Here is a 55214-nt window from a genome sequence, read left to right as displayed (position 1 = left end):
CCCGATCCGGCTTTTGGCCTCCATATTCCGAGACCTTGAGACGATATGAGTGCTTTCAGCGCATATTTCGGCCTTGTTCGAGTCGGCTGGGTGCTCGTGCGCGAAGGCGTGGTCATGGCACTGCCATCGGAGGGACTGCCGCCCTCTGTCAGCCTCGCCAAATCCTTCGTCAGCATCTTCGCGCGCCGGAAGGCGAAGAGCAAGGCCCGCAGCGACCGGCTTGCCCAGGCAGTCGAGCGGCTCGGCCCATCCTATGTGAAGATCGGTCAATTCCTGGCGACCCGGCCCGACGTCGTCGGTGTCGACATGGCGAACGACCTGTCCAAGCTTCAGGACCGGATGGCCTTCTTCCCGCATGAAACGGCGACGGCAGCCATCGAGTCCTCACTCGGCCGACGGATCGACGATCTCTATGCCAGCTTCGGCGCGCCGATCGCCGCCGCGTCCATAGCGCAGGTGCATCCGGCCGAAATCGAGACGGCAGAGGGCCGCAAGCGCGTTGCCGTCAAGGTGGTCCGACCTGGCGTACGTCAGCGCTTTTCCAACGATATCAAGGCGATGTATCTGGTTTCACGGCTGCAGGAGCGTTTCATGCCCTCCAGCCGGCGCTTGCGGCCGGTGGAAGTGACGAAGACGCTCGAACAGACCACCAAGGTCGAGATGGATCTGCGGCTGGAAGCCGCCGCGCTCTCCGAGATCGCCGAAAACACCGAGAAGGATCCGGGCTTCCGCGTTCCCAAGGTTGACTGGGAACGCACCGGCCGCGACGTCATCACCATGGAATGGATCGATGGCGTCAAGATGTCCGACGTCGAGGGGCTGAAGGCTGCCGGACATGATCTCAATACGCTTGCCGACACGCTGATCCAGTCCTTCCTCCGCCATACGTTGCGCGACGGCTTCTTCCATGCCGACATGCATCCGGGCAATCTCTTCGTCGATCCCGCCGGCATGATCGTCGCCGTCGACATGGGCATCGTCGGCCGCCTCGGCAGGAAGGAACGCCGCTTCCTCGCCGAAATCCTCTACGGCTTCATCACCCGCGATTATCTCCACGTTGCCGAAGTGCATTTCGAAGCCGGCTACGTACCTGGCCACCACAATATGGAAAGTTTCGCCCAGGCCATCCGCGCGATCGGCGAGCCGATCCATGGCCAGCCGGCCGAAACCATCTCCATGGGCAAGCTTCTGACCCTGCTCTTCGAAGTGACCGAACTCTTCGACATGGAGACGCGGCCGGAACTGGTGATGTTGCAGAAGACCATGGTCGTGGTCGAGGGCGTGTCGCGCATGCTCAATCCGCGCTTCAACATGTGGAAGGCATCCGAACCGGTCGTCGGCGACTGGATCCGCACCAATCTCGGCCCGAAGCGGATCATGACCGATCTGAAGGATGGTTTGAAGGCGGCCGTGAAGCTCGCCGAAGCCGCACCCGAGATTGCCGCCAAGACCGAAAAATTCCACCATGAACTACTGCATATGAGCGAAAACGGCCTGCGCTTCGATCCGCAGACCGCCGAAGCGATCGGCAAGGCCGAGGCCAAACACAGCCGCTCCGGCCGCTTCGCACTTTGGGTGATCGCGCTGACGCTTCTCTATATCGCCTGGCATCTTGGCTGATCGCCAAGCTTTCTGATGTTTCTTCTCGCCTGGGCCGAAATAGCTTGGCCGGTGCAGCAAGCCATATGCGCGCGCAAACACAGAGTTGCGCGACGTGCGTACTCGTCTCAAAATCAGATTGTCCGGCACGGATCGAGGTGTTCGTCATTTGGGATATCCCATTGGCGATGAGGCTCGCATAGCCTTGCCGAAAAGGAGAACAAAAGAGATGGAGCGTCAAAGAGCCGGCATCGAACTCAGCGGGCAGCCGCTTGGGTTCAGCGATCTGGTGCGGATCGGAGCGGGGGCCGTCCTGCCGTCGGCATCGGAAAGCGGCATGGCTCGCATACGGTTGGCGCGCAGCGTTCTCGAAAGCACCATTCAATCGGGCATGCCGGTCTATGGCTCCACGACCGGCGTCGGCGCCATGAAAGATGTCGAATGGTCTCCTGAAGATCTCGATGCCTTCAATCTCGGTCTCGTGCGCGCCCATCATTTCGGTACAGGCGCGCCCTTCTCCATGTCGGTCGTCCGCAATGCCATGGCGATCCGCGTCAACACGGCTCTCACCGGTCAGGTCGGTTGTTCGCAGGAGCTAATCGAAGCCTATCTGCAGCTGTTGAGCTCGGATGTCATTCCTGTCGTCAGGCGTACGGGCTCGATCGGTTGCGCGGATATCGGACTGATGGGCCAGATCGGCGCGGTTCTGACCGGCGTCGGCGAAGCGGTCTATCGCGGCCGGCGCATGCAGGCTGCCGATGCCTTCGATGCCGCCGGCATCGCTCCCGTCAGGATGATGCCGCGCGACAGTCTGGCCTCGCTCAGCGTCAATGCCGTCAGCTTCGCCGCCGCTGCCGAGACGACCCGCAATGCCGCCGCGTCGATCCGCGTGCTGCTCGCGAGCGGCATGATGGCGGCCGGCGCACTGGGCGCCTCGCGCGATCCATGGATTTCCGTGCGCCATGTCGGTACACCCCGCGAGGCCCTGATCGGTGCCTGGCTCTGCAATGCTTCGGATGAATGGCCCTGGCCGGTCGCGACCCACGTCCAGGACCCGCTGAGCCTGCGAATGATCGCCCAGGTCTTCGGTGCCGTCATCGAAAACCTCTTGACCGCCGGCCACAAGATTCTCGCCGCCACCGGGCGCTCGGACGACAATCCGGTCATCGTCGATGGCCGTGTCATGACTTCGGGCGGCTCTCTTCCGCTCGATGTCACCGTGCTTCTGGAAGCGGCCGTCATCTGCATGGCCCATGCTGCCCGCAACGCCTTCAATCGCTGCGTCCTGCTCGGCAACGGCCAGCGGCGCGGCCTGCCCGTCAATCTGGTGCCGGAAGGCAGGATCGCGACCGGCTTCGGCCCGATCATCAAGCTCGCCGGTGAGATCTTCTCGCGCGTTCTCTCCATGTCCAATCCGGTCTCGGCACAGTCGCTGGTGGTTGCCGCCGGCATGGAAGACGAGGCCGCCTTCCTGCCGCTGGTCATCGAACGTTTCGAGCGGCAGATGCGGGCACTGAAGCGTCTGGCCGCTCTTGAGGCCCTGCTTTCGGCACAGGCAATGGACATTCTCGGCGACAAGCCGGAAGGCGTGGCGCGCATGCTCTACGACGTCGTACGCAAGCATGCGGACTTCTATGTGGTCGACCGCCCACTTTCGGCCGAGGTCGAGGCGATCGAGGAGGAGTTGGGCTCGGAGTCCTTCGTCTCGGAATTGATCGCTCACAAGCCGATCCTCGCCTACGATGATTTCTTCGCGCTCGGCTCGCTGGAGCGGGTCGAAGAGCGGCTTTATCGCGACACCGTTGCCATCTGAACCAACCGACGAGCGGAGAGAACGCACATGGCTGATTTCGATCTTGTTCTGCAAGGCACCGTGGTTCTGCCTGAACGCATCGTGGAAGCCGGCTATGTCGCCGTGCGCGAGGGCAAGATCGCTGAGGTTGGCATCGGCGCGCCGCCGGCCGCACGCGAACGGCACCTGCTCGGCAAGGCGTTGATCTTGCCTGGCGCGATCGACGCACAGGTTCACTCCCTCTCGCAGAAGGACCAGGAGGATTTCATCTGGTCGACCCGTTCGGCAGCCGCCGGCGGAGTCACTACCATCGTCGACATGCCCTATGACGAAGGCAATCTCGTCTGCTCGGCAGCGGCGGTGAAGAAGAAGACCGACCATGCAGCGCCGCAATCGCGCGTCGACTTTGCTCTTTATGGCACCATCGATCCGGAAGAAGGCCCCGCGCGTATCGCCGAGATGGTCGAGGCTGGCGTTGCCGCCTTCAAATTCTCCACCTTCGGCACCGACCCCAAGCGTTTCCCGCGCATTCCGCCCGCCCTGCTCGATGCGTGCTTTGCCGCCATCGCGCCCACGGGGCTAACCGCCGGCGTGCACAACGAAGATGACGAAGCAGTCCGCACTTACATGGAGCAGGTGAAGGCGAGCGGTATCACAGACTATCGCGCCCACGGCCTGTCCCGTCCGCCGATCACCGAGCTTCTGGCCATCCACACGATTTTCGAGACGGGCGCGGATACCGGCTGCCCGGCGCATGTCGTGCATTGCTCGTTGGGGCGCGGCTATGACATCGCCCGCGCCTACCGCCGCGACGGTTTCGAAGCGACCGTTGAATGCTGCATCCATTACCTGACGCTCGACGAGGAAAACGATGTGCGGCGCCTTGGCGGCAAGGCGAAAATTAATCCGCCGATCCGCCCGCGCGCCGAAGTGGAAACCTTGTGGCGCAAAGTGGCGGAGGGCAATGTCTGGCTCGTCTCGACCGATCATGTCAGCTGGTCGGAAAATCGCAAAACCAATCCGGACATGCTGGCGAATGCTTCCGGCGTGCCGGGACTGGAGGTCATGGTGCCGCTCTTCGTCAAGGGTGCCCTGGAACGCGGCGTGCCGCTGACCTGGGCGGCGAAACTGATGGCGGAAAACCCGGCTAAGCATTTTCGCCTCGACCATATCAAGGGCGCGCTGACGCCGGGCAAGGACGCCGATATCGTCGTTCTTGAGCCGCGCGAAATGGTTTATGACGCGGCGGCCAGCGGCAACAACATCGTCGGTTGGAGCCCTTATAACGGCATCCGCCTGCCCTGGACTGTGTCCGCTGCCTATCTTAGAGGCAAGCAGATTACCGAGGGACAGAAGGTGCGGGCCGAACCCGGCTCCGGCAGCTTCGTCCGTCCCTTGCCTCGCCAAATTCTTGCCGGAGATGCAGCCTGATGACCGACCCCAAGCGCCACAACCTGCCCGTAAACGCCGATCGCATCGCCGAGGATATAGATGCGCTGGCCGGCATCACCGATCCGGGCCACCCGTGGACGCGCCGCGCCTTCTCGCCGCTCTTCCTCGAAGGGCGCGCCTATATCGAAGCACGGATGAAGGCGGCAGGGCTTGAGACCCGCATCGACGCAGCCGGCAATCTGATCGGCAGGCGCGCTGGCGCCAAGCCTGGCCTCGGCACGATCCTTGTCGGCTCCCATTCCGACACAGTACCCGATGGCGGCCGTTTCGACGGTATCGCTGGCACGATCGCAGCGCTCGAAGTGGCGCGTTCCCTTGACGATCGCGGCATCGAACTCGACCATGATCTGGAGATCGTCGATTTCCTCGCCGAGGAAGTCAGCATCTTCGGCGTCTCCTGCATCGGCAGCCGCGGCATGACCGGGCAGATCCCCGAGGCATGGCTGACCCGCACCAGCGGCGACCGTACGCTTTCTGAAGGGATTGCCGAGGTCGGCGGCGACCCTTCGGTGCTGCTCTCCCAGAAGCGTCCGGATCTCGCCGGGTTCCTGGAGCTGCATATCGAGCAGGGGCCCGTACTGGAAGCCGAGAACAAGGATATCGGCATCGTCACCGCGATCGCCGGCATCACCCGCATCGAAATCACCGTGGAAGGCCGCGCCGACCATGCCGGCACGACGCCGATGGATCGCCGTGCTGATGCGCTGGTGGCCGCTTCGCAATTGGTCCTCGACATTCGCCAACGCGCTGCCGAGCAGGCAAAGACGCCGGGCCATTTCGCCGCAACCGTCGGTGAATTCCGTATCGAGCCGAATGCCGCCAACGTCGTGCCGTCGAAGGTCGTGCTGCTGATCGACGGACGGGCCGAAATCCGCAGCGACATGGAGGATTTCTTGGCCTGGATCGACGGCGAGGTGAAGAGCATCGCCGCCGACTATGGCGTCACGATCAACCCGCCGGTGCGCGTTTCCGATAATATGCCGACGCCGGGCGCTCCGGTGCTGCTCGAAACGCTGGAGCGCGCCTGCGAGACGGTCGGCGCCAAGCATCGCCGCATGGCCTCGGGCGCCGGCCACGACACAGCCTGGATCGCCAAAGTCGCGCCGGCCGCCATGATCTTCGTGCCCTGCAAAGAAGGCCGCAGCCATTGCGCCGAGGAATGGGCCGAAAATGACGATATCGCCATGGGTGCCGCCGTGCTCTTCGAAGCGGTGCGCGACATGGACAAGAACCTCAAACAGAACCGGGAGTAGCCGATGGGACGCGTACTCGTTGCCAAGGATGTGGAAGCAGCCGTCAAGGGCGGCTCCGTTTACGCCGCAGGCGGTGGCGGCTGGGCCGATCACGGCCGCATGCTCGGCTATGCGGCCGTCAATGTCGGCAAGCCGGAGCTGGTGTCGATCGAGGAATTGAACGACAACGACTGGATCGCGACGGCGGCCGCCATCGGCGCGCCGGCCTCCACCACACCCTGGGAAATGCAGGGCATCGATTACGTGAAGGCCGTGCAGCTGCTGCAGGATGAGCTCGGCGAGAAGCTCTCCGGCCTGATCATCGGCCAGAACGGCCGGTCTTCGACGCTGAACGGCTGGCTGCCATCAGCGATCCTCGGAACGAAGGTCGTCGATGCCGTCGGCGATATCCGCGCCCATCCGACGGGTGATATGGGCTCGATCGGCATGGCCGGTTCGCCCGAGCAGATGATCCAGACCGCCGTCGGCGGTAACCGCGCCGAGAACCGCTATATCGAGCTGGTCGTGAAGGGTGCGACGGCAAAGATTTCGCCGATCCTGCGCGCCGCATCCGACCAGTCCGGCGGCTTCATCGCCTCCTGCCGCAATCCCTTGCGCGCTTCTTATGTCCGCACGCACGCGGCACTCGGCGGCATCTCCATGGCGCTCTCGCTCGGCGAAGCGATCATCGAGGCGGAAAAGAAGGGCAGTAGCGCCGTCATCGACGCCATCTGCAAGACCACCGGCGGCCATATCCTGGCCGAAGGCACGATCACCAGGAAGGATGTCGTCTACACGAAGGAAGCCTTCGACATCGGCACCATCACGGTCGGCAGCGGCGACAAGGCCGTCATCATGCATGTGATGAATGAGTACATGGCGGTCGAGGATTCCGGCGGCAAGCGGCTGGCGACCTTCCCCTCCGTCATCACCACGCTGTCGCCGGAAGGCGAGCCTTTGAGCGTCGGCCAGCTGCATGAAGGCATGAAGGTTTTCATCCTGCATGTGCCGATGGATATCATTCCGCTGTCTGCCAGCGTGCTCGACCCTACGGTCTATCCCTCCGTCGAAAAGGCCATGGGTATCGAGATCGCGAAATACGCCCTAGAGACAAAGAAATAGAGCGTGATGTCGTCCGAAAACCGCATACACTTTTCGGCATCACGCTCTGGCCGGCAAGAAAGGCTGAAAAGCGCAGGAGGCTTGAATGGCCCGCGACGCCGGTCTCGAAGAATTGCTGAGAGAAGAGCTCGGGGAACGCCCAGGGCTCAGCGAAAAAGCAATGTTCGGCGGCTGGGCCTTTCTGCTCAACGGCCATCTCTTATGCGGCGCCCGGGATGATGGGATGCTGATCCGCCTCGGCAAGGGTAATGATGGCTGGGCGCTGGAGCAGCACGACGTCAAACCCATGCAGTTGGGCGGCCGGAAAATGCTGGGATGGGTGCGCGCCGGGCCGGACGCCTATGGCAACGACATGTTGCGCAAGCGGCTGCTTCTGGCCGCGCTGGACTTCGCCGAAGGCCTGCCGCCGAAGTAGTCAAGCCGCCGAAACAACAACGAAATAAGGGAAGGGAAATTCATGCCGAAAGCCAATCCACGTCATCCGAAATTCCCCATTCCGGGCGGTCCGGAGCTGCGTGCCAAGGGCTGGCGGCAGGAGGCTCTGCTGCGCCTGCTCGAAAACGTGCTCTCGGTCGGCGAAGATCCGGACAATCTCGTCGTCTACGCGGCCCTCGGCAAGGCAGCTCGCAACTGGGCGGCACACAAGGGCATCGTGAAGGCGCTGACCGGAATGGATGAGAACCAGACGCTGCTCATCCAGTCCGGCAAGCCGATCGGCCTCATCCGCACGCATGACAAGGCGCCGCTCGTCATCATGGCGAACTGCAATATCGTCGGGCAGTGGGCGAAGGCGGAAGTCTTCTACGAATTGCAGCGCAAGGGCCTGATCTGCTGGGGCGGTCTCACGGCCGGTGCCTGGCAATATATCGGCAGCCAGGGCGTGATTCAGGGTACCTATGAAATCTTCATGCGCATTGCCGAGCGTCGCTTCGGCGGCGATCTCTTCGGCCGCTTCGTGCTGACGGCCGGTCTCGGCGGCATGGGCGGCGCACAGCCGCTCGCCGGCCGCATGGCAGGTGCCGCCATTCTCTGCGTCGATATCGATGCCGAGCGCGCCAGGAAGCGACAGGACATCGGCTATCTGCAGGAAATCGCTCCCGATCTCGATTCCGCGCTGGCGATGATCGACGCTGCCGTCAAGGAGAAGCGGGCGCTTTCCGTCGGCCTCGTCGGCAATGCGGCCGAGATCTATCCCGAGATTGCGCGGCGTGGCATCGTACCCGATATCGTCACCGACCAGACCTCGGCGCACGATCTCGTCTACGGTTACGTGCCGAAGGGCATGAGCCTCGCCCAAGTCAAGGATTTGCGCGACGACGGCCAGGGCCAGCTCATGGCGGCCAGTCGCGCCTCGATCGTCGAGCACGTGAAGGCCATGCTCGATTTCCAGAAAAAGGGCTCCGAAGTTTTTGACAACGGCAACCTCATCCGCACGCAGGCGAAGGAAGGTGGGGTTGCGAACGCCTTCGATATCCCGATCTTCACCGAAGCCTATCTCAGGCCGCTCTTCTGCCGTGCCATCGGCCCCTTCCGCTGGATGGCGCTTTCGGGCGAGGAGAGCGATATTGCCCGCATCGACGATCTGCTGCTGGAAATGTTCCCGGACAACAAGATCATCACCAACTGGATCAAGCTTGCCCGTCAGCACGTGCCCTTCGAAGGCCTGCCGGCGCGTATTGCCTGGCTCGGCCATGGCGAGCGGACGGCGCTTGCCCGGCGCGTCAACGAGCTTGTGGCAAGCGGCGAACTCAACGGTCCGATCGCCTTCTCGCGCGACCACCTCGACGCCGGCGCTATGGCGCATCCGAACATCATGACGGAGCGCATGAAGGACGGCTCCGACGCGATTGCCGACTGGCCGCTGATCGACGCCATGATGCTTTGCTCGTCCATGGCTGACCTCGTCGTCGTCCATTCCGGCGGCGGCGGCTATGCCGGCTACATGACCAGCTGCGGCGTCACCGTGGTTGCCGACGGTACGCCTGCCGCCGACGAACGGCTTGATCATGCGCTGACCAACGACACGGCGCTTGGCGTGATGCGCTATGCCGATGCCGGTTACGAGGAGGCGCTTGACGAAGTTGCGAAAAAGGATGTGCCCTATATCCGTTTGGGATAAGCGCATCTGTTCTTGGCAGCTTCTGGAGACTATGGTCCCGGGCAATTCGAAACGACCTGTTTGCATGCAATTCCGGGCGGAAAACCGCTGCACACTTTTCCTGGAATTGCTTTGGAGAATTGCCCGTGATCCCCTGGACCTTGCTCGACACTGCGAAAATCCCCGGCGGCGGCGAGCTGCGTTTGAAGCAGCGCGGCCAGGAATTTTCCATCATGCTCGGCACCAACGAGCTGATGAACAGCCGCCTGAGCGGCTCCGAGCGGGCGCTGGCCACGCTTTCCTGCGAGAAGATCAAGGACCGGAAGGCGCCGCACATACTGATCGGCGGCCTCGGTATGGGGTTTACCCTGCGCGCGGCCCTCGGCGAACTCGGTGCGGACGCCAAAGTTACGGTCGCAGAGCTGGTGCCGGCTGTCGTGACCTGGGCACGCGGGCCGATGGCAACCGTCTTCGATGGCTGCCTCGATGACCCTCGCGTCGCGATCCATGAAGGCGATGTGCGTCCGCTCATCCGCGCCCGCAGAATGGCCTACGACGCCATCCTGCTCGATGTCGACAACGGTCCCGACGGCATCACGTCTGAAGCCAACGACGGCCTTTACGACTATCAAGGCCTCAAGGCAGCGCGCGATGCATTGCGTCCGAGAGGCGTGCTCGCGGTCTGGTCTTCGGGACCTGATGAGCGCTTCACAAGACGTCTGCGCGATAGCGGCTTTACCGCCGAGGTGGTCAATACGCGCGCCAATGGCAAAACGGGCGCGCGTCATGTCATCTGGCTGGCGACAAAGGGCTAAGCCCTAAAGATAACGCGTTTCTTCCGGCGCGCGATCGAAGCGGTCGTCGCGGCCATCGAAATAGCCGACGGGAAGCGAGGCGAGTTCCTCGTCGGTGGCGTCATCCAGGCAGCTGATGCTGATCGCATAGAATTTTCCGCCGAGTGCTGGATTTTCACCCCAGTTGAAGGAGCTGATGCCGCAAGTCTTGCAGAAGAGGTGATGCAGGATGCGCGGGCCGAACTGATATTCGCCGATGCTGTCCTCGCCCGAGATCAGACGGAAATCGGCGGGCGTGGCGACAGCCAGCCAATTGCGCTTCTTCTTGCAGATCGAGCAATTGCATTTGAACGTGCCGCCCTGCAGATCGAGATCGGCTTCGTAGCTCACCGCGCCGCAATGGCAGCTGCCATGATAGGTCTTCTTCATCACTCTCATCCTTCCCTTGAGGTGGCTTCTGCGTAAGCGACGTATTTATCGAGAGCCTGTTCCCAGCCGCCGGTCTGAAGCTTCAGCTCTCTGTCGTCAGGCAATTCGGCCTTTCGGAAGACAAGGCGCGTCTTCTCGCCAAGCTCATGGAATTCCACGGTCACCTGCATCGGATGTTCGGCCCTACCCTCCTGATTTTCCCAGGCGAAGGTGAAGACGAGGCGCTCGGGCGGGACGATCTCCAGATAGCGGCCATGGCTCCAATATTCCCTACCTTCCGGTGTCAGAATGCAGTGCCGCCAGGCGCCCCCTTCCCGCAGGTCGACAAAGATGGATGGCGCCGTCATGTTCTGGGGCGCCCACCAGCGCACCATATGCTCCGGCTCCGTCCAGAGACGAAACAGCAGGGCGCGCGGCGCGGCTATTTCGCGGGTCAGCACGATCTCACGTAGCGGCCGCATGCTGCCGCCCTCAATTGCTGGAGTCATCCATTCCTCCCTTTTGCAATAGCGCCGCATAGGCTTCCAGGCGATCGAGATTGTCGTTCCAGAACTGGCGATAGGTTTCCAACCAGTCATCGACCTGGCGCAACGGCTTCGGCTCCAGCCGGCAGGGCCGCCATTGCGCCTCCCTCCCCTTTGAGATCAGGCCGGCTTTCTCCAAGACCTTCAAATGCTTGGAAACAGCAACCAGCGACATGTCGAAGGGCTCGGCCAGCTCGGAGACGGACGCCTCGCCAGTCGCCAGCCGCGCCAGGATGGCCCGGCGGGTCGGATCGGCCAGGGCCGAGAGGGTCATGCTCAATGTATCCATGCTATCTAGTAAACCATAAAGTTAATTAACTTATTGGTTTAATATAAGGGGTGAGCGACCGATGTCAAGAAGGGGCCAGACGGCGTGCAATCTCAGGAAACGATATTGGAGACTTCGATCAGGTTTTGATCGGGATCCCGGAAATAGACGGAGAGAATGGGGCCGGTCGCGCCGGTACGGCGAACGGGGCCTTGCTCAATCGCAACGCCTTCAGCTTGCAAGTGAGCGATGACGTCATCGAGAGGCGTTGTGCTGATGAAGCAAAGATCGGCCGAGCCCGGTGTCGGCCGTTCGGCCTTGGGCTCGAATTCATGGCCGGCGCGATGCAGATTGATCTTCTGATTGCCGAAGGTCAGTGCCCTGCGGCCTTCCCCGAAAGTTTCGACGCCCATGCCGAGGACACGGGTATAGAAGTCACAACTCTCCTCGATGCTCGCGACCGTCAGCACCAGATGATCGAGATGGTCGATGCGGATCATGGCACCTCCAGTTTAACGACGCGCCAGCCTGGCAACGGCAAAAGCGCTGACGAGACATAGCGCCAGCATGGCGAGGATGAAGGCAACCACGGCATTCCAGCCATCGGCAAGCCAGAAATAGCCGCCGACCGAGCCCGCTATGCTGGAACCGAGATAATAGGCGAGCAGATAGAGCGAGGAGGCGTGCCCCTTGAAGCCATGGGCCAGCCGCCCCACCAGCGCGCTGGCGACGGAATGGGTCATGAAGAAGCCGATCGTCACCAGGATGATGCCGAGAATGATCAGTGGCAAGGAGCTGGAAAGCGTCACCGCCGCCCCGAGCGCTGCGATCAGCACGCCAATCGGCAACACGATGAAATGACCGATGCGATCGCCGAGGAGACCTGCCGCCCACGAGGCGACGATGCCGAAGAGATAGGCGGTGAAGATCAGGCCCAGCTCTGTCTGGTTGAGATCATAGGGATCGGCGACGAGACGAAAGCCGGCATAATTATAGACGGAGACGAAGGAGCCCATGACGAGAAAGCCGATGGCAAAGAGCAGCGGTAGCGCCGCATTGCCGAAGTGACCGCTCCAGGCCTTTAGGTGGAAGGCAACATCAAACCCCTTGCGCGGGGTGAAATTGCGCGACGGAGGTAGCAGATAGAGGAAGCCGATGGCCGCGATCAAGCCGAGAATGCCAACCGTTGCCAAAGCCGGCCGCCAGCTCAGATATTCGGCGATCGTACCGGTCACCACGCGCCCGGCCATGCCGCCAAAGGCGTTTCCGGCAATATAGAGGCCCATGGCGCCGCCGAGGCCGCGCGGTTCGATTTCCTCGGCTAGATAGGTCATGGCGACAGCTGGCACGCCGCCCAAGAGGAAGCCCTCAAGAGCGCGGACGGCGAGAAGCATATGCCAGCTCGGCGACACCGCGCAGACGATCGTGCAGATGGCCGCGCCGAGCAGCGAGATGAACATCAGGCTGCGGCGGCCGAGGCTTTCGGAAACGGCTGCCGCGCCGAAGATTGCAAATGCCAGGAAGCCGGTGGAAAGCGACAGCGACAACGAGCTTGCTGCCGGCGTGACGCCGAAATCTTCGGAGAAGATCGGCATCAGCGGCTGGACGCAATAGAGCAGCGAGAAAGTGGCGAAACCGGAGAGAAACAGCCCAATGGTCGCGCGGCGGAAGGCGGGCGTGCCGCGCGTCAGAAACTGGCGGGTCTCGGTTGACGGTTCATTCCTGATAAGCGTCAATTCGGGGCGGGAGGAAACTTCGGACGCAGTGGTTTGCTGCTGACTTACGGCGCGAAACATCGGTGGCACCTGACCTTTCTTGCCTGGAATCTAGCCAGACCCACTACATTAGTCCAATATATGGAACAGGCGATCTTAATAGCTTTTGGAGATAGCCATGGAGCTACGTCATATCCGCTATTTTCTGGCGCTGGCGGAAGCGGGAAACTTCACCCGCGCGGCGGCCAGTCTCGGCATCGGCCAGCCACCGCTCAGCCAGCAGATCCGGGACCTAGAAAACGAGGTGGGCGCACAACTGTTCCACCGCGTACCGCATGGTGCCGAACTGACAGCGGCAGGTGAGGCCTTTCTGGCTGAAGCGAGAATGGCAGTCGGTGCTGCGGAGAAGGCAAAGCTTGCCGCCCAGCGCGCCAATCGTGGCGAGATCGGCCGCCTGTTGCTCGGCTTCACCGCCTCTTCCGCCTTCAACACCATCGTGACATCAACCATTCGCGAGTTTCGGCGGCACTGGCCGGAAGTGCGGCTGTCGCTCACAGAGATGAATACCAATGCGCTGATGGAGCGGCTGATGCGCGGCGAGATCGACGCGGCCTTCATTCGCCCGGGCCTGGAGGATCCGCGGGATGTTCGCCTGAAACGTTTTGCCGACGAGCCGATGCTGATCGCGCTGCCGGCCCATCATCCACTGGCGAAAAAGGAACGCGTGCCGGTTGCGGCGCTCGCGGGCGAACCCTTCATTCTCTTCCCGCGCATGGTGGGGCTCAGCCTCTATGACGATATCGTTGGTGCTTGCCGCGAAGCCGGCTTTGACCTCGTGGTGACGCAGGAAGCGCCGCAGATCCCTTCAGTCGTCAATCTCGTCGCCGCAAACTTGGGCGTTTCCATCGTTCCGGCTTCGATCGCGCAGATAAAACTCGACGGCGTTGCTTATCGGCAAATCGACGGGCCGCCGGTCGTGGCGCGGCTCGGCCTCGCCAGCCTCAAGGCGCAGCGATCTCCCGTCATCGCCAATCTCATGAGCCTGATTGCGTAGCTATTTGTTTTGCGCAATTCCGGACGCAAAACCGCTTCATACTTTTACTGGAATTGCTCTCGCTCCCAATAAGGCGGATCGCCGAACGCCTTCTTCAGATGATCGGCCATTGCGCGAAGCTTGGCCGAGGGATTGCGCCCTTCCGGATGGGCCATGAAGATGAATTCCGGCTCCGGCTGGTAGCCGATGTCGATCTCGACAAGCCGCCCCTCCCTCATCGAAGGTCCCGCGATGAAGGCGGGCAGCAAGGCGATACCGAGCCCGGCAATCGCCGCATCGTGGAGAACATCGCCATTGTTGACGCCCAGCGCCAGCTTCCCGCGGATGACGATGGCGCCCTCCGGCCCCTGGAAACGCCAGTCGGCAACACCGCGATTCGTGTAGAAAATCCCGCGGTGATCCTCGAGATCGGGGAGCGACGTTGGTTTGCCGTGACGGCTCAGATAATCCGGCGAGGCCACGAGAAGACGGCGGCTGCGGGCGAGCTTCCAGGCGACGAGGCGCGAGTCGGCGATCAGGCCATGGCGTATGATGGCATCATAGCCATCCGAGGCGGCATCGACTCGGCGGTCGTCGAGATCGAGCGTCAGCTCGATTTCCGGATGATCGGCGAGAAACGGATAGAGGGCCGGCCCCAGATGCAGGCGGCCGAAGGTGACGGGAGCTGCGATGCGCAGGGGTCCCATCAGCGTGCCGCGCCGTTCGGCGAGATCGGCAGCCGCCTCGCGAACCTCCTGTGCAATGCGGGTGGCGCGCTGCAGAAAGGCGGTGCCATCCTCCGTCAGGGTTAGCTTGCGGGTCGTACGATGAAGCAGGGTTGCCCCCAACGCCTTCTCCATGTCCGACAAGCGCTCGCTGACGACGGATTTCGACAGGCGCAGGCGCCGCGCCGCCTCGCTGATCGAGCCGGCCTCGGCTACAGTCACAAATGTCACGATCCCGTCGATCTTCAGCATCGTTCGGAAACTCCGAATTCGAATTCCTCTTTTTGAAGACTAATCCGAACGATCGAAAAAGACCATCTTCCTCGTATCGGAGAAACCGAAAGACACGTCCTCACACAGGAGATGGAACAATGAACCGCTTGAATGGAAAAGTCGCAATCGTCACCGGCGCCAGCTCCGGCATCGGCCGCGTTACGGCAAAGCTCTTCGCTGCCGAAGGCGCCAAGGTCGTCGTCGGCGCTCGCCGCGCCGCGGAGCTGGAAAGCCTGGCCGCAGAGATCAAGGCAGCCGGCGGTGAAGCAGCCGTCTTGGCCGGCGATGTACGCTCGGAAGACTATCACAAAGCTCTGGTCGCCCTTGCAGTCGAGCGTTACGGCAAGCTCGATATTGCCTTCAACAATGCCGGCACAATCGGCGAGGCCGGCCCCAGCACCGAAGTTTCGGAGGCAGGCTTTTCCGAAGCGCTGGCGATCAACCTCACCGCGTCCTTCCTGGCCGCCAAGCACCAGATCGGCGAAATGATCAAGCACGGCGGTGGTTCCGTGATTTTCACATCGACCTTTGTCGGCCACACCGTCAGCTTCCCGGGCGTCGCCGCCTATGCCGCCAGCAAATCCGGCCTGATCGGCCTGACGCAAACGCTCGCCGCGGAATTCGGCCCGCAGAATGTCCGCGTCAATGCCGTCCTGCCGGGTGCCGTCGATACCGATATGTATCGCGACATGAACGATACGGCCGAAAAGCAGGCTTTCATAACCAATCTGCATGCGCTGAAGCGCGTCGCCGGCCCGGAAGAGATCGCTCGCTCGGTCCTTTATCTCGCCTCCGATGACGCAAGCTTCGTGAGCGGCACAGCTTCGCTCGTCGACGGCGGCCTGTCGATTACGCGTACCTGACCGATTGTTTTGCCGACGCAATCACCGCGTCGGCAGCTTCGGAATGCGGACATGATCCCGCAACGGATGAAACGGTTGCGGGATCATGTCGCCGGAATGCTTTGCATGAGCCGCGGCGTTTCCACTCAGAACATCGTATTGCTGTTCTTCGAGGTCTCGGGGATCGGCTGCACCGAGTCCCAATGTTCCTGGATCTTGTTGTCTTCGACGCGGAAGATATCGACGATGGCGCTGCCGCGGTCGCCTGGCTGGCGAATGGCGTGGACGCGCAGGATCACATAATCGCCATCGACCATCACGCGCTTGATCTCGCTCTTCGATTGCGGATAGTTTTTCTTCAAGTAATCCAGAAAACCGCGCAAGCCTTCGGGGCCATCGGCGGCAAGAGGATTGTGCTGGATGTACTTGCCGAGATATTTGGAAGCCGCGTCGAAATCTTTGTCGTTCAGCGCCTTCTGGTAGAAATCCAGAACGATTTCCTTGTTCTTCTGCTCTTGTGGCGAATAGGCACGCTCGGCAAAGGCCGGCAGGGCAGCGGCCAGCATTGGCAGGGCGATGACGGCGACTTTCATCAGTTTCAAGGCGTTGCTCCTTTGGCCATTAACACGTTCACTTTTGTCGAGGGTGAAGATGCCCGCAAATGACAAGTCGGTGATACCGACGTGATCATTGGCTACAAATAGCGGAAAATCCGACCACTTACGTCGCAATCACCGACACGCTGAGCTTGATGGAAGCACGCGACGATTGCCTATGACACACCAAAGGCTTAGGCTTGAGAACAAAAGAACAGGCGACGGGTTCAGGCATGGTTCTCGCAGGAAAGCGCATCCTCATCATCATCTCCGGCGGTATCGCGGCCTATAAGAGCCTCGATCTCGTCCGCCGGCTGCGCGAGCGCGGCGCAAGCGTGCGGCCCGTCATGACGGCTGGTGCGCAGCAGTTCATCACGCCGCTTGCCGTCGGCGCGCTGGCCGCCGACCATGTCTTCACCGATCTGTTTTCACGAGAGGATGAGCAGGACGTCGGCCATATAAGGCTGGCGCGTGACTGCGACCTTGTGCTGATCGCGCCCGCGACCGCCGATCTGCTCGCCAAGATGGCAAACGGGCTGGCCGACGATCTCGCCTCGACCATATTGCTCGCCACGGACCGACCAGTCCTCGCAGCCCCCGCGATGAACCCGAAGATGTGGACCCATCCCGCCACCAGGCGCAACGTCGAAACTCTTCGCGGCGACGGCATCGCCTTCGTCGGCCCTATGACCGGCGAAATGGCCGAGAGCGGCGAGAGCGGCGCAGGACGCATGGCAGAACCGCTCGATATCGTCGCAGCCGTCGAGCGACGGCTGGATGACGGTGCCAAGCCGCTTGCCGGCAGGAAGGCGGTCGTGACTTCAGGACCGACGCATGAGCCGATCGACCCCGTGCGCTACATCGCCAACCGCTCGTCCGGACGGCAGGGTCATGCGATTGCCGCAGCACTTGCGGCGCTGGGCGCGGACGTCACCCTCGTTTCTGGCCCTGTCACCATTCCCGATCCGGTCGGCTTGCACGTCATCCATGTCGAGCGGGCGGATGAGATGCGTGATGCCGTTCTTGCAGCACTTCCCGCGGATATCGCTGTGATGGTAGCCGCGGTCGCGGACTGGCGCGTCGCTTCCGCTTCCGATCAGAAGATCAAGAAGCATCCGGGCGAGTCGATCCCGACGCTGGCGCTCACCGAAAATCCGGACATCTTGAAAACCGTCGGCCATCATACGCAGCGGCCGAAACTCGTCATCGGCTTTGCCGCCGAAACCCAGGATGTTGAGAGCAATGCCCGCGCGAAGCTCGAACGCAAGGGCGCCGACTTCATCATCGCCAACGACGTCTCGCCCGCAACCGGCATCATGGGCGGCACGCGCAATCGCGTGAAGATTATCAGCCATCACGGCGTCGAGCAGTGGCCGGATCTCGACAAGGATGAGGTGGCAGTGCGGCTGGCGGCGCTGATATCGGAACAGCTCAAGCAGGGATAGCAGCCGGCGTCCGGATCTCTCCGGCGGCATGCTCTTCCGGCTGAAAGGACGTAACATGGACGCCCGTGTCGTCGATCAGAACGGCGCTGCCATCGGGGATCTCGCGCCAGGCATCGACATCGTCGTTCAGCGGCTCCGACACGAGGCAATAGCCCGACCCGACCGGCGAGGCATAGAGCGTCGGCGCCTTGCGATCCGTCGCGTAGCGGATGGCGTAGAGCGACTTGCCATCGGAGAAGGCCGCTGTGAAGCGCACCAGTACCGAACCGGTCAGATGCAGCGACAGGCCTTCCACGAAGCCGATGGTCTGCGCGATCGCCGCGGTCGGATTTGTCGTGAGACCGAATTGCATCGCCAACAGGAACAGGAGCTCGGAATCGGTCGTGCCGCTGCGGGCATGGAACAGCCGGTCGTCGAGCATGGCTTCCATCGGCCGGCGCAGGCGGTCGAAATTAGAAATCTGGCCGTTGTGCTGGAATGACCAGTTCTCGAAAACAAAGGGATGGCAATTGTCGCGGCGCGTGCCGCCGCCTGTGGCAGCACGGACATGGGCCAGGAAGAGCGGCGAACGGATCTGCCGCGCTAGGCTCTTCAGATTGCAATCGGACCAGGCCGGCAGGATATCGCGGTAGCGGCCAGGCTCCGGCCGATCACCATACCAGGCGATGCCGAAGCCGTCACCATTGGTCGCCGTCTTGGCGCGCGTGGCGCAATGGGATTGTTCGATCAGGGAGTGGGCGGGCGAAGACACCAGCTCCTCCAGATAGAGGGGGTCTCCACGATAAGCTGCCCAGCGACACATGCGTCTCTACTCCGATTCCCGCCTGTGTTCCTGTCTCGCGGGAGAATGGCAAATCCAGAGCGTGATGCCGAAAAGTGTAGGCGGTTTTCGGACGACATCGCGCTCTACTTCTTCGATACAAGAGCGGATTCAGATTTTAGGTCGAGCCGACCTAAAATCATCCGGCTCTAGGACGATTGTTTATGCGGAATGGGTAATAAAGTCTTAATTTTCCATGCCGTGCGGCGCAAGATGACAGATATTTGACGCTTCGTCCGTTCACATTTCGCATCGCAACATTTTCTTCGTGAAGGCCGCTATGGCAGGGCTTGCGCCCCAGATGCGACGGGCAACACATTTCACTGCGACAATAAGTGTGAAGCTTCCCCAAGACCGTGCCACTTGCATCGAGTCAAATTTGAGCTACGTTAAGCTTGTCTGAAACGTAACGAAAGGAAGGTGATCCAATGTCTAGTGAGATTTCGGTCTTTGTATACGGCATGGAAATGGTTATGAGCGTTGCGAGGCAGCCCTCGCTCTGATCAACACCTTCCCGAAGCGTTCGCCGCTTCAGGCCAGTTACGGGCCAAAGCTCATGGGGGGTCGCTTAAGGCGGCCCCTTTTGATTTTGAGCTGTTATTTTTTGCCTTGCCAAATGGGAAGAGCGCCTTAGCTAACCCAGCATGTCTTCTCAGGAACAGCCCGAACAGGGTGAAGCCAAACCGAGGCCGCTGAACGAGCCGGCCCTTACCGCACTCTCATTGTATCCGCAGGACTGGGCCTTGTTCCTCGATATCGACGGAACCCTGCTCGATCTCGCCGAAAGGCCGGAAGCGATCGTCGTGCCCGACTATCTGCCCGGAACGCTTCATGCGCTTTCCCGTCAGCTTGGCGGCGCGCTAGCCTTGGTGACGGGCCGCGCCATCGAATTCGTCGATCCTCTTTTCGCGCCCTTCCGCTTTCCTGTCGCCGGCTTGCATGGCGCGGAGCGGCGCGATGCGGCCGGTCGGCTGCGGCGGGCGCATATCCCGCCCGCCTTTCAGGCGATGAAGCAGACCATCGCCTACGAGGCGCAAGCCTGGCCCGGCGCAATCGTGGAGGACAAAGGGGCGGCGGTCGCGGTCCACTTCCGCCATGCACCCGCATATGAGGCCGAGATCGGCGAAGTCATGCAACGCCATCTTGAGGAAGCGGGACCCGACTGGAACCTTCAGCGCGGCAAAATGGTCCTTGAAATCTGCCCTTCCCACGCCAGCAAGGGACACGCCGTCGAGGCGTTTCTGTCAGAAGCTCCCTTCGAAGGGCGCCGCCCGGTGACGATCGGCGACGACGTAACCGACGAGACGATGTTTGCCGCCGCCAACCGTCTCGGCGGCCAATCCGTGCGCATCGGCGATGCCAACGGAAAAACAATGGCGCGTGCATCCATTGGCTCACCTGCGCGTTTAAGGGACGTGCTGGGAACGCTCGTCAAGTAATTTTCGACCATGGCGATGTCTACCAGCCTTCTCGAAAGGAAGAATTCGTGAGTCGACTCATCATTGTTTCTAATCGTGTTTCCGTACCCGACCATAAGGGTGCCGCGGCGGCAGGCGGCCTTGCGGTGGCGCTACAGGCTGCGCTCGCCGAGCGCGGCGGTATCTGGATGGGCTGGTCCGGCAAATCGAGCGGCGACGTCGAGCCCGAGCCGCTGAAGATGACGCAGGACGGCAACATCACCTATGCGCTGACTGATCTCACGCAGACCGATGTCGAAGAATATTATCAGGGCTTTGCGAACCGCGTGCTCTGGCCGATCTGCCATTATCGGCTCGATCTCGCCGAATATGCCCGCAAGGAAATGACCGGCTATTTCCGCGTCAACCGCTTCTTTGCCCACCGGCTCGCACCGCTGATCGAACCCGACGATATTATCTGGGTGCACGACTATCATCTCATTCCACTGGCGGCAGAGCTGCGGCAGATGGGCTTGAAGAACCGCATCGGCTTCTTCCTGCACATTCCCTGGCCGCCGGCTGATGTCGTGCTTGCCATGCCGGTGCATGAAGAGATCATGCGTGGCCTTTCCTCCTACGATCTGCTCGGCTTCCAAACCGATTACGATCTTGAAAACTTTGCGGGCTGCTTGAAGCGCGAGGGGATGGGCATCGAGAAGAGTCCCGGCCATTTCAGCGCCCACGGCCATGATTTTCGCGGCGGCGCCTACTCGATCGGTATAGAGACAGCAGGCTTTGCCGAATTTGCCCGCAGGGCCGCGTCGCACAGCATGGTGCAGAAAGTGCGTCAAAGCATCGAGGGCCGCGACCTTATCCTGGGCGTCGACCGGCTTGACTACTCCAAGGGCATCACGCAGCGCATCGATGCCTTCGAACGCTTCATCACCAACAATCCTGCTCACCAACGCAGCATCACCTATTTGCAGATCACGCCGAAATCTCGCTCGGAAGTCCCGGAATACGAGGCGATGCAAAACGCGGTTGCCGAACAGGCGGGCCGGGTCAATGGCGCGATTGGGACGGTCGACTGGGTCCCTATCCGCTATATCAATCGCTCGATCAGCCGCCCGATCCTGGCAGGCCTTTACCGGATTGCGAAGGTCGGGCTCGTGACGCCGCTACGCGACGGCATGAACCTGGTCGCCAAGGAATATGTCGCGGCGCAGGACCCTGAAAACCCGGGCGTGCTGGTGCTATCGCGCTTTGCCGGGGCCGCGCGCAAGCTGAAGGGCGCACTGCTGGTCAATCCCTACGATGTCGACGGCACCGCCAACGCGCTGGCGCGCGCCATCAACATGCCGCTGCAGGAGCGGCAGGAGCGCTGGCGCGGCATGATGGATTATCTGCTTGAAAATGACGTATCGCGCTGGTGCGAGACCTTTCTTGCCGATCTTACGGCGGAATAGAGCATGATGATCATCCGGCGGCTTTGGTGAGAAGCCATTGCCCCAATTGCTCGGCATGTGGGTTCGGCGTTGATGGCGGCAGCAGCCAATAGCCGCGCTCCGATGCCTCCAGCAAGGGACCCGCCGTCACCAACGTTCGCGCTGTGAGCAGGGAATCGACAAGGCCCATCCAGCCGATGGCAATCCCTTGCTCGCTGAGCGCTGCCTGCACGACGAGGGAATAGGTGTTGAAGCGAAGGTCGCCGCGACCCGCATAGGCGTCGCGGGCAATACCGAAAGCTGCAAGGTAGCTCTGCCAGTCGAACCATGGCGATGGCAGCTCCGAATCGAGATGGATAAGTGTCCCGCCAGCAAGCTGCGAGGGATCAGTGAATGGACCGTACCGTTCCGCAAAACTCCTGGTGCAGATCGGTACGACCTTCTCCGGCAGGAGCAGCGTTGCGCCGGGACCGAATTCGTTGCGTGTCCCGAAGAATACGGCGATGTCGCCGCTCTCCGGGGCGCCACGATCCGGCCGCTGCGTGGCGACGATCTGGATGTCGACTTCGGGATGAAGCAGCCGAAATGCATGCATGCGGGGAATGAGCCAGAGCGCGGAGAAGGCATAGTCCGTGCGTAGGCGAACGGAGGGACGCTCCGCCTCGACGCGGAAGCTGCGCACCAGATTGTCAACGCCACCGACGGATTTTTCGACGATTTCGAAGAGGCGCTGCCCTTCCGGCGAGAGCGAGACGCCGCGATGCTGACGGCGAAACAGGGGCACGCCCATCTGCTCTTCGATGCGGCGGATCTGATAGCTGACGGCCGGTTGCGTCAAGCCGAGCGCCGAGGCGGCGGCGGACAGGCTACCGGAGCGTCCGACTTCCAGAAAGATTCTCAGCCAACCGAGACCCACCAAGCGTTCAGCCATAAAATTTCCTTTTGGCACTTATCGAAAAATGCCCGCTTCACAGGGCGAACTCTAGTGATGTTCAATAAAATAATCCAATGACAAGAGAGGACCATCGTCATGCGTTTGTCTGCAATGAGCCGCCTTGCCACAGGCGTCTTGACGCCTTGGTTTGCTGGCGTCACCACGATCGACGGCAAGCCCGGCCTCGCTACCGCCGGCCTCTGAGTTTCGAGAAAGATGCAAGCATGTCCCGCCCAAATATCCTCATCCTCATGGTCGATCAGTTCAACGGCACGTTCTTTCCCGACGGCCCGGCCGAGTTCCTGCATGTGCCGGTCCTAAAGGCTCTAGCGAAGCGCTCTGTTCGCTTTGCCAACAGCTATACGGCAAGTCCGCTCTGCGCGCCGGCACGCGCCTCCTTCATGTCCGGGCAGCTGCCGAGCCGCACGCGCGTCTATGACAATGCCGCCGAATTCTGCTCGGACATTCCGACCTTTGCCCACCACCTGCGTGCCGCCGGCTATCAGACGGCGCTGTCGGGCAAGATGCATTTCGTCGGCCCGGATCAGATGCACGGCTTCGAGGAGCGGCTAACCACTGACATCTACCCCGCCGATTTCGGCTGGACGCCGGATTATACCAAGCCCGGCGAGCGCATCGACTGGTGGTATCACAATCTTGGTTCGGTCACCGGAGCTGGTGTCGCCGAGATCACCAACCAGATGGAGTATGACGACGAGGTTGCCTATCACGCGACCCGCAAGCTCTACGACCTCTCCCGCCGACAAGACGAAAGGCCATGGTGCCTGACCGTCAGCTTCACGCATCCGCACGATCCCTATGTCGCGCGCCGGCGCTTCTGGGATCTCTATGAGGATTGCCCGGCGCTGGACCCCGAAGTCGGCGAAATCCCCTTCGACCAGCAGGATCCGCATTCGCAGCGGCTGATGAAGGCCTGCGACCACACCGCCTTCGATATCACGCCGGAGCAGATCCGCCGGGCGCGCCGCGGCTATTTCGCCAATATCTCCTATGTCGACGAGAAGATTGGCGAGATAATGGACACGCTCGAGCGCGGGCGCATGGCCGACAACACCATCATCCTCTTCGTCTCGGACCACGGCGACATGCTCGGTGAGCGCGGCCTGTGGTTCAAGATGAACTTCTTCGAAGGCTCGGCCCGCGTGCCGCTGATGATCGCAGCCCCCGGCTGGCAGCCGAAGCGGATCGACGATCCAGTTTCGACGCTCGACGTGACGCCGACGCTTGCCGCCCTTGCCGGGATCGACATCGCTTCGCTGCGCCGCTGGACGGATGGCGAGGATCTCACGCCACTGGCTCTCGGAACCGGAAGCCGCAGTTCCGTGCCGATGGAATATGCGGCGGAAGGTTCCGAGGCACCGCTGGTGGGCTTACGTGATGGCAATTACAAGCTGACCCTTTGCGAGAAGGACCCGCCCATGCTCTTCGACCTCCGGGAGGATCCGAAGGAGCTGACCAACCTGGCCGGCAACCCGGCCTATGCGGAGACGCTGGAGAGATTGACGGCGCAGGCCATGGCCCGCTGGAATCTCGCAAGTTTCGACGCTGCCGTGCGCGAAAGCCAGGCACGGCGATGGGTGGTCTACACGGCGCTTCGCAACGGCGCCTATTACCCGTGGGACTACCAGCCTCTGCAAAAGGCTTCGGAGCGCTACATGCGCAACCATATGGACCTCAACGTACTGGAGGAGAACCAGCGCTATCCCCGCGGCGAATAAAGCCTATGCCGTCATCAAGGCATCCGATGTCATGGTCGCGGTGGACTGATAGCGACAGTTTGGAACGGCTTCGTGAAGCGCTCTAAACATCGCGCTTCTGGCAATAATGCGCTGTTTCGCCGTCGCCGGTCTGGAAATCTCCGGGCTGCGGCGGCGCGATCGGTTTGAACAGGGTGCGATCCGGTTTCACATCGAGCAAGGGCGTGCCGTTAAGGCAATCGAGCCCGCGCACCAGCAACATGTTGCCCTCGACCGCTTCCAGCTTGACGATGGCTGTGCCGATGGGATTGGGCCGCACGGGTGAGCGCAGGGAAAAAGTGCCGTGCACCTTGCCGCTGTTGGCCGGGCTCTGCAGCACGAGATCCCGACGCGAACGATCCAGCCAATAGAGAACCTCCAGTCGTTCGAAGGCTTCCACGCCCTGCAGCGCCGCCACCCAAGGCTCGAAAATCTCGATCCGGCAAATGGGGCCATCATGCCGGCCCTGGCGCGGCGTTTCCATGCGCGATGTCCAAGGCGTTGAAATGCGGCCGATGAAGGTGAGACCGGCATCCGAGGCTGCGGGCGGCTCGACAGCCACCTCGTTTTCGCGAATTTCGTTCTCTCGGACCATAAACGCGTTCCTTATCAGAGTGGTTACTTCATGCCCTTCAGCAATGCCGCCAACTGATCGTCGGTTAAATCGACCTGATAGAACAGCTTGTAGAATTGCTTCACATCGTCGGGAAAATCGCTGCGGAAGAGTTTCGGATAAATCAGCTTCTCCATCCAGCGCACGCCGAGCAGCCTGTTGACGCCCGGCGGGGAATCGAACCAGCCGAAAGGCAGAGACGGGGGTACGAAGATCTTGCCGTCCTTGACGGCCTTGATGCTGGCCCATTGCGGATCGCTCTTCACCGAAGCGGCGAAAGCGGGGCTCTCGGCAATGATGATATCCGGATTCCACTCGACGACCTGTTGGACGCTCACCTTGGCCAGCCCGCCCTTGCCGGCAGCGGCGGCAACGTTCATCGTGCCGACGGCATCGAGGATTTCGAGATTGATCGAGCCGGAAAGCCCGGTTTCCAGACCATCGGCGCCACGACCATAATAGACGCGTGGTCGCGGATCGTTGGGCAGTGTCGCGAGCTTTTCGTTCAGGTCCTTGATCGCCGTATCGGCATAGTCGGCCAACTTGTTGGCGCGGTCCTCGACGCCGATCAGGGCGCCGACATCGCGAAGCGTATCGGCGGTGCGGGCAAAGCTGCCGTCGATGAGGATATAGGGAATGCCCGTCTCGCTCTGCACCTTGTCGGCCAGCGCCTTGTAGGTCGGATCGACCGTGCCGGCATCGAGGATGATATCGGGCTTGGCATCCACGACCGTCTGCGAGCTGATGGTTCCATCCTTGCCCGTCAAACGGCCAACTGTCGGCAGTGACCGCACGGACGGCATCAGATAGGCCTTGGCGGCATCATCAGGCGCATGCACCCAGCCCACCAGCTTCTCTGGAGCCAGCACATAGACCAGGACGGCGGCTGGCGGCCCCGCCACCAGGATGCGGTTGATCTTGTCCGGTACCGAGACCGTGCGTCCGGCCGCATCGGTGATAATTCGCGCCTCAGCTGCGACCGGCATCAGGCCGACGAAGGCCAGAGCAAGAACCGCAAGAAATCTCATCATGAAAGTGCCTGTTCCGATCTAAGGAGATCATCGGGCGGCACTATGGCATAGCGCTATATCGGATGGAACATCGCGAAGGCACTATTCCAAAATGAAACGCATCCGAACCGATCACGCCGCCTTGACGGCGTGATATTCCTTGATGGCGACCATTTTGATAGCCGGGTAACGTTCCGCTTCATAGCGCAGCGAGAAGCCGTCCTGCGCAAGGAAGACCGGATCGCCGTCGAGATCACGGGCGATATCGCCACGGCGGGCGGTCACGAACTTCTCAAGATCCGCGGATTGGTCAGCCGAGATCCAGCGGCAGACGGAGAAGCGCGACATTTCGAAGGACACCGGCAGGCCATATTCGGCCATCAGCCGCTCCTTCAGCACGTCGAGCTGCAGGGCGCCAACGACGCCGACAATGGCGGGAGAGCCGTCTTCCGGCGAGAAGAGCTGCACGACGCCTTCTTCGGCCATCTGCTGCAGCGCTTCCTTAAGCTTCTTCGCCTTCATCGCATCTTCAAGACGAACACGGCGTAGGATTTCCGGCGAGAAGTTCGGAACGCCCTGGAAGACAAGCGATTCGCCTTCGGTCAGCGTATCGCCGATGCGCAGCGTTCCGTGGTTAGGAATGCCGACGACATCGCCGGCATAGGCGGTATCGGCGAGCTGGCGCTGCGAGGCGAAGAAGAATTGCGGCGCGGTGAGGCCCAGCTGCTTGCCGGTGCGCGACAGCCGCGCCTTCATGCCACGCTCCAGCTTGCCGGAGCAGATGCGGGCAAAGGCGATGCGGTCGCGGTGGTTCGGGTCCATATTGGCCTGGATCTTGAAGACGAAGGCCGTCATCTTGTCGTCGGTCGCGTGCACCGTTCTGATATCGGCGACCTGATCGCGCGGCGGCGGCGCGAATTCGCCGAGCGCATTGATAAGGTCGCGAACGCCGAAATTGCGCAGGGCCGAGCCGAAGAAGACCGGCGTCATATGTCCTTCGAGGAAGGAGGCCCGGTCGAAAGGACGGCAGGCTTCGATCGCCAGTTCCGTCTCGTCGATAAAGGCCTGGCGTTCGTTTTCCGGCAGCCGGTCGGCAACTGCCTGCGGGCCGTTTACCTTGGTCGCCTCGACCTCGGTATCGGAACCGCGGACCGTATTATCAGCCAGATGATAGGAGCCGCAGAAGGTCTTGGAGCGACCGATCGGCCAGGTGACCGGTGCGGTATCCAGCGCCAGCTTCTCTTCGACTTCATCGAGGATCTCGAAGGGGTCGCGGCTTTCGCGGTCCATCTTGTTGATGAAGGTAATGATCGGGATGTCGCGCATGCGGCAGACTTCGAACAGCTTCAGCGTCCGCGGCTCGATACCCTTGGCGGCGTCGATGACCATGACGGCGGCATCGACCGCCGTCAGCGTGCGATAGGTATCGTCGGCGAAATCTTCGTGACCGGGCGTATCGAGGATGTTGAAGACGTTGCCTTCATACTCGAAGGTCATGACCGAGGTCACGACCGAAATGCCGCGCTCGCGTTCGATCTTCATCCAGTCGGAACGCGTCTGCATGCGATCCTTCTTCGCCTTGACCTCGCCGGCAAGCTGGATGGCGCCGCCGAACAGCAGCAGCTTTTCGGTGAGCGTCGTCTTGCCCGCGTCCGGGTGAGCGATAATAGCGAATGTGCGGCGGCGGGAGACCGCCTCGGCGAGACTTTCGGCCATGCGTGTGAATCCTGTGAATTGGCGCCGTATCTAGCGACTCAACGGCCGAAATGCAATTGACCTCCGGCTTTCGCGCGCAAACTAATGCCGCATGACCATTCGCACCGATATCAGCCCGACGCTGAACCTCATCCGCCTGCCGCATGGCGAAGGCCTGGAACTGCCCGCCTACGAGACTAAGGGCGCCGCCGGCATGGATCTCCGCGCCGCTGTCGAAGAGGGCGTGACGCTGACGATCGCGCCCGGCAAGCGGGCCCTCGTTCCCACGGGCTTCATCTTCGAAGTTCCCGACGGCTTCGAGGCGCAGATCCGTCCGCGCTCCGGGCTTGCCTTCAAGAACGGCATTACCTGCCTGAACTCCCCCGGCACCGTCGACAGCGACTATCGCGGCGAAGTGAAGGTAATTTTGGCTAACCTTGGCGATGAGCCCTTCGAAATCACGCGCGGCATGCGTATCGCTCAGATGGTAATTGCGCCGGTGACGCAGGTGCGTGTCGCCGAGATTTCCGCGATCGGCGAAACCGCACGCGGCGCCGGCGGCTTCGGCTCCACCGGCGTCTGATGTCCGAACTGGGGCGAGACCACGGACTGACGTTCCGGCAGGGTTATTTCGACGATCCCGCCGCGTGGAATGCGCTTGTCGATCTGTTGCAAGATACGTTCTCGATCGATGTCAGCCTCCTGGATCAACTTGGCGGCCCGGACCCGACAAGCATGCCGTTCGGCTATTTCGATGATGAAGGCCGCTGCGTCGCCAATTTCAGCGCATTCTCCATGCCGATGATCATCAATGGCAGGGCCGTCAAGGCGGCGGGCTATCAATCCGGCGCAGTCCGCCCGGAATGGCGCGGACGCGGCCTCTATCGCGATCTCATGCAGCGCGCCTTTGCCCACACCACGGCTGAGGGCTACGAACTTGATATGCTGCTCACTGACAAACCGGCGCTCTATGAGCGGTATGGTTTTAGCATCCTGCCGCAGCATATCTTCGTTGCGCAGACGCCGAAGCTTCAGAAATCTGATTTGACAGCGCGGCAGCTCTCTTTGGAAGCGCCTGATGATCTGCGGCTCCTCAAGACGCTCCTGCAAGGTCGTCAGTCGGTCTCCGCCCGCTTTGCTGTTGTCAGGCAGACGGAGATGTTTCTGCTGAATGCCTGCTTCAATTCCGCGATCCGCCTGTCGGCGCTCTGGGATGAAACGGTCGTCGCATGGACGTTTGACGGAGCGACTTTCTGGCTTCTCGACATTGCGGGACCTGCCATCCCCTCGCTGGCGACCATCGTCTCAGCGCTTGATATCGAACCCGAGCGCATCGAAATCTGCTTTTCTCCGGACCGCCTGGATTGCGAGGTATCGCTTGAGCTTTATGAGGGCTACACGATGCTGATGGTACGCGGCAAAGCGGCAGATGATATTGCCGGGCCGCTCATGCTTTCGCCGATGGCGGAATTCTAGCGCGAAAGCGGCGGCAGACGGCGCTTAACCGGCGTCGCCTTGATCATTGACGTGTTCGTCTCGGCACGTTCGGCGATCTTGTCCAGGATGCCGTCAAGCTCGCCCATCGAGCGCACCACCAGTCTCCCAATGAAGCAGTCATCGCCGGTGACCTTGTCACATTCGATGAACTCGGGCGTCTCCTGAATGATCCGCTCGACGACATGCAGCTGGCCAGGCAGAGGCCGGATGCGGACGATCGCCTGCAGCGGATAGCCGATTGCTTCCGGCGCGATATCGACGGTGAAGGCCGAGATGATTCCGCGCTCCTCCAGCCGCCGCAGACGTTCCGCCGCACTCGGCGACGACAGGCTGGCCGCTTCCGCCAATTCCTTCAGTGATATACGGGCATTGCGCGCCAGCGCCTCCAGCATTCGCTGATCGATCTCATCCAGGCCCAGGCTCGCGTTAGGAACACCCATAATATAGCCTCATTTATTTAGGCTTCTCAGCATTTTTACCTTACTAAATCTATATCATCGGCTCCGATACCGCAATATGATTGGCGTAGATAGTCGGGAGCAAAGACAATGAGCGAGATTAAGCGCGGCACGGTGGAAATGACGACGGCGATGCTGATTTCAGGCACGATCGGCTGGTTCGTGCTGATGTCCGGGCAGCCCGTGACCGGCGTCGTCTTCTGGCGCTGCTTCTTCGGCGCGCTGACGCTGCTCGTTATCTGCGCTGCCATGGGCCTGCTCCGCCCCGGCATCCTCAATCTCAAGACATTTTCCATCGCCGTCGGTGGCGGGATCGCCATTGTTCTCAACTGGCTGCTGCTTTTCGCGGCCTATTCCCACGCTTCTATTTCTATCGCTACGACGGTCTACAATACGCAGCCTTTCATGCTGCTGGGGCTCGGCGCATTGTTCCTCGGCGAACGGATCACCTTCACCAAGCTCTTCTGGCTGGGTCTCGCCTTTGCCGGCATGGCCGTGATCGTCGAAGGCAAGCCGGCGGAGGCAGCGGGTGGCGGAAGCTATGCGATCGGCATTCTGCTTTCGCTGGGCGCTGCATTCTTCTATGCGCTGGCGGCGATCGCCGCCAAATGGTTGAAGGGCACGCCGCCGCACCTGATCGCACTCATCCAGGTTTCGACCGGCATCCTGATGCTGGCGCCCTTCACCAATTTCTCGGCCGCACCTCAGGATGTCGGCGGCTGGTTGATCCTCGTCACCATGGGCGTCGTCCATACCGGATTGATGTATGTGCTGCTCTATGGCGCTATCCAGAAGCTGCCGACGCACCTGACCGGGGCGCTCTCCTTCATCTATCCGATCGCCGCTATCGTGGTCGACCGTTTCGCCTTCGGCCATGTGCTCGGCGCAGCCCAGATCATCGGCGCGATCACCATCCTCGCGGCCGCGGCCGGCATGAATCTGGGATGGACGATTCCCCTGCCCTGGAATAGAAATCACCATCTTTCCAAAGGCGCCGCCGAATGATCACCTGCTATCTTCGTTACGTCATCGACCCTTACAAGCTTGCCCAGTTCGAGCATTACGCCAAGCTCTGGATCCCCCTGGTCAACCGCATGGGCGGCACGCATCACGGCTATTTCATGCCGCATGAAGGCGCCAGCAACATCGCCTTGGCGCTCTTCAGCTTCCCGAGCCTTGCCGCCTATGAGGACTATCGGCTGAAAATACCTGAAGATGCGGAATGCCTGGCCGCCCTTGCCTATGGCGAGGAAACGCGCTGCATCATCAGCTATGAGCGCAGCTTCATGCGGCCGGTATTCTGAGACTATTTAGCCGGATTCGGACAAGCATCGGAGCGACCATCGAGACCTTCGGCCACCTTCTCGAAGGTCGCGCCTGATCCGGTCTTGCCGCCGCCGATGCGCAGCACATAGAGGCTGTCGAAATCCTTGCCATGCCATTTCGGCACCGCTTTTTCATCGCCACCATTCTCGCTCATCAGCTGGCGGGCGAGATCGACGATCTGCTTGTGCTCCCAGGCGATGAAAATCAGCTTTCCGGCATACACAGGCTTCTTCAGCTCGGCTTTCAGATCGTCGATATCCTCATAGCCGAAGCTGGTATCAACAGGCATTCCACGGGCGATTGCCGTCGGCTCTATGGTCGCAAGCGGCCGGATATAATCGTAGGAAATTCCGGAATCTTCCTTTCGCTTCGACGGATCCGGCGCAAAGATCGCTGCCGGCCTGCCGAAGAGTTTTGTCAGCACCGCTGGCAAAGCCAGCGCCCGGTTGAGACCCTGGCAGCTCAATTGGCCAAGACCAGCTTCCGGCTTTTCGCCATGGCGCATGAAGACGATCGTCTGTGTTCCGGTCTCCGCGGCAGAAGCAGCGTTCCAGAACGATGCGAGCACCAGAAGGCTGGCAGCGAGCGGCGGCGAAACGCTCCGCATCAACGCTGCGCCTCGAAAGCCATGCGCACTGCGAGCCCGGCAAGCACCGTGCCCATCAGCCAGCGCTGCACCAGCGCGAAGGATGGGCGCTGAGTGAGAAACATCGCGATCCAGCCGGCACTCAGCGCAAAGATGGCATTGAATGTCACGCTGATAATGATCTGCGCAAAGCCGAGCACAATGGATTGAGTGAAGACGCTGCCGGCGGTGGGATCGATGAACTGCGGCAGCAGCGACAAATAGAGGATCGCGACCTTCGGGTTCAGCAGGCTCGTCACCAGCCCCATCGTAAAAAGCCGGCGCGTACTATCTTTGGGAAGCTCGCGCACTTGAAAGACCGAGCGACCGTCGGGCTTCAGCGCATTCCAGGCGAGCCATCCAAGGTAAGCAGCACCCGCCAGCCGCAGTGCATCATAGGCGAAGGGAACCGCGAAAACGAAGGCGGTGATGCCGAGCGCGGCCGAGAACATGTAGAAGAGGAAGCCGCAGGCGACACCGCCGAGCGAGATCAGCCCGGCCGCCGGCCCCTGCGAGATCGAACGCGACACCAGATAGATCATGTTCGGCCCGGGTGTCAGCACCATGCCGAGAGCGATCAGGGCAAAGGTGATCATGCTGGTCAGATGCGGCATGGGGCCTCCGGCGGGAAAGGACTTCAGAAAGAGATTTCGGTGGATGCGACCAGCTTGATTTCATGCGGCCCGGCATCGAAGCCGTCAAGCAGCATATTGTGGTGGGTGACAATCTCTTCGAAGCTCAGTTTGCCCATATCCGCCGTGGTGTGACCGTCCGATATCAGCGAGACATCGAAACCGAGCGAAACGGCGCGCCGCACGGTCGTATCCACGCAGAACTGGGTCATGCAGCCGCCGACGATGAGATGAGTGATGCCACGACCCTTGAGCCGCGCCTCCAGATCCGTCTCGAAGAAGGAATCGCAGCTCGTCTTATGCACCACGACATCACCCGCTTCCGGCGCGATCTCCCGGCGCAGCTGCCAGCCTTCGCTGCGCTTGGCCAAGCGATGGGTCGGGCCGCCGTCATGCTGAACGATAAAGGTGGGAATACCGGCGGCGCGGGCGCTGTGTTTCAACGCTGCGAGCTTGGCGATCACCGTCTCCAGCGCGGCATCGATATCAGGCTGGCGAACGGGCGTGCCGAGGCCGGTCAGGATGGAATTCTGAAGATCGATCAGGAGCAATGCGGAAGACATGATATCCTTGGGCAAAGCGGTTTCGACGCGCCGTTAATGCCTTCGTAATATGTTCGCAGCATCGGCGCAATCGCTTGAAAACGCAAAGGTGGTGCGATACAGCGGGTACCATCTGAGGAGGAAATGGCCATGACGCTCGCATCCCTGCTCGCCTATTGCGGCGCGCTCTTCGTCGCGGCGGCCATTCCCGGCCCAGGCATCACGGCAATCGTGGCGCGCGCCCTCGGCTCCGATTTTCGGGAGACCTTCTTCATGGGCTTGGGCCTCGTGCTCGGCGATACGATCTATCTGACGGCGGTCGTCCTCGGGCTTGCGTTTGTCGCGCAGACTTTCACCGAGATCTTCATCGTCATCAAGATCGCCGGTGCGCTTTATCTCGGCTATATCGCCTGGAAGCTCTGGACAGCGGGCCTGCTTGCTGCCGACATCGCCGCGAAGAAATCGAACAGCGCCGGCATGTCCTTCCTGTCCGGCCTGCTTGTCACGCTCGGCAACCCCAAGACCATGCTTTTCTACGTCGCGCTGGTGCCTACCCTGATCGATATCGGCAGCATCGGGCTGCGCGAATATGTAACGCTAGTGGCGGCGACCTTCGTCGTCCTGCTGATCGTTCTGGTGCCTTATATGCTACTGGCGTCGCGGGCGCGGACCTTCCTCAAGAAGCCGAGGGCGCTGCAGCTCCTGAATCGGGTCGCCGCCAGCATCCTCGCCACGACCGCTGCCTTCATCGCTATGCGCACCGCCTGAAAAAAACATCCTTAAAGAAGGCCCTTGAGAGATTCTTTTCTCACGCGCTTCACGCGAGGAACGGGTGCGCACTCTGGTTTCCGCGCGCGTTTGATCCTATTGTCATTGCATAATCCAATCTAGGGAGAGCTACCCATGTCCGACACCCGCAAACCCGGCCGCGGCCGCGTCTATGCCTCGATCACCGAGACTATCGGCGATACGCCGATCGTGCGCCTCGACAAGCTGGCGAAGGAGAAGGGCGTCAAGGCCAACCTCCTGGCAAAGCTCGAGTTCTTCAATCCGATCGCCTCCGTGAAGGACCGTATCGGCGTCGCCATGATTGAAAGCCTGGAAGCCCAGGGCAAGATCGCTCCCGGCCGGTCCGTGCTGATCGAGCCGACCTCGGGCAACACGGGCATTGCGCTCGCCTTTGCCGCCGCCGCCAAGGGCTACAGGCTGATCCTCACCATGCCGGAAACCATGTCGATCGAGCGCCGCAAGATGCTGGCACTGCTCGGCGCCGAGCTGGTGCTGACCGAGGGAGCGAAGGGCATGAAGGGCGCGATCGCCAAGGCCGAAGAGCTGGCCGCGTCACTGCCGGATGCGATTATTCCGCAGCAGTTCGAAAATCCGGCCAATCCGGAAATCCATCGCAAGACGACGGCCGAAGAAATCTGGAACGATACCGAAGGCAAGGTCGATATCTTCGTATCCGGCATCGGCACCGGCGGCACGATCACCGGTGTCGGCCAGGTGCTGAAGGCACGCAAGCCCGACATCAAGGTCATCGCCGTGGAGCCGGCGGATTCGCCTGTTCTGTCCGGCGGCAATCCCGGACCCCACAAGATTCAGGGCATCGGCGCCGGCTTCGCACCAAAAGTTCTCGATACGCATGTCTATGACGAGGTGGTGACCGTCAGCAATGACGAGGCGTTCCAGCAAGCCCGGCTCGTCGCCAAGCTCGAAGGCGTGCCGGTCGGCATCTCCTCCGGCGCAGCACTCACGGCGGCCATCAAGATCGGCCAGCGTCCCGAAAACGAAGGCAAGACCATCGTCGTTGTCATACCGTCCTTCGCCGAGCGCTACCTTTCGACGGCGCTGTTCGAAGGGCTGGGCGGCTGAACTAACGACAGCAACTGATTGGGAAAGGGGTGCTGCGGCGCCCCTTTTTCATTTTGAGCAGGCGGATGTGACCGGGCGACACCTGAGCATCGAATTTTCAAGCATGCGCCATCAACCGCTCTCCGGCGATGCGATAGGAGATGGCCTCGGCGAGATGGATGCGTCCGACGGTCGGCTTGTCATCAAGATCGGCAAGCGTTCGTGCGACCTTGAGAATGCGATGATAGCCGCGGGCCGAGAATTTCATCTTCTCGGCCGCATCGCGCAGCAATTGCAGGCCGGCGGCATCCGGCTCGGCGATGGTTTCGATCATCGCCGTCGAGCAGCGGGCATTGGTGCTGACATCCTTCATGCCGGCTCGTTCGAAGCGTTCCCGCTGCCGCTCGCGGGCGCGTGCAACGCGGAGTGCGACGTCGGCGCTGCTTTCCGAGGCTGTCGGCCGGATGAGGTCGGCGGCGGAGACCGCCGGCACGTCGATGCGGATATCGATACGATCGAGCAACGGACCGGAAATGCGGCCCTGATAATCCGAAGCGCAACGCGGGCCACGGGCGCAAGTGTGCCCCGGCTCGCCGGCCATGCCGCAGCGGCAGGGGTTCATCGCCGCGACAAGCTGGATGCCGGCCGGATAGGAAACCCGATGGTTTGCTCTCGCAATGACGCATTCGCCGGTTTCCAGCGGCTGGCGCAACGCATCGAGTGCCTGCGGCGAAAACTCCAGCAGCTCATCGAGGAAAAGAATGCCGTGATGGGCGAGAGAGACTTCCCCCGGCCGGGCGCGCAGACCGCCGCCGACAAGAGCTGCCATCGTGGCGGAGTGATGCGGCGCGCGATAGGGGCGTCGATCGGAGAGTTTGCCGCCGGAAAGCTGGCCGGCGATCGAATGGATCATCGCTACCTCCAGCAACTCGTTCGTCGACAAGGGCGGCAGGATCGACGGCAAGCGCGAGGCGAGCATGGATTTGCCAGAGCCGGGCGGCCCGACGAAAAGCAGATTATGGCCACCGGCGGCCGCTACTTCCAGGGCGCGCTTGGCGCTTTCCTGGCCCTTGATATCGGCAAGATCGGGCAGGTTGGTTGCACTGGCACGGACTGACGGTTCCGGCCGCGACAGGACCTGCGTGCCGCGAAAGTGGTTGGCGAGCGCGATCAGGCTTCGCGGCGCCAGAATATCGATCTCCTTGCCGGCCCAGGCAGCTTCCGGTCCACTTTCGGCCGGGCAGATCAGCCCCTTGCCCATGGCATTGGCGGCGATTGCCGCCGGAAGCGCGCCGGCAACCGGCGCGATCGTGCCGTCGAGATTGAGTTCACCGATAACGGTGTAGGACGAAAGAGCATCGGCTGGGATCGCACCGAGCGCCGCCATCAGACCGAGCGCGATCGCAAGATCGAAGTGGCTCCCCTCCTTGGGCAGGTCCGCCGGCGCGAGATTGACCGTCACCTTCTTTGGCGGCAGGGCAAGGCCGGAGGCGTGCAGCGCCGCCTGGACCCGTTCCCGGCTTTCGGCCACAGCCTTGTCGGGCAGGCCGACGATGTGCATCAGCACTTTGCCCGGCGCGATCATCACTTGCACTTCGACGGGTACGCCCTCATTGCCCTGAAACGCCACCGTACTGACGCGCGCTACCATCTCTTGTCCCTTATCCCCAGACTCGCAGGCCGCTAGCCACCCAGATCAGCAAACCTCGGGTTGCAATCTGGCACAAGACAAAGAATGAAACAAGAACAATAAACGAACAAAAATTTCACCCCATATATCGAAATCAACGACATGCAGGAGGTGAATAGATCGTTCAGCTGAAAGCGTGGCCGTAATTGCCGATCAGGCTCGCTTGGCCTCGATCGCGTCCCAGAGCAGGCTGGCAATATCGGCGCCGCCGAAGCGCTTGACTTCGCGGATGCCGGTCGGCGACGTCACGTTGATCTCGGTCATATAGTCGCCGATGACGTCGATGCCGACGAGCAGGAAGCCGCGCTCCTTCAGAGCCGGTCCGATGCGCTTGCAGATTTCCTGTTCGCGTGCCGTCAGCTCGGTCGCTTCGGCACGGCCGCCGACATGCATGTTGGAGCGGGCATCATGCTCGGCTGGCACGCGATTGATCGCGCCGACGGCCTCGCCATCGACGAGGATGATGCGCTTGTCGCCCTTGCGCACGTCGGGCAGATATTGCTGGGCGATGAAGGGTTCGCGAAAGAGCTGGCCGAACATTTCGAGGAGAGACGAGAGATTGCGATCGTCGCGCGTCGAGTGGAAGACGCCGGCGCCGCCGTTGCCGTAGAGCGGCTTCAGGATGATATCGCCCATCTCATCGCGGAAGCGACGGATTTCAGCCGGATCGCGGGTGATCAACGTCTTCGGCATGAGATCGGCGAACTCAGTGACGAAGATCTTTTCCGGCGAGTTGCGCACCCAGGCCGGATCGTTGACCACGAGCGTCTTCGGATGGATGCGCTCGAGCAGATGCGTCGAGGTGATATAGGCCATATCGAAGGGCGGGTCCTGGCGCAGCAGCACCACATCCATCGTCGAGAGATCGACGCGTTCGGGTTCGCCGAGCTCGAAGTGATCACCCTTGACGTCGCGCAGGATCATCGGCTCGACGGAAGCATAGATCTTGCCGTCGCGCATGCTCAGCCGCTCGGGCGTATAGTGGAAGAGCTTATAGCCGCGATTCTGCGCCTCGAGACTCATGGCGAAGGTGGAATCACCCGCAATGTTGATGCTTTTCACATGGTCCATCTGGACCGCAACATTCTTGATACCAGCCATAGTCAGCCCTCGCTCGAATTTGCGGACAGATGTAGGTCGGCCCGCATCCAAACGCAACGGCTATTCAAGGACTTCCGTCAAGTGGCCTCGCTTAGGCGGCGAGGCCCTGCGTGTTGCCCTGCCGGACGAGGTTGCGCAGACGGTACGCCATGGTCAGAGGCTTAGGGAACGGCTTGCGCAGAAAGGCAACCTTGCGCAGATAGCGATCGATGCGCCATGTCGCCCAGGTGCCGCCGGCAAAATAAGCGACGTCGCCGGCGCTGAGCGTCCGCTCTATGCCGTCTTCCGTGGTGATATGCACCTCACCCTCAAGGATCATCACCGTTTCGTCCCAGCCGAAATACCAGCGGAACTCGCCTGCCGTGCAATCCCACAGCGCCGTCATTGCGGCATCGTCCTGCCCGCGCGAGTGTTCGGCGATGCGGGCGACCGGATTGCCCGACAAAACCCAGGAAGGCTCGATAGGCGACGGATTCATTTCCATTTCGTTGCTGGCGCCTGCCACGAAGCTCTTCGACTGCGGCATAGCGAGGACAATCGGCGCGGCACGGGTGGCAAAGGCCGCCATGCTCGCCAACATCAGTTTCAAGACCATGCAATCCCCCAAAATTCCATGTGCGTCTGTGATCTCATCGCATGGAACGGGTAAGGGCAAAGTTCATGAAACTGAGTGCATTTTAATGATTGCAGCGATCAGGCGGAAAAACCTTCGATTGTGCAGACGACCATATCGTGGTCGGAGAGTGGCTTGCCCTCGTCATTGAGGGAGGAAACAAGGTGGCTTTCGCCGATCTTCAAGCCGCGGGTGATGAACCAGTCGAGCTTCATGGTGCGATCGGGAAAGCGCGTGATTAGGCTCGGGCGCGTGCTCGTCTGATCGAGCGGTCCGCCATGGCACTCGAAGCCGCGGCCCTCGGCCATCGCGAACAGCGTATCGGTCGAATAATCGCCGCCGGTGTGGTTGCCGGTGTTGAGATCGCCGCCGATCAGGATCGGCAGGCCGGGTGCGAAGGCTTCGACCTCATCGATCAGTGCCGCCATCTGCCGCTCGCGATAGGCAGCGGTCGCAACACTTTCGAGGTGAACCGAAACAGCGACCATCGGACCCGCCTCGGTCTCGACGATGGCGCCGACGGCGCAACGGTCGCCGATGCGCGGCTGCTCGTTACTGTCATTGAACCAGACGGCCTCGCCGGGCAGGCGGATCATGAAGGCATCCTTCAGGGCGACGGAGGCCATCAGAGCGTTACCATGAAAGCCCTTCTCATTGAAATCGTCCTTGCAGAAGGAGCGTTCGATCTCCGAACCGAGGCTCAACTCCAGAAACTCGACGCCATAAGCATGGTTCATGCCGAGTTCGCCGGCGATGATCGCCGTCGGATCGCGCTGTTCGGTGCGGGCCATGCCCAGATCCATTTCCGACAGCAGGATCAGCGGCGCGCCGGTCTCCCGCAGCTTGGCCGCGCTTTCCTCGGGAAAGAGGCAGCGCTCGAGATTCCAGGCAGCGACGGTAAACGGAAAGGAAAGAGCCTGGACCTTGGCATCCGCCCCGCCGATGCGCACCGTATTCAGACAGACGAGCGATGCGAGCTTCTCGGCGTGAACGACTGCGGTCTTTTCGAGTGAAATAAAGCTCTTGCGCTCTTCCTGCGAGGGAACGGTGAATGCGGAAACGGTGTTACGGATCATAGTGAAGCCTGTCAAAATAGCATTGTGAGCGCGGCGGAAGTCGCGAACGCTTCATCGGTCCGGCAATAGGCTGATTTTATGACGGTCCTGTAACGCCGTGTTCAAAACGCATCCGGAAAATGCCGGGGCCAGCGGCCGGGCAGCATGGCGATGATGTCGTAGCGTTGCGACAGGCGGGCAAAATCCGGCTGGCGGGCAAGCCAGAGATCGCTTGCGGCACGGATGCGGTTTTGCGAGGAGAAGGAAACGGCGTCGATCGCCTCCTGTGCCCCACGCCTCGATTTGACCTCGACGAAGACTGCGAGATCGCCCTTGCGGGCGACGATATCGATTTCGCCGAGCTTGGTGCGGTGACGGATGGCCAGGATGCGATAGCCCTTGAGCATCAGGAAGGCTGCGGCGAGATATTCGGCCACATGGCCACGACGCCAGGCCTTTTGCCGTTTGAGCTTTTCGCCACCCTGAAACCCCGGCTCAGCCATGGCGCTCCTTCATGTCGAGCAAGCGCTGATAAAGCTCCTTGCGCGGCAGGCCGGTGAGGCGCGCAGCCTCGGTCGCGGCCTTGGCTGTCGGCATCGTCCCTGAGAGATCGGCGAGGATGGCATCGACATCGGCCTGCGCCGCAACGCTTTCCGCCGGCGGGCCGACGAGCCAGACGATCTCGCCCTTCACATTGTCAACGGCATGATAGAACGACGCGAGTTCGGACAGTGTGCCGCGTCGGAATTCCTCGAAGGTCTTCGTCAGCTCGCGGCATACGGCGCCCGCGCGCTCACCGCCAAGCACATCGGCAGCAGCGGCAAGGGTCGCGGCAATGCGATGCGGCGATTCGAAGAAGATGAGGGTCGCCGGCACGGCTGCCAATTCGGCCAGACGGTCGCGGCGACCCTTGTCCTTGGCGGGCAGGAAACCGGCGAAGAAGAAGGCATCGTTCGGCAGGCCGGAGCCGACGAGAGCCGCCAGAGGGGCCGAAGCGCCGGGAATGGGAACGACCTTATAGCCCGCTTCGATCGCCTGCACCGCAAGCCGGTAGCCGGGATCGGAAACGAGCGGCGTGCCGGCATCGGAGACAAGCGCAACAGACCGACCGGCCTCCAAAGCCTGCAGCAGCCGGGGACCGGCCTCGTCGGCATTGTGCTCGTGATAGGCGTAGGGCTTGTTCTGGATGCCATAGCGATCGAGCAGGACGCGCGTCACGCGCGTATCCTCGCAAGCCAGCACGTCGGCACCAGCCAGCGTCTCCAGCGCCCGTAGCGTGATGTCGCCGAGATTGCCAATTGGCGTCGCGACGAGATAGAGCGCCGGTTCGAGAGGACGGGCTGGGATCTGATTGTTATGCAGGCGGAAACTGCGCGCTCCGCTGCTTAATTGCTCTTCGTTCATGCCGGTCCTGAATTCATTTGCTATAAGCAGCCTTTATGGGCGAGGCGCGCACGGACGGCAAGAGCGGCGCAATTCCTGTGGAGCATTGCCGCCGAAATGGCGAATTGGCGCTTGGCAATTGATCCATGCCTCTTGCATTCGGATGGAGAAGTCTGCCAAGTTGCCTGTCCAATCTTTCGGGCCTTGTCCGAAAACATGTCGCTCGGGCGCCTCGGGCCGCCCGGCTAGTCACGGTCGAAAGCGGTAGCATCCATGCGTATTACAATTGAGCGGTCGAACCTCCTAAAGTCGCTGAACCACGTGCATCGCGTGGTCGAGCGTCGCAACACGATCCCGATCCTGTCCAACGTGCTGCTTAAGGCCGACGGCACGAACCTCGACATGAAGGCGACCGACCTCGATCTCGAAATCACCGAGGCAACGCCCGCCAATGTCGAACAGGCCGGCGCCACCACAGTTCCCGCGCATCTGCTTTACGACATCGTGCGCAAGCTTCCGGACGGTTCGGAAGTGCTTCTCGCCACCAACACCGATGGCAGCTCGATGACGGTTGCTTCCGGCCGCTCGAAATTCTCGCTGCAATGCCTGCCGGAATCCGATTTCCCGGATCTGACTGCCGGCAGCTTCAGCCATTCCTTTAAGCTGAAGGCCTCCGATCTGAAGATGCTGATCGACCGGACGCAGTTTGCGATCTCCACGGAGGAGACGCGTTACTACCTCAACGGCATCTTCTTCCATACGATCGAAAGCGGCGGCGACCTGAAGCTCCGTGCCGTTGCGACGGACGGCCATCGCCTGGCACGCGCCGATGTCAGCGCTCCCTCTGGCTCCGAAGGCATGCCTGGGATCATCATCCCGCGCAAAACGGTGGGTGAACTGCAGAAGCTCGTGGACACGCCGGACGCGATCGTGACCGTCGAAGTCTCCGACGCCAAGATCCGCCTGACCATCGGCTCCATCGTCATGACCTCGAAGCTGATCGACGGCACCTTCCCGGACTATCAGCGCGTCATTCCGGCCAACAATGACAAGGAAATGCGGGTCGATTGCGAGACCTTCGCCCAGGCCGTCGATCGCGTGTCGACCATTTCTTCGGAGCGTGGCCGGGCCGTTAAGCTAGCCCTGTCTGACGGCCAGCTGCTGCTGACTGTCAACAATCCGGATTCGGGCAGCGCGACCGAGGAAGTCGCCGTCGGTTACGAGATGGACCCGATGGAAATCGGCTTCAACGCCAAGTACCTGCTCGACATTACCGCGCAGCTTTCCGGCGATGCAGCCATATTCCTGCTGGCCGACGCCGGCTCGCCGACGCTCATCCGCGACACGGCCGGCGACGACGCGCTTTATGTGCTGATGCCGATGCGGGTGTAGCGAAACTAAAGCGCCCTTCATGCGTTTAACCAACGCCAGGGCGCTTTTATTTGGTCCTTTATCGATTGCGACATTTTCTCTTGTTATTGCGTCATTCCGTTGCAAGATCCTAGAGAAGCAATATGTAAGTCACGACGATAACATCATGGGGGGAGAGCATGGCGCTGCGTCTCAAAGAACGGCTTGGCAAGAAATTCGACGAGGAGATTCGTTTCTTCAAGGGCATGATGCAGGGCCCCAAGACCGTCGGCTCGATCGTTCCGACGTCGTCGATCACGGCCCGCAAGATGGCTGGTGTCATCAACCCGCAATCCGGCCTGCCCGTGCTGGAGCTTGGGCCGGGAACCGGGGCGATCACCAAGGCCATCCTCGGACGAGGTGTAGAGCCGCAAAAACTCGTCGCCATCGAGTATTCCACCGATTTCTACAATCATCTCGTCCGCCGTTACCCAGGCGTCAACTTCATCAATGGCGATGCCTTCGATCTCGATAAGACGCTGGGAGTGCTGCGCGGCCAGACCTTCGATTCCGTCGTCTCGGGCATTCCTCTCCTCAATTTCCCGATGAAAGCGCGCGTTGCGCTTCTCGAAGACCTGCTGAATCGCATCCCGCCCGGCCGCCCAGTGGTGCAGATCTCCTACGGCCCGGTGTCGCCGATCATTGCCAAGCCGGACCGATACCATATCCGCCATTACGACTTCATCGTCCGCAATATTCCACCGGCGCAGCTATGGGTCTATAGCCGCGGCTGAGACAATCGCTGAGAAATCCATGTACGCTCTTTATATTACGCATCCGCAGGTGCGCATTGATCCCACCGTGCCCGTGCCGCAATGGGGCTTGTCCGACACTGGCGCCGAGCGGGCGCGACTGGCGGCGAGCCGGCCTTGGGCAAGCAGGCTGGGACTGATCGTCTCCAGCGGCGAACGTAAGGCGATCGAAACGGCCCAGGCTCTGGCAGCGGCAAGCGGTGCGCCGATCGACATCATCGAGGCCATGCATGAAAACGACCGCAGCGCCACGGGCTTTCTGGCGCCGCCGGAGTTCGAAAAAGCAGCGGACTGGTTCTTCGCCAACCCACATGAAAGCTTTAAGGGCTGGGAGCGCGCCATCGATGCGCAGGCGAGGATCGTCTCCAATGTCGAGGCCGTTCTTGCGCGGCACGATCAGACCGTGCCGATCGCTTTCGTCGGCCATGGTGGCGTTGGCACCCTGCTGAAATGTCATCTGCAAGGAAAGCCGATTGCGCGGCAGGGCGATCAGCCGCCAGGGGGCGGCAATCTTTTCTGTTTCGATCTTGCGCAGCGTGCCGTCTCATGCGACTGGACACCCATGGAAGACTGGATGGGATGGGCTTGATATGACCGCACGCGACCGCTTGATCGTTGGACTGGATGTTCCAAACCTTCAGGAGGCCGAGAAAGTGGTCGGTGCCCTCGGCGACGATATCCTCTATTACAAGATCGGCTATCAGCTCGCCTTTGCCGGCGGCCTGGAATTCGCCCGCGATCTCGCCGCCAGCGGCAAGAAGATCTTCCTCGACATGAAACTGCTCGACATCGACAATACGGTGGCCTCCGGCGTGGAGAACATCGTCAAGATGGGCATGTCAATGCTGACGCTGCACGCCTACCCGAAAGCCATGAAGGCGGCAGTCGAGGCGGCCAAGGGCTCCGACCTCTGCCTGCTCGGCGTCACCGTGCTGACCTCGATGGACGAAGGCGATCTCATCGCCGCCGGTTACGAATATGACCCGCATACGCTGGTGCTGCGCCGGGCCGAACAGGCGCATCTCGCCGGCATGGGCGGCATTGTCTGCTCGGCCGAAGAGTCCGCCGCCGTCCGCAAGATCATCGGGCCGGATATGGCGCTGGTGACACCCGGCATTCGTCCGGCTGGCAGTGACAAGGGCGACCAGAAGCGCGTGATGACGCCTGCGGCTGCCATCAAGGCCGGCTCGAGCCATCTCGTCGTCGCACGGCCAATCGTCAAGGCCGCCGATCCGAAGGAGGCCGCTCGCGCCATCCTCGCCGAAATGGACGCCGCGCTCTAAACCACGACAACAATCAGGGAGGAAAACATGCCAAAGGGATATTGGATCGCGCGCGTGGATGTCCGCGACCCCGAGCGCTACAAGGATTATGTCGCCGCCGCGAAGCCCGCCTTCGAGAAATACGGCGCGAATTTCCTTGCCCGGGGCGGTGCGTTCACGCCGCTTGAGGGGCAAGCGCGCGGCCGCAACGTCGTCATCGAGTTTCCGTCGCTGCAGCATGCCGTCGATTGCTACAACTCGCCGGAATACCAGATCGCAGCCAAAATCCGCCAGCAGGTGGCAGACGCCGAAATGGTTGTCGTTGAAGGGGTTTAAACCGCTTGAAAAGCCGACGCTGCAATGCAGCGCGATAGCACTTCACCTCGGCGCACGGATCGGCTAAGACGAAACCAGATAAGCCCAATCAAAGCCTTTCGAGGAGCCTGCCATGACCCTGTCCAACCTCCCGCCGCTCGTTACCGTGTTCGGAGGATCAGGTTTCATCGGGCGGCACGTCGTGCGTGCGCTTGCCAAGCGCGGCTATCGCATCCGTGTCGCCGTTCGCCGCCCCGATCTTGCCGGCTTCCTGCAGCCGCTCGGCAATCTCGGCCAGATTTCGATCGTCCAGGCCAATGTGCGCTACCGTAATTCCATCGACCGCGCGGTCGAAGGCGCTCAGCATGTCGTCAACTGCGTCGGCATTTTGGCGCCGAGCGGCCGCAACACGTTCGAAGCTGTGCAGGAATTCGGCGCCAAGGCCATTGCGGAAGCCGCCCGCAATGCCGGCGCTTCGCTGACGCATATTTCCTCCCTCAGTGCCGATGCCAATTCGCTTTCGGCCTATGCCCGAACCAAGGCTCGCGCCGAAACCGCTATCCAGTCGATCAAGCCGGATACAATCATCCTGCGTCCTTCGATCGTGTTCGGACCGGAAGACGATTTCTTCAACAAGTTTGCCGACATGTCGCGCACGGCACCCTTCCTGCCGCTGATCGGCGGCGGCAAGACAAAGTTCCAGCCGGTCTACGTCCAGGACATTGCGGAAACCGTCGCCCGTAGCGTCGACGGCAAGCTGAAGGCCGGTACGACTTATGAGCTCGGCGGCCCGGAAGTGCTATCCTTCCGCGAATGTCTCGAGACGACGCTTGCCGTCATCAATCGGAAGAAGGCATTCGTCTCCATTCCTTTCGGCCTGGCTTCGCTCATCGGCTCTGTCGCGTCGCTCGTGCCGCTCATCAAGCCGCCAATCACCGCCGATCAGGTAACGCTGCTGAAGAGCGACAACGTCGTTTCCAAGCAGGCGGAAGCGGAAGGACGCACCCTGAAGGGTATCGGCCTGCTGCCGACGCTGCTCGTTTCCGTGCTGCCTTCCTATCTGGTGCGCTACCGCCCGCAGGGCCAGTTCACCGGCTCTGGCAAAGCCGCCTAACGATTCGGCTGTTCCATGAAATTCATGCGCCGCCCGGCTTTGCTAGGCGGCGTTTTTTATTGCTCCTCAACGGCAGAAACCTGCTTCAGAAAGCTGGCGGGCGCCGCCATTCACAGCTCAGCGTTGCTTAAAAGACGCAGTGCGGAAATAGTAGCATTAACGTCAAATTTAATATGAACATTTATTGCTATTGCTCATTCCACTGACTAACACAGCCGCGCGTCTCAGGCTTGGACAATGAACCGGTTCGCGGCGCGCTTCACACTTCTGCGGAAAGGCATTCTTCGATGGGCAAGTCTATCGCGCTTCTGTTTGCGTGCGCGGCACTGGTGATTCTCGCAGGCTCCTTCGTGGCTCGCGGCAGCATCGCCTCGATCAAGGGCGAATGTGCGCCGACCTACGGCGTCGATCCCTGCACGACGGGTTCCATCGACGCATCCCCTCGAAACTGATCGTGCATGAGAAAGGCCGGCTTTAACCGGCCTTCACTTTTTCCAGGATATCGGCACCGACGATCGGTCTCAACCGAAATAGAGACCGATGAGGCCGATCGCGCCGACGGCAATGCGCCACCATGCGAAGGGGGCGTAACCACGGCGAGATACGAAGTCGAGCAGCGCGCGCACAACGAGCAGCGCCGAAATAAAGGCCATGACAAAGCCGATGACGATCAGCTGACCATCGGCGAAGCTGAGATCGTGGCGGCTCTTCCACAAATCCAGCGTGAAGGCACCGACCATCGTCGGCATGGCGAGAAAGAAGGAAAACTCAGCGGCCGAACGCTTGTCGGCACCGAGCAGCAGAGCGCCGACGATGGTGGAACCGGAGCGTGACGTTCCCGGGATCATGGCCAGGCACTGGAAGAAGCCGATCTTGACTGCCATCGGCCAGGAAAATTCATAGGCGCTGGTATATTTCGGCTTGAACTCGATCCTGTCGATCACGAGCAGGACGATGCCGCCGAGGATCAGCGAGATACAGATGACCTTCGGCGAATCGAACAGCACGGTCTTGATGAAATCATGCGCCAGTGCGCCGATGACGGCAGCGGGCAGAAAGCCGAATAGGACGGCAAGCACGAAGTGACGAGCCTTGGCACTGACGGGGAGCGCCCTGGCGATCTGGACGAGACGATTGAAATAGACAAGCAGAATGGCGAGAATCGCGCCGAGCTGGATCAAAACTTCAAAAGTACCGGCCGATTTGAAGCCGAGAAAATGTCCAAGCAATATCAGATGGCCTGTCGAGGAGACCGGAATGAACTCCGTAAGCCCCTCCACAAGGCCTAAAACCAACGCGATAATAATTTGTTCAGCCATATCGTGTCCTTTGTCTAACGGCAGGGCGGCCCGATTCGCTTGTGCAAACTAGGCCAAGATCCTATAGCTTCAACCGATGACAAATGACTAGGGCCGCAAAATAGCGACCCCAAAAGACTCCATAGCATCAATCAGAAACACCCGAGTACCAATGCCGACGCTGTATCATCACCCAATGTCATCTTCCTCCCGGTTCGTTCGTCTGATCCTGACGGAATATGGCTATCAGACGGAGCTGATCGAGGAACAAACCTGGGAAAAGCGACGCGATTTCCTGGCGCTGAACCCGGCTGGCACCCTGCCTGTCTATGTGGATGACAGCATGCGGGCGCTCTGTGGCGCCTCGGTCATTTCCGAATATCTCGACGAGACGCATGGCGTTCTAAAGCGCGACCGCCGGCTGCTTGCGGAAGATCCGTTCCAGCGCGCGGAAATCCGCCGGCTGACGGAATGGTTCATGCAGAAGATGGAGCAGGATGTGACGCGGCCCCTGACGCGCGAGCGCGTCTTCAAGCTGCAGATGACCGCCGAACAAGGTGGCGGCGCGCCCGATTCCAAGGTCATGCGCATGGCGCGCGGGAATATCCGCCAGCACATGAAGTATCTCTCCTGGCTCGCAGGTTCGCGGCAGTGGCTGGCCGGCGAGCGGCTGAGCTACGCCGATCTCGCCGCCGCGGCCTCGGTTTCCGTGCTAGACTATCTGGGTGAGATCGACTGGACGGAATCGCCTGTCGCCAAGGAATGGTATCAGCGGCTGAAGTCGCGCCCATCCTTCCGGCCGATCCTGGCGGAGCGCGTGCGCGGTGTCACACCAGTTTCGCACTATGCCGATCTGGATTTCTGACGAGGGCTCGATATGCCCGATGATCGCGAAGCGGTAAAAGCTGACAAGCGTAGAAACACACTGACCGCTTTCCTGCGAGAGGAAGCGCGTGTCCAGGGTTTCGATCTCTGTCGCATCACCAGGCCTGATGCCATTCCCGAAGCGGCCATCCGTCTCGGCCAGTTTCTCGACAAAGGCCATCACGGCACCATGGGCTGGATGGAAGAGACGCGCGATCGGCGGAGCGATCCGCGCGTACTCTGGAGCGAGACGCGGTCCATCGTCGTCTTCGGCCTGAATTATGGTCCCGATGAGGATCCGCGCGGCATTTTGGAAAAGCAGGACAAGGCGGCAATCTCCGTCTATGCCCGAAACCGCGACTATCACGATGTCATAAAAGGACGGCTGAAGGAGATCGCCACCCGCTTCGCGGCGCGCTCGAAGGAAGACGTCAAAGTTTTCGTCGATACGGCGCCTGTCATGGAGAAGCCACTCGGAGAGGCTGCCGGTCTCGGCTGGCAGGGCAAGCACACCAATCTCGTCAGCCGCAGCTTCGGCTCCTGGCTCTTCCTCGGCTCGATGTTCACTACGGCCGATCTCGAACCGGATGAGCCGGAGATCGACCATTGCGGCTCCTGCCGGGCCTGCCTCGACGTCTGCCCAACCGCTGCCTTCCCGGCCCCCTATCAGCTCGATGCGCGTCGCTGCATTTCCTATCTGACCATCGAGCACAAGGGGCCGATCGATCCGGAGCTTCGGCCGTTGATCGGCAACCGCATCTATGGCTGCGACGATTGTCTTGCCGCCTGCCCCTGGAACAAGTTCGCGAGCGCCGCCTCGGAAATGAAATTGGTGGCGCGGGACGATCTCAAGGAGCCGTCGATTGCGTTCCTGCTTGATCTGGACGATGCGGCTTTCCGCACATTCTTCAGCGGCTCGCCTGTCAAGCGCATCGGCCGCGACCGCTTCATCCGCAATGTGCTGATCGCGGCCGGCAATTCGGGTGATCGCTCCCTTATAGAGAGATGTCGCCAACTCGCCGGAGACCCCTCGCCCACCGTGCGCGGCATGGCGGTCTGGGCGCTATCGCGGCTGATGACGGCTGGCGAATTCCGTGCGTTTGCGGCACAAAGACATGACGAGGCGGACGAAGAGGTTCACGCCGAATGGAAACTGGCAGGGGTATCGTGATGCATGTGATGATTTTCGGCTGTGGCTATTCCGGAACGGCCATCGCCAAGGCCTTCGCCGGCTCCGGCATTCGCATCACCGGCACCACCCGTTCCGCCGAAAAGGCCGAACAGCTGACGAAGGAAGGCATCGAGGCTTTCGTCTTCGATGGTGAGACCCTCGACCCGGCTCTTGCCGAGGCGATACAAAGAGCGACGCATCTGGTGCAGTCGATCGCACCGGGCAAATCAGGCGATCCGCTGCTGCGGCTGGCGCAGCTCGATCTCAAGGCATTGATGCCGAAGCTGGAATGGATCTGCTATCTCTCGACGGTCGGCGTCTATGGCGACCACAAAGGCGCCTGGGTCAGCGAGCAGACCCCGCTGCATCCGGTCGCTGATCGCTCGGTCGAGCGGGTAGAAGCGGAAGACGGCTGGCTGCGCGTCGGCATCCGGCTTGGCCTTCCCGTCGCGGTGCTGCGGCTCTCCGGCATTTACGGCCCAGGCCGCAATGCTTTCTGCAATCTGGAAAAGGGAACCGCGCGGCGGCTCATCAAGGCGAACCAGGTGTTCAATCGCATCCGCGTCGAGGATATCGGCACCTGCGCCCGCTTCTTGTCCGATCGCAAGCTCGGCGGCATATATAATGTCACCGACGACGAGCCTGCGCCGCCGCAGGATGTCATTGTCGAAGCTGCCCGCCTGATGGGCGTCGAACCACCACCGGAACAGCCTTTCGAAACGGCTGAGCTGACGCCGATGGCACGCTCCTTCTATGGCGAGAACAAGCGCGTTTCGAACGGGAAACTGCGCGCGCTCGGCTTCCAGTTCCGCTACCCAGAGTATCGTATGTCGCTCGCCGAATTATGGTCCTCTGGAGCGTGGCGGGGCTGAGAAACCGCTTTGAACGCCATGAGAAATCGCACGAAAATTCCTACTTAGCCGGCTGGTCTAGTTCAATTTGCTCCGCATTTATGGTTAACGACCTCTAAAATTGCACAAATGCGGCAGCGATTATGGCAAAGCCGGAAAATTATTTTTCCGATTTTTGTGATGCTTGGCATCGGCCGATGCTTACGAGAAAATTCGTTCCATTTTTAACTGATTTTATTGGGTTTTTTCCACAAACAAGCAAATCCGCCGAATAGCCATAGTATTCCCTTAACATCACAAATGTTACAGATCGTAACATTCCGTGATCGATAGTGGCACTTTTTCGCCATTTTTGGCCTGATTTAAGCCCCGCCGCCTACCCAGGGCGCAAGTTCAATAGCTTGAGGGAAAAATCGGTTTGAAGAAAATCGCACGTTCTTTGGCAATCGCCGCAACTATATCCGCCTCATTTGCTGTCGTTTCGACTCCGGCATTTGCATCCGCTGGCTGCGGAGGCGCTTCATGGTACGGGGGAAGCTCCAAGACTGCTTCCGGGGAACGCATGAGTTCCAGAAATCTTACTGCCGCCCATCGTTCGCTCGCCTTCGGCACGCGTCTCAGGGTCACGAACAAGCACAATGGCCGCAGCGTCGTCGTTCGCATCAATGACCGTGGGCCTTTCATTCGCGGACGTGTTCTCGATCTCTCCCGCGCTGCCGCACAGAACATCGGCATGGTCGCTTCGGGTACAGCCAAAGTCTGTTATGAGGTCGTCGCCTCGAAGTAATCGCCGAAAGCCGGAACCATCCGGCAAATCGGCATGACGCTTGCTCTCTCGGCCAATCGCGGCTACCACGCGATTGAGACGTCTCAAAATCCGCCGCCATGGGCATTGCCTGCACGGGTTGGCGAGTCGTCAGCGATTTTTTTGGTAGGGCGCAGAGTCCCAAGATGAGCTCCAACGGGTTCCGGGTCATGCGCAAGCAGGAGAGTGTGAATGCGTCTGGGCGGCCGATTGCAGGGGGCCATCGAAGTTCTTGCCGATATCGAAGCGCGCAAGCGACCGGTGGCCGACGCCCTGAAGGATTGGGGCCTTGCCCACCGCTTCGCCGGCTCCGGCGACAGGGCGGCGATCGGCAACATCGTCTATGATGCCCTGCGCATGCGGCTTTCACATGCCTGGTTGATGGAAGACGACAGCGCGTCTGCGCTTGCCCACGCCGTGCTCTTCCGCCAATGGGGCCTGACGCCGGAGGCGCTGGCTGCCGAGTTGGATGGCGACAAATTCGCACCCGAGGCGCCGAGCGCCGAAACATTGGCCGCCTTTGCTGCCCGCAAGCTCGAAGACGCTCCCCTCCATATCCAGGGCGATATTCCAGAATGGGTCGAGCCCTCCTTCAGCCAAGCCTTCGGCGATGGCTGGCTTGCCGAGGCGAAGGCTCTTGCCGAGCGCCCGACGCTCGACCTTCGCGCCAATGTGCTGAAGGCCGACCGCGCCAAGGTCGTGAAGGCATTGGAGCGCGCCGGCGGGCAGCCATCGAAAATCGCGCGTTTCGGCATCCGAATTCCGGCCGGCGAAGGCGCCTCACGCCTGCCGAACGTCACAGCCGAACTTTCGTTCCAGAAGGGCTGGTTCGAGGTGCAGGACGAGGGCTCTCAGATCGTCGCCGATCTGGTTCTGCCTGAAGAAAGCGATCAGGTGCTCGATTATTGCGCCGGCGGCGGCGGCAAGACGCTCGCGATGTCGGCCGCAATGCACAACAAGGGCCAGGTCCACGCTTATGACAGTGACCGGCGGCGGCTTGCGCCGATCATCGAGCGGCTGAAGCGAGCGGGCACCCGCAACGTTCAGGTCCATGACGAGCGCAACGGCCTGCTCCAACTGCGCGGCAAGTTCGACAAGGTTCTGGTCGATGCTCCTTGCACCGGCACGGGCACCTGGCGTCGCCGTCCCGATACCAAGTGGCGGCTGACGCAGAAGAATCTCGACGAACGCACCAGCCAGCAGCAGGAAGCCTTGGCGCAGGCCGCCGAGTTCGTCCGTCTCGGTGGGACGCTGCTTTATGTTACCTGCTCGGTGCTGCCGGAGGAAAATGAGGTGCAGGTGAACCGTTTCGTCGCCCAGAATCCGGATTTCGAAGTGGTGGAAACCCTGAGCTCCTGGGAGACGCTGTTCGGCAAGGATGCCGCAAAGCCCCGCTCCTCTGACGGTAAGACCATTACCCTGACGCCGGCCTCTACCGATACCGACGGCTTCTTCTTCAGCCGCCTTCAACGGAAGATGTGAGCTGGCGGCGAACGAGCCTGCTTTCGCCGCCCTGCTGACGCAATATCAAACGCCCCACATCTGCGCATTCGCAAGCGAATCCATTTTGCTTGCGACGTTAAATCCTTGGCTCCTCGCCTTAAAATCGTTCCAAACTAGAGCATTTGACACAAGTTTGTTTTTCATACATGACACAAATTGCCAAGTTTTGACGGTGCCCCCCGCTGTCACAGGAGAGGAACATGAAACTGAAAAACAGAATTGGCGCCGCGCTCGCGGTGGCCGTGATCACGACCGCCGCATTCAGCCTGCCGGCTCTCGCAGCCGCTCCCGAGCCGGCCGCCGTCCTCAAGCATTATGCGGACCTGGCACACGCCAAGTATCAGGACTCGCTGACGACGGCGAAAGCACTCGACAAGGCGATCGACGCGCTACTCGCCAACCCCAGCGACAAGACGCTGAAGGCGGCACGTGCGGCCTGGATCAAGGCTCGTGTTCCCTATGCGCAGACGGAGGTCTATCGTTTCGGCAACCCGATCGTTGACGATTGGGAAGGCAAGGTCAATTCCTGGCCGCTGGACGAGGGTCTGATCGATTATGTCGACGCCTCTTATGGCACGGAAAGCGATGAGAACTCGCTTTACGTCGCCAATGTCATCGCCAACAAGACGATCAAAATCAACGGCAAGGATGTCGATGCCTCGCATCTGACGCCGGAATTCCTGTCGGGCACGCTGCATCAGGCCGGCGGCGTCGAAGCTAATGTCGCGACCGGCTACCACGCCATCGAGTTCCTTCTGTGGGGCCAGGACCTGCATGGCACGGGTGCCGGCGCCGGCGAACGTCCCCCTACCGATTACGATCTGAAGAATTGCACCCACGGCAATTGCGATCGCCGTGCCGAATATCTGAAGTCCGCCTCGACGCTGCTAGTTTCGGATTTGCAGGAGATGACCGACAAGTGGGCGCCGGACGGCGAAGCCACCAAGCATGTCGAAGCCGATCCGAAGGCAGGCCTGACAACCATCCTGACCGGCATGGGTTCGCTCTCCTACGGTGAACTTGCCGGCGAGCGCATGAAGCTCGGCCTGCTGCTGCACGATCCGGAAGAAGAGCAGGATTGCTTCTCCGACAATACCTATAACGAGCACAGTGGCGACGCCATCGGCATCGCGGCTGCCTATAACGGCAATTACACCCGCATCGACGGCACCAAGATGAAGGGTCCGTCGCTGCACGATCTGGTCAAGGCCAAGGATCCGGCGCTGGACAAGGAAATGGAAGGCAAGCTCGACGCGACGCTTGCTGCCATGAAGGCGATGGTGCATCGCGGCGAGACGGTCGAGAAATACGACCAGATGATCGGCGAGGGCAACAAGGAAGGCAACGCGACGGTACAGAAGGCCATCGACGGCCTGCTCGATCAGACGAAGAGCATCCAGCGCGTCATCGCCGCTCTCGATCTCGGTACGATCAAGCTCGAAGGTTCGGACAGCCTGGACAATCCGAACTCCGTCTTCAAGAAGAAGTAACGAGGGAGAGTGGCGGCGCAATCAGACGCCGCCACTCCGACACCTATGACAGGTTTACCGGCCAATCGCGCCCTTTTGCCCGCCCTTGCTGCGGGTTTTTTGGTTTTTTCCATCACGCTGGCAGCTGCCGACATCCTCAATTTTCCGACCACGCGCAGCGATCTCTCTGCCGAGGAACTGAAGCGTGTGCGCGACGTGACCCGCGCGACCAGCAATTTTCTCAAGGCTGAACCCTATGAGACGATGCAGGGCGGCGGCCTGACCTCGACCGACAAGGTCACGCGCGATATCTTCTCGCAACCCTCGGCCAAGTTAGACCAGCAACAGGGCCAGGATTTTCATCTCGGCAACGCGCTTTTTCGCAAGCTATGGGTCTCCGCCCCTTCCTCCACGCAGGCCTCCGACGGGCTAGGGCCGCTCTTCAATGCCCGCTCCTGCCAAAGCTGCCATATCCGCGATGGACGCGGCCATCCGCCTGAGGAAGCAGGCGCTGCCGCGACCTCTATGGTCTTGCGCCTTGCGCGGCCCGCCGTGACGTCGGACGAAGAGCAGGCCGTCAAGGATTTTCACGCGCTCAATTTTCCGGATTCGACCTATGGGGCACAGTTGCAGGATCTTGCCGTTCCTGGCCTCGCCGCCGAAGGCAAGGTGACCGTCAGCTATACCGAGGAGACTGTGACGCTGACCGGCGGGGAAGCCGTGACCTTGCGCAAGCCGCATTACGGCGTCAGCGATCTTACCTACGGGCCGATGGATGCAAGCACCACCATTTCGCCACGCGTCGCACCAGCGATGATAGGCCTCGGCCTGATCGAGGCCATTCCGGATGCCGATATTCTCGCCAATGCCGACCCGGACGACAGGAAAGGCACCGGCATTCGCGGCCGCCCCGCCATCGTTCGAGATCATCGCACGGGTAAGATCGCGCTCGGTCGTTTCGGCTGGAAGGCGCAGAACGCGACCGTGCGCGACCAGGTGGCCGACGCCTTTTCCGCCGATATCGGCATTTCGACACGAGACCGGCCGAACGCCTATGGCGATTGCACCCCCAAGGAAGTCCGCTGCCTGACCATGCCGACCGGTGTGCAGAAGCGGCTGGGCGACACGGAGGCGCCGGACCCGGTGCTGCCTCTTGTCACCTTTTATTCCGAAAATCTTGCCGTACCCGCCCGCCGCTCGACAAACCAGTCCGCCGTGCTGCACGGGAAGGACATGTTCTACCGCTCCGGCTGTGCGACCTGCCACACACCGAAATTTGTGACGCGGGACGGCTTGAAGAGCAGTGAGGGCAAGGATTCGCCGCAGGCTTTCCAGCTGATCTGGCCCTATTCCGATTTCCTGCTGCACGACATGGGCGAAGGCCTTTCGGATGGACAGCAGGTGGGCGTGGCATCCGGCCGCGATTGGCGCACGCCGCCGCTCTGGGGTATAGGGCTGACGCAGGCGGTGAGCGGCCGGCAGGCCTATCTGCATGACGGCCGCGCCCGCACATTGACCGAAGCCATCCTCTGGCATGGAGGAGAGGCGGAAAAAGCCCGCAATGCATTCGCCGGTCTTTCGAAGGATGACCGGCAAGCCCTCATCAACTTTCTGGAGTCCCTCTGATGCGCCAATGGAAACGTCCGGAGCATTTCCGCTCTAAACGGAGTCACGCAAACGCTCCGTCCCATTGTTTTCACGCAATTCCGGACGCAACGCCGCTGCGCACTTTTGCTGGAATTGCTCTGGCCGCCAGTCTTCTCTTGACCGTTGCGGCCTTGCCTGCCTACGCCGTGGATGAGGGTACCACTGGCGCCGGCCTGAACGAAGCGGCGGTGCCGGCCACTCTGCATAAGGCGGTGGACGATGTCATTCGCCCGGGCTACCGCACCATGCACGACTCCACATCGAAGCTTACGGCGGCAATGAAGGCGCTTTGCGCCGACCCAACGGACGCGAGGCTTTCCAGCGCCAAGGCCGCCTTCGGCAATACCGTGAAAAGCTGGTCGCGCATCGA

General features: G+C 61.1%; 58 protein-coding genes (1 of these 58 cut by a window edge). 35 read left to right on the top strand and 23 right to left on the bottom strand.

The window, feature by feature from the left end; translation table 11 throughout:
* Window positions 1–45: 45 nt before the first annotated feature.
* From ubiB to ACYJRZ_RS07025, 8 genes are all read left to right on the top strand, one after another.
* A complete protein-coding gene (gene ubiB, locus ACYJRZ_RS07060) occupies window positions 46–1620 on the top strand; it encodes a 2-polyprenylphenol 6-hydroxylase (RefSeq protein ID WP_459457461.1) in 1575 nt (524 codons plus the stop codon).
* Window positions 1621–1828: 208 nt separating this feature from the next.
* Entirely contained in the window at window positions 1829–3412 is a 1584-nt protein-coding gene (locus ACYJRZ_RS07055; protein WP_459457459.1) for an aromatic amino acid lyase, read from the top strand.
* A gap of 27 nt (window positions 3413–3439) precedes the next feature.
* A complete protein-coding gene (locus tag ACYJRZ_RS07050; RefSeq protein ID WP_459457457.1) occupies window positions 3440–4822 on the top strand; it encodes a dihydroorotase in 1383 nt (460 codons plus the stop codon).
* Complete coding sequence (locus ACYJRZ_RS07045) at window positions 4822–6096, top strand: Zn-dependent hydrolase (RefSeq protein ID WP_459457455.1); 1275 nt, start codon at window positions 4822–4824, stop codon at window positions 6094–6096. The genes ACYJRZ_RS07050 and ACYJRZ_RS07045 overlap by 1 nt, the downstream gene beginning before the upstream one ends.
* Before the next feature lie 3 nt (window positions 6097–6099).
* Complete coding sequence (locus ACYJRZ_RS07040) at window positions 6100–7197, top strand: DUF917 domain-containing protein (protein WP_459457453.1); 1098 nt, start codon at window positions 6100–6102, stop codon at window positions 7195–7197.
* 85 nt (window positions 7198–7282) lie between these two features.
* On the top strand, window positions 7283–7612 hold the full coding sequence (locus ACYJRZ_RS07035; protein WP_459457451.1) for a TfoX/Sxy family protein: 330 nt from the start codon (window positions 7283–7285) through the stop codon (window positions 7610–7612).
* A gap of 42 nt (window positions 7613–7654) precedes the next feature.
* A complete protein-coding gene (locus ACYJRZ_RS07030) occupies window positions 7655–9316 on the top strand; it encodes a urocanate hydratase (RefSeq protein ID WP_459457449.1) in 1662 nt (553 codons plus the stop codon).
* Between the two features lie 125 nt (window positions 9317–9441).
* Window positions 9442–10110 carry a spermidine synthase gene (locus tag ACYJRZ_RS07025; RefSeq protein ID WP_459457447.1) on the top strand — a complete coding sequence of 223 codons (669 nt, stop codon included), beginning with the start codon at window positions 9442–9444 and terminating at the stop codon, window positions 10108–10110.
* 3 nt (window positions 10111–10113) lie between these two features.
* Here ACYJRZ_RS07025 and ACYJRZ_RS07020 read toward each other — a convergent pair whose 3' ends face one another.
* The 5 genes from ACYJRZ_RS07020 to ACYJRZ_RS07000 all read right to left on the bottom strand — a co-directional run bounded on the left by ACYJRZ_RS07020 (window position 10114) and on the right by ACYJRZ_RS07000 (window position 13106).
* A complete protein-coding gene (locus ACYJRZ_RS07020) occupies window positions 10114–10518 on the bottom strand; it encodes a GFA family protein (protein ID WP_459457445.1) in 405 nt (134 codons plus the stop codon).
* Window positions 10519–10523: 5 nt separating this feature from the next.
* The gene (locus ACYJRZ_RS07015; protein ID WP_459457443.1) at window positions 10524–11006 is read right to left on the bottom strand and encodes an SRPBCC family protein; all 483 of its coding nucleotides are present in this window, start codon (window positions 11004–11006) and stop codon (window positions 10524–10526) included.
* Window positions 10990–11331 carry an ArsR/SmtB family transcription factor gene (locus ACYJRZ_RS07010; protein WP_459457441.1) on the bottom strand — a complete coding sequence of 114 codons (342 nt, stop codon included), beginning with the start codon at window positions 11329–11331 and terminating at the stop codon, window positions 10990–10992. The genes ACYJRZ_RS07015 and ACYJRZ_RS07010 overlap by 17 nt, the downstream gene beginning before the upstream one ends.
* Window positions 11332–11423: 92 nt before the next feature.
* Window positions 11424–11810, bottom strand: a complete 387-nt coding sequence (locus ACYJRZ_RS07005; RefSeq protein ID WP_459457439.1) for a VOC family protein — start codon at window positions 11808–11810, stop codon at window positions 11424–11426.
* A gap of 12 nt (window positions 11811–11822) precedes the next feature.
* Window positions 11823–13106 (bottom strand): MFS transporter, encoded by a 1284-nt coding sequence (locus ACYJRZ_RS07000; RefSeq protein WP_459457437.1) that lies wholly within the window; start codon window positions 13104–13106, stop codon window positions 11823–11825.
* A 97-nt stretch (window positions 13107–13203) separates the two neighbouring features.
* On the opposite strand from ACYJRZ_RS07000, the gene ACYJRZ_RS06995 reads away from it, so the two are divergent.
* On the top strand, window positions 13204–14079 hold the full coding sequence (locus ACYJRZ_RS06995) for a LysR family transcriptional regulator (RefSeq protein WP_459457435.1): 876 nt from the start codon (window positions 13204–13206) through the stop codon (window positions 14077–14079).
* A 44-nt stretch (window positions 14080–14123) separates the two neighbouring features.
* Here ACYJRZ_RS06995 and ACYJRZ_RS06990 read toward each other — a convergent pair whose 3' ends face one another.
* Window positions 14124–15035: a LysR family transcriptional regulator gene (locus ACYJRZ_RS06990; RefSeq protein WP_459457433.1), complete on the bottom strand. Its 912-nt coding sequence runs from the start codon at window positions 15033–15035 to the stop codon at window positions 14124–14126.
* 119 nt (window positions 15036–15154) lie between these two features.
* Between ACYJRZ_RS06990 and ACYJRZ_RS06985 the strand changes: the two genes are divergently transcribed.
* Complete coding sequence (locus ACYJRZ_RS06985; protein ID WP_169644233.1) at window positions 15155–15919, top strand: SDR family oxidoreductase; 765 nt, start codon at window positions 15155–15157, stop codon at window positions 15917–15919.
* A 125-nt stretch (window positions 15920–16044) separates the two neighbouring features.
* On the opposite strand, the gene ACYJRZ_RS06980 is transcribed toward ACYJRZ_RS06985, so the two are convergent.
* Complete coding sequence (locus tag ACYJRZ_RS06980; protein ID WP_459458671.1) at window positions 16045–16491, bottom strand: nuclear transport factor 2 family protein; 447 nt, start codon at window positions 16489–16491, stop codon at window positions 16045–16047.
* A 236-nt stretch (window positions 16492–16727) separates the two neighbouring features.
* Here ACYJRZ_RS06980 and coaBC point away from each other — a divergent pair, with 236 nt between their 5' ends.
* Complete coding sequence (gene coaBC / locus ACYJRZ_RS06975; RefSeq protein WP_459457430.1) at window positions 16728–17939, top strand: bifunctional phosphopantothenoylcysteine decarboxylase/phosphopantothenate--cysteine ligase CoaBC; 1212 nt, start codon at window positions 16728–16730, stop codon at window positions 17937–17939.
* Here the strand turns inward: coaBC and ACYJRZ_RS06970 are convergent.
* The gene (locus tag ACYJRZ_RS06970) at window positions 17926–18741 is read right to left on the bottom strand and encodes a class II glutamine amidotransferase (protein WP_459457428.1); all 816 of its coding nucleotides are present in this window, start codon (window positions 18739–18741) and stop codon (window positions 17926–17928) included. The two genes, coaBC and ACYJRZ_RS06970, sit on opposite strands and share 14 nt — an antisense overlap.
* Before the next feature lie 662 nt (window positions 18742–19403).
* On the opposite strand from ACYJRZ_RS06970, the gene otsB reads away from it, so the two are divergent.
* Both otsB and otsA read left to right on the top strand, forming a co-directional pair.
* Window positions 19404–20198: a trehalose-phosphatase gene (otsB, locus tag ACYJRZ_RS06965; RefSeq protein WP_459457426.1), complete on the top strand. Its 795-nt coding sequence runs from the start codon at window positions 19404–19406 to the stop codon at window positions 20196–20198.
* A 47-nt stretch (window positions 20199–20245) separates the two neighbouring features.
* On the top strand, window positions 20246–21622 hold the full coding sequence (gene otsA, locus ACYJRZ_RS06960; protein WP_459457424.1) for an alpha,alpha-trehalose-phosphate synthase (UDP-forming): 1377 nt from the start codon (window positions 20246–20248) through the stop codon (window positions 21620–21622).
* Window positions 21623–21632: 10 nt separating this feature from the next.
* On the opposite strand, the gene ACYJRZ_RS06955 is transcribed toward otsA, so the two are convergent.
* Window positions 21633–22532, bottom strand: coding sequence for a choline sulfate utilization transcriptional regulator (locus ACYJRZ_RS06955; RefSeq protein ID WP_459457423.1), 900 nt, complete (start codon window positions 22530–22532; stop codon window positions 21633–21635).
* Window positions 22533–22759: 227 nt separating this feature from the next.
* Here ACYJRZ_RS06955 and betC point away from each other — a divergent pair, with 227 nt between their 5' ends.
* Window positions 22760–24274, top strand: coding sequence for a choline-sulfatase (gene betC / locus ACYJRZ_RS06950; protein WP_459457421.1), 1515 nt, complete (start codon window positions 22760–22762; stop codon window positions 24272–24274).
* Between the two features lie 82 nt (window positions 24275–24356).
* Here betC and tsaA read toward each other — a convergent pair whose 3' ends face one another.
* The 3 genes from tsaA to ACYJRZ_RS06935 all read right to left on the bottom strand — a co-directional run bounded on the left by tsaA (window position 24357) and on the right by ACYJRZ_RS06935 (window position 27631).
* Entirely contained in the window at window positions 24357–24887 is a 531-nt protein-coding gene (tsaA, locus tag ACYJRZ_RS06945; RefSeq protein WP_459457419.1) for a tRNA (N6-threonylcarbamoyladenosine(37)-N6)-methyltransferase TrmO, read from the bottom strand.
* Window positions 24888–24910: 23 nt separating this feature from the next.
* Entirely contained in the window at window positions 24911–25936 is a 1026-nt protein-coding gene (locus ACYJRZ_RS06940; protein ID WP_459457417.1) for an iron ABC transporter substrate-binding protein, read from the bottom strand.
* A gap of 111 nt (window positions 25937–26047) precedes the next feature.
* A complete protein-coding gene (locus ACYJRZ_RS06935; RefSeq protein ID WP_459457415.1) occupies window positions 26048–27631 on the bottom strand; it encodes a peptide chain release factor 3 in 1584 nt (527 codons plus the stop codon).
* A gap of 91 nt (window positions 27632–27722) precedes the next feature.
* Here ACYJRZ_RS06935 and dut point away from each other — a divergent pair, with 91 nt between their 5' ends.
* Both dut and ACYJRZ_RS06925 read left to right on the top strand, forming a co-directional pair.
* Window positions 27723–28193, top strand: a complete 471-nt coding sequence (gene dut / locus ACYJRZ_RS06930) for a dUTP diphosphatase (RefSeq protein WP_459457413.1) — start codon at window positions 27723–27725, stop codon at window positions 28191–28193.
* Complete coding sequence (locus ACYJRZ_RS06925) at window positions 28193–29086, top strand: GNAT family N-acetyltransferase (protein ID WP_459457411.1); 894 nt, start codon at window positions 28193–28195, stop codon at window positions 29084–29086. The genes dut and ACYJRZ_RS06925 overlap by 1 nt, the downstream gene beginning before the upstream one ends.
* Here ACYJRZ_RS06925 and ACYJRZ_RS06920 read toward each other — a convergent pair.
* Window positions 29083–29547, bottom strand: a complete 465-nt coding sequence (locus ACYJRZ_RS06920) for an Lrp/AsnC family transcriptional regulator (RefSeq protein ID WP_459457409.1) — start codon at window positions 29545–29547, stop codon at window positions 29083–29085. The two genes, ACYJRZ_RS06925 and ACYJRZ_RS06920, sit on opposite strands and share 4 nt — an antisense overlap.
* A gap of 108 nt (window positions 29548–29655) precedes the next feature.
* Here ACYJRZ_RS06920 and ACYJRZ_RS06915 point away from each other — a divergent pair, with 108 nt between their 5' ends.
* Window positions 29656–30570 carry a DMT family transporter gene (locus ACYJRZ_RS06915; RefSeq protein ID WP_459457407.1) on the top strand — a complete coding sequence of 305 codons (915 nt, stop codon included), beginning with the start codon at window positions 29656–29658 and terminating at the stop codon, window positions 30568–30570.
* Entirely contained in the window at window positions 30567–30869 is a 303-nt protein-coding gene (locus ACYJRZ_RS06910; RefSeq protein ID WP_459457405.1) for an NIPSNAP family protein, read from the top strand. Before ACYJRZ_RS06915 ends, ACYJRZ_RS06910 begins: the two co-directional genes overlap by 4 nt.
* A gap of 2 nt (window positions 30870–30871) precedes the next feature.
* Here ACYJRZ_RS06910 and ACYJRZ_RS06905 read toward each other — a convergent pair whose 3' ends face one another.
* Genes ACYJRZ_RS06905 through ACYJRZ_RS06895 form a run of 3 tightly spaced genes read right to left on the bottom strand, consistent with a single transcriptional unit; the run spans window position 30872 to window position 32711 of the window.
* The gene (locus ACYJRZ_RS06905) at window positions 30872–31498 is read right to left on the bottom strand and encodes a hypothetical protein (protein ID WP_459457403.1); all 627 of its coding nucleotides are present in this window, start codon (window positions 31496–31498) and stop codon (window positions 30872–30874) included.
* Complete coding sequence (locus ACYJRZ_RS06900; protein ID WP_459457401.1) at window positions 31498–32130, bottom strand: LysE family translocator; 633 nt, start codon at window positions 32128–32130, stop codon at window positions 31498–31500. The genes ACYJRZ_RS06905 and ACYJRZ_RS06900 overlap by 1 nt, the downstream gene beginning before the upstream one ends.
* Window positions 32131–32153: 23 nt before the next feature.
* Entirely contained in the window at window positions 32154–32711 is a 558-nt protein-coding gene (locus tag ACYJRZ_RS06895; RefSeq protein WP_459457399.1) for a cysteine hydrolase family protein, read from the bottom strand.
* 129 nt (window positions 32712–32840) lie between these two features.
* Here ACYJRZ_RS06895 and ACYJRZ_RS06890 point away from each other — a divergent pair, with 129 nt between their 5' ends.
* Together ACYJRZ_RS06890 and cysK are read left to right on the top strand one after the other, a co-directional pair.
* A complete protein-coding gene (locus ACYJRZ_RS06890; RefSeq protein ID WP_459457397.1) occupies window positions 32841–33458 on the top strand; it encodes a LysE family translocator in 618 nt (205 codons plus the stop codon).
* A 135-nt stretch (window positions 33459–33593) separates the two neighbouring features.
* A complete protein-coding gene (cysK, locus tag ACYJRZ_RS06885; protein WP_459457395.1) occupies window positions 33594–34562 on the top strand; it encodes a cysteine synthase A in 969 nt (322 codons plus the stop codon).
* 97 nt (window positions 34563–34659) lie between these two features.
* Here cysK and ACYJRZ_RS06880 read toward each other — a convergent pair whose 3' ends face one another.
* The 6 genes from ACYJRZ_RS06880 to rsmI all read right to left on the bottom strand — a co-directional run bounded on the left by ACYJRZ_RS06880 (window position 34660) and on the right by rsmI (window position 40404).
* Window positions 34660–36192, bottom strand: coding sequence for a YifB family Mg chelatase-like AAA ATPase (locus ACYJRZ_RS06880; protein WP_459457393.1), 1533 nt, complete (start codon window positions 36190–36192; stop codon window positions 34660–34662).
* A 192-nt stretch (window positions 36193–36384) separates the two neighbouring features.
* Window positions 36385–37332, bottom strand: coding sequence for a glutathione synthase (gene gshB / locus ACYJRZ_RS06875; RefSeq protein ID WP_152093812.1), 948 nt, complete (start codon window positions 37330–37332; stop codon window positions 36385–36387).
* A 91-nt stretch (window positions 37333–37423) separates the two neighbouring features.
* Complete coding sequence (locus ACYJRZ_RS06870; RefSeq protein WP_459457391.1) at window positions 37424–37927, bottom strand: cupin domain-containing protein; 504 nt, start codon at window positions 37925–37927, stop codon at window positions 37424–37426.
* A 98-nt stretch (window positions 37928–38025) separates the two neighbouring features.
* A complete protein-coding gene (locus tag ACYJRZ_RS06865) occupies window positions 38026–39021 on the bottom strand; it encodes an endonuclease (protein WP_459457389.1) in 996 nt (331 codons plus the stop codon).
* A gap of 101 nt (window positions 39022–39122) precedes the next feature.
* A complete protein-coding gene (locus ACYJRZ_RS06860) occupies window positions 39123–39503 on the bottom strand; it encodes a YraN family protein (RefSeq protein ID WP_459457387.1) in 381 nt (126 codons plus the stop codon).
* Complete coding sequence (rsmI, locus tag ACYJRZ_RS06855; protein WP_459457385.1) at window positions 39496–40404, bottom strand: 16S rRNA (cytidine(1402)-2'-O)-methyltransferase; 909 nt, start codon at window positions 40402–40404, stop codon at window positions 39496–39498. The genes ACYJRZ_RS06860 and rsmI overlap by 8 nt, the downstream gene beginning before the upstream one ends.
* Before the next feature lie 252 nt (window positions 40405–40656).
* Here rsmI and dnaN point away from each other — a divergent pair, with 252 nt between their 5' ends.
* The 7 genes from dnaN to ACYJRZ_RS06820 all read left to right on the top strand — a co-directional run bounded on the left by dnaN (window position 40657) and on the right by ACYJRZ_RS06820 (window position 45688).
* Window positions 40657–41775: a DNA polymerase III subunit beta gene (gene dnaN, locus ACYJRZ_RS06850; protein ID WP_095433735.1), complete on the top strand. Its 1119-nt coding sequence runs from the start codon at window positions 40657–40659 to the stop codon at window positions 41773–41775.
* A 158-nt stretch (window positions 41776–41933) separates the two neighbouring features.
* Window positions 41934–42527 (top strand): phospholipid N-methyltransferase PmtA, encoded by a 594-nt coding sequence (gene pmtA / locus ACYJRZ_RS06845; RefSeq protein WP_459457383.1) that lies wholly within the window; start codon window positions 41934–41936, stop codon window positions 42525–42527.
* A 19-nt stretch (window positions 42528–42546) separates the two neighbouring features.
* On the top strand, window positions 42547–43134 hold the full coding sequence (locus ACYJRZ_RS06840) for a histidine phosphatase family protein (RefSeq protein ID WP_459457381.1): 588 nt from the start codon (window positions 42547–42549) through the stop codon (window positions 43132–43134).
* 1 nt (window position 43135) lies between these two features.
* A complete protein-coding gene (pyrF, locus tag ACYJRZ_RS06835) occupies window positions 43136–43828 on the top strand; it encodes an orotidine-5'-phosphate decarboxylase (protein WP_095433732.1) in 693 nt (230 codons plus the stop codon).
* Between the two features lie 27 nt (window positions 43829–43855).
* Entirely contained in the window at window positions 43856–44143 is a 288-nt protein-coding gene (locus ACYJRZ_RS06830) for a DUF1330 domain-containing protein (protein ID WP_075856622.1), read from the top strand.
* A gap of 112 nt (window positions 44144–44255) precedes the next feature.
* Window positions 44256–45236, top strand: a complete 981-nt coding sequence (locus tag ACYJRZ_RS06825) for a complex I NDUFA9 subunit family protein (protein ID WP_459457378.1) — start codon at window positions 44256–44258, stop codon at window positions 45234–45236.
* Between the two features lie 287 nt (window positions 45237–45523).
* Window positions 45524–45688, top strand: a complete 165-nt coding sequence (locus ACYJRZ_RS06820) for a hypothetical protein (RefSeq protein ID WP_459457376.1) — start codon at window positions 45524–45526, stop codon at window positions 45686–45688.
* A 69-nt stretch (window positions 45689–45757) separates the two neighbouring features.
* Here the strand turns inward: ACYJRZ_RS06820 and ACYJRZ_RS06815 are convergent, their stop codons facing one another.
* The gene (locus tag ACYJRZ_RS06815) at window positions 45758–46555 is read right to left on the bottom strand and encodes an undecaprenyl-diphosphate phosphatase (RefSeq protein WP_459457374.1); all 798 of its coding nucleotides are present in this window, start codon (window positions 46553–46555) and stop codon (window positions 45758–45760) included.
* Between the two features lie 151 nt (window positions 46556–46706).
* On the opposite strand from ACYJRZ_RS06815, the gene ACYJRZ_RS06810 reads away from it, so the two are divergent.
* The 8 genes from ACYJRZ_RS06810 to ACYJRZ_RS06775 all read left to right on the top strand — a co-directional run.
* Entirely contained in the window at window positions 46707–47399 is a 693-nt protein-coding gene (locus tag ACYJRZ_RS06810) for a glutathione S-transferase family protein (protein ID WP_015338534.1), read from the top strand.
* 12 nt (window positions 47400–47411) lie between these two features.
* Window positions 47412–48569, top strand: coding sequence for a tRNA epoxyqueuosine(34) reductase QueG (queG, locus tag ACYJRZ_RS06805; RefSeq protein ID WP_459457370.1), 1158 nt, complete (start codon window positions 47412–47414; stop codon window positions 48567–48569).
* Window positions 48569–49441, top strand: coding sequence for an SDR family oxidoreductase (locus tag ACYJRZ_RS06800; RefSeq protein WP_459458669.1), 873 nt, complete (start codon window positions 48569–48571; stop codon window positions 49439–49441). Before queG ends, ACYJRZ_RS06800 begins: the two co-directional genes overlap by 1 nt.
* Before the next feature lie 397 nt (window positions 49442–49838).
* Window positions 49839–50207: a septal ring lytic transglycosylase RlpA family protein gene (locus ACYJRZ_RS06795; RefSeq protein ID WP_095433727.1), complete on the top strand. Its 369-nt coding sequence runs from the start codon at window positions 49839–49841 to the stop codon at window positions 50205–50207.
* Window positions 50208–50417: 210 nt separating this feature from the next.
* Complete coding sequence (locus ACYJRZ_RS06790) at window positions 50418–51707, top strand: RsmB/NOP family class I SAM-dependent RNA methyltransferase (RefSeq protein WP_459457368.1); 1290 nt, start codon at window positions 50418–50420, stop codon at window positions 51705–51707.
* Window positions 51708–51928: 221 nt separating this feature from the next.
* Window positions 51929–53218, top strand: a complete 1290-nt coding sequence (locus ACYJRZ_RS06785; protein WP_459457366.1) for an imelysin family protein — start codon at window positions 51929–51931, stop codon at window positions 53216–53218.
* A gap of 45 nt (window positions 53219–53263) precedes the next feature.
* Window positions 53264–54823: a di-heme oxidoreductase family protein gene (locus ACYJRZ_RS06780; RefSeq protein ID WP_459458667.1), complete on the top strand. Its 1560-nt coding sequence runs from the start codon at window positions 53264–53266 to the stop codon at window positions 54821–54823.
* A protein-coding gene (locus tag ACYJRZ_RS06775) for an imelysin family protein (RefSeq protein WP_459457364.1) crosses the window boundary here: on the top strand, window positions 54823–55214 show its 5' portion. It continues 820 nt past the right edge of the window; the window shows 392 of its 1212 coding nt (coding positions 1–392); the start codon lies at window positions 54823–54825; the stop codon falls past the right edge of the window. Before ACYJRZ_RS06780 ends, ACYJRZ_RS06775 begins: the two co-directional genes overlap by 1 nt.

The sequence above is a fragment of the Rhizobium sp. No.120 genome (genome assembly GCF_054558365.1).
Note: the sequence above shows the minus strand (reverse complement) of the source record. Positions and strands in the feature narration are given on the sequence as shown.

Coding starts and splice junctions, on each gene's coding strand:
- ACYJRZ_RS07050 (WP_459457457.1), top strand. CDS start 3,440: ATGGCTGATTTCGATCTTGTTCTGCAAGGCACCGTGGTTCTGCCTGAA.
- ACYJRZ_RS07030 (WP_459457449.1), top strand. CDS start 7,655: ATGCCGAAAGCCAATCCACGTCATCCGAAATTCCCCATTCCGGGCGGT.
- ACYJRZ_RS06935 (WP_459457415.1), bottom strand. CDS start 27,631: ATGGCCGAAAGTCTCGCCGAGGCGGTCTCCCGCCGCCGCACATTCGCT.
- ACYJRZ_RS06840 (WP_459457381.1), top strand. CDS start 42,547: ATGTACGCTCTTTATATTACGCATCCGCAGGTGCGCATTGATCCCACC.
- dnaN (WP_095433735.1), top strand. CDS start 40,657: ATGCGTATTACAATTGAGCGGTCGAACCTCCTAAAGTCGCTGAACCAC.
- ACYJRZ_RS06810 (WP_015338534.1), top strand. CDS start 46,707: ATGCCGACGCTGTATCATCACCCAATGTCATCTTCCTCCCGGTTCGTT.
- ACYJRZ_RS07000 (WP_459457437.1), bottom strand. CDS start 13,106: ATGTTTCGCGCCGTAAGTCAGCAGCAAACCACTGCGTCCGAAGTTTCC.
- gshB (WP_152093812.1), bottom strand. CDS start 37,332: ATGGCTGGTATCAAGAATGTTGCGGTCCAGATGGACCATGTGAAAAGC.
- ACYJRZ_RS06980 (WP_459458671.1), bottom strand. CDS start 16,491: ATGAAAGTCGCCGTCATCGCCCTGCCAATGCTGGCCGCTGCCCTGCCG.
- ACYJRZ_RS07005 (WP_459457439.1), bottom strand. CDS start 11,810: ATGATCCGCATCGACCATCTCGATCATCTGGTGCTGACGGTCGCGAGC.
- ACYJRZ_RS06940 (WP_459457417.1), bottom strand. CDS start 25,936: ATGATGAGATTTCTTGCGGTTCTTGCTCTGGCCTTCGTCGGCCTGATG.
- ACYJRZ_RS06955 (WP_459457423.1), bottom strand. CDS start 22,532: ATGGCTGAACGCTTGGTGGGTCTCGGTTGGCTGAGAATCTTTCTGGAA.
- ACYJRZ_RS06870 (WP_459457391.1), bottom strand. CDS start 37,927: ATGGTCTTGAAACTGATGTTGGCGAGCATGGCGGCCTTTGCCACCCGT.
- ACYJRZ_RS06985 (WP_169644233.1), top strand. CDS start 15,155: ATGAACCGCTTGAATGGAAAAGTCGCAATCGTCACCGGCGCCAGCTCC.
- ACYJRZ_RS06865 (WP_459457389.1), bottom strand. CDS start 39,021: ATGATCCGTAACACCGTTTCCGCATTCACCGTTCCCTCGCAGGAAGAG.
- ACYJRZ_RS07015 (WP_459457443.1), bottom strand. CDS start 11,006: ATGACTCCAGCAATTGAGGGCGGCAGCATGCGGCCGCTACGTGAGATC.
- ACYJRZ_RS06820 (WP_459457376.1), top strand. CDS start 45,524: ATGGGCAAGTCTATCGCGCTTCTGTTTGCGTGCGCGGCACTGGTGATT.
- ACYJRZ_RS06990 (WP_459457433.1), bottom strand. CDS start 15,035: ATGCTGAAGATCGACGGGATCGTGACATTTGTGACTGTAGCCGAGGCC.
- pyrF (WP_095433732.1), top strand. CDS start 43,136: ATGACCGCACGCGACCGCTTGATCGTTGGACTGGATGTTCCAAACCTT.
- tsaA (WP_459457419.1), bottom strand. CDS start 24,887: ATGGTCCGAGAGAACGAAATTCGCGAAAACGAGGTGGCTGTCGAGCCG.
- ACYJRZ_RS06920 (WP_459457409.1), bottom strand. CDS start 29,547: ATGGGTGTTCCTAACGCGAGCCTGGGCCTGGATGAGATCGATCAGCGA.
- ACYJRZ_RS07045 (WP_459457455.1), top strand. CDS start 4,822: ATGACCGACCCCAAGCGCCACAACCTGCCCGTAAACGCCGATCGCATC.
- ACYJRZ_RS07010 (WP_459457441.1), bottom strand. CDS start 11,331: ATGGATACATTGAGCATGACCCTCTCGGCCCTGGCCGATCCGACCCGC.
- ACYJRZ_RS06880 (WP_459457393.1), bottom strand. CDS start 36,192: ATGGTAGCGCGCGTCAGTACGGTGGCGTTTCAGGGCAATGAGGGCGTA.
- ACYJRZ_RS07055 (WP_459457459.1), top strand. CDS start 1,829: ATGGAGCGTCAAAGAGCCGGCATCGAACTCAGCGGGCAGCCGCTTGGG.
- dut (WP_459457413.1), top strand. CDS start 27,723: ATGACCATTCGCACCGATATCAGCCCGACGCTGAACCTCATCCGCCTG.
- ACYJRZ_RS06790 (WP_459457368.1), top strand. CDS start 50,418: ATGCGTCTGGGCGGCCGATTGCAGGGGGCCATCGAAGTTCTTGCCGAT.
- cysK (WP_459457395.1), top strand. CDS start 33,594: ATGTCCGACACCCGCAAACCCGGCCGCGGCCGCGTCTATGCCTCGATC.
- ACYJRZ_RS07040 (WP_459457453.1), top strand. CDS start 6,100: ATGGGACGCGTACTCGTTGCCAAGGATGTGGAAGCAGCCGTCAAGGGC.
- rsmI (WP_459457385.1), bottom strand. CDS start 40,404: ATGAACGAAGAGCAATTAAGCAGCGGAGCGCGCAGTTTCCGCCTGCAT.
- ACYJRZ_RS06800 (WP_459458669.1), top strand. CDS start 48,569: ATGCATGTGATGATTTTCGGCTGTGGCTATTCCGGAACGGCCATCGCC.
- queG (WP_459457370.1), top strand. CDS start 47,412: ATGCCCGATGATCGCGAAGCGGTAAAAGCTGACAAGCGTAGAAACACA.
- otsB (WP_459457426.1), top strand. CDS start 19,404: ATGTCTTCTCAGGAACAGCCCGAACAGGGTGAAGCCAAACCGAGGCCG.
- ACYJRZ_RS06785 (WP_459457366.1), top strand. CDS start 51,929: ATGAAACTGAAAAACAGAATTGGCGCCGCGCTCGCGGTGGCCGTGATC.
- ACYJRZ_RS06890 (WP_459457397.1), top strand. CDS start 32,841: ATGACGCTCGCATCCCTGCTCGCCTATTGCGGCGCGCTCTTCGTCGCG.
- coaBC (WP_459457430.1), top strand. CDS start 16,728: ATGGTTCTCGCAGGAAAGCGCATCCTCATCATCATCTCCGGCGGTATC.
- betC (WP_459457421.1), top strand. CDS start 22,760: ATGTCCCGCCCAAATATCCTCATCCTCATGGTCGATCAGTTCAACGGC.
- ACYJRZ_RS06910 (WP_459457405.1), top strand. CDS start 30,567: ATGATCACCTGCTATCTTCGTTACGTCATCGACCCTTACAAGCTTGCC.
- ACYJRZ_RS06860 (WP_459457387.1), bottom strand. CDS start 39,503: ATGGCTGAGCCGGGGTTTCAGGGTGGCGAAAAGCTCAAACGGCAAAAG.
- ACYJRZ_RS06925 (WP_459457411.1), top strand. CDS start 28,193: ATGTCCGAACTGGGGCGAGACCACGGACTGACGTTCCGGCAGGGTTAT.
- ACYJRZ_RS06780 (WP_459458667.1), top strand. CDS start 53,264: ATGACAGGTTTACCGGCCAATCGCGCCCTTTTGCCCGCCCTTGCTGCG.
- ACYJRZ_RS06830 (WP_075856622.1), top strand. CDS start 43,856: ATGCCAAAGGGATATTGGATCGCGCGCGTGGATGTCCGCGACCCCGAG.
- ACYJRZ_RS06895 (WP_459457399.1), bottom strand. CDS start 32,711: ATGTCTTCCGCATTGCTCCTGATCGATCTTCAGAATTCCATCCTGACC.
- ACYJRZ_RS06815 (WP_459457374.1), bottom strand. CDS start 46,555: ATGGCTGAACAAATTATTATCGCGTTGGTTTTAGGCCTTGTGGAGGGG.
- ubiB (WP_459457461.1), top strand. CDS start 46: ATGAGTGCTTTCAGCGCATATTTCGGCCTTGTTCGAGTCGGCTGGGTG.
- ACYJRZ_RS07020 (WP_459457445.1), bottom strand. CDS start 10,518: ATGAAGAAGACCTATCATGGCAGCTGCCATTGCGGCGCGGTGAGCTAC.
- pmtA (WP_459457383.1), top strand. CDS start 41,934: ATGGCGCTGCGTCTCAAAGAACGGCTTGGCAAGAAATTCGACGAGGAG.
- ACYJRZ_RS07035 (WP_459457451.1), top strand. CDS start 7,283: ATGGCCCGCGACGCCGGTCTCGAAGAATTGCTGAGAGAAGAGCTCGGG.
- ACYJRZ_RS06970 (WP_459457428.1), bottom strand. CDS start 18,741: ATGTGTCGCTGGGCAGCTTATCGTGGAGACCCCCTCTATCTGGAGGAG.
- ACYJRZ_RS06995 (WP_459457435.1), top strand. CDS start 13,204: ATGGAGCTACGTCATATCCGCTATTTTCTGGCGCTGGCGGAAGCGGGA.
- ACYJRZ_RS06900 (WP_459457401.1), bottom strand. CDS start 32,130: ATGCCGCATCTGACCAGCATGATCACCTTTGCCCTGATCGCTCTCGGC.
- ACYJRZ_RS06915 (WP_459457407.1), top strand. CDS start 29,656: ATGAGCGAGATTAAGCGCGGCACGGTGGAAATGACGACGGCGATGCTG.
- ACYJRZ_RS06825 (WP_459457378.1), top strand. CDS start 44,256: ATGACCCTGTCCAACCTCCCGCCGCTCGTTACCGTGTTCGGAGGATCA.
- ACYJRZ_RS06905 (WP_459457403.1), bottom strand. CDS start 31,498: ATGCGGAGCGTTTCGCCGCCGCTCGCTGCCAGCCTTCTGGTGCTCGCA.